Consider the following 57,671-nt stretch of genomic DNA (forward strand, 5'->3'; position numbering starts at 1 on the left):
GGCGTGCGAGCAGTTGAACCAGATCATCGCGATCGGCGACTGACGGAGAGGGAAGAGGGGGCGCCATGCTCGCAGCCACCCCCGATGCGCCGAAATGGACGGATTACCTGACGGGGACGGCCCGGGGCCCCAAACCCCGAACGGCCCCCTTACCCCGAGCGCCAAGCGAGCCCCCTAAACCAAACTCAATGCGCACCCGCCGCCGCTCCGCCGCCTCCACCTTTCGCGCGCTTCGTAATCCAGATAAGCGGAATAATCAGAATGAAAATAATGGCGGAAGCAAAAAAGATGTCATTCAGCCCCATCATTGCGGCTTGCGTATTCACGGTGAAATCGAACAACCCGCGCGCCTGAGCTTCATTGACATTCAGCGTCCCCTGCGACGCCTGCAGCGACTGCAAAAACACCGGGTTATTGGCGTTAGCCTGCTCGGTCAGCCGCTCATGATGCAAGGCAATCCGGTTTGTCCACTCATTGCCGGCCAGTGACGTCCCCACGGCCCCGCAAAACACCCGCGCGAAATTCGATAACCCCGCGGCAGCCGGAATCTTCGACGGCGCCAACCCCGACAAGATGATCGACGTCAGCGGCACAAAAAACAGCGCCATCGGAATGCCCTGCAAAAGCGTCGGCAGCACCAGATGCCAGGTATCGACCTCGATCACATACTTCGAGCGCATGTAAAACACAATGGCGAAGCCGATAAACGCCATGGTCGCGACAACACGCGCGTCGGTCCTGGGTAAAACCCGCCCCATGACCGGCGCGAGAATCACCGCAAAGATCCCCAACGGCGCAGTGACCAGCCCCGCATCGACGGAACGGTAGTTCAGATACTCCTGCAGCCATTGCGGCAACAAAACAAGGTTGCCGAAGAACACCCCGTAAGCCACCGAAATGGCGACCGTGCCACCAAAGAAATTCCGCCCGGCAAACAGCCGGAGATCGACGACGGGATTGGCATCGGTCAATTCCCAGACCACAAAAAGCGCAAAGGCAATCAACGCAATGATCCCGAGCCATACGATCACCGGCGACGAAAACCAGTCGAGATCGCGGCCCTTGTCGAGCATGATCTGCAGCGACGCCACCCAGGCAATCAGCAACATCAGTCCGACCGTATCGATAGGCGCTTTACGCGTGGCCGATTCCCGTTTGCGATAGATAAACCACGTGACGCTGCCGGCGAATAACCCGACAGGAATGTTGATATAGAAGATCCACGACCAGCTATAGCTGTCGGTAATCCAGCCGCCTAATGCGGGCCCGGCAATTGGTCCGACAACAGCGGTCATCGCCCATAGGGACAGCGCCATGGACGCTTTCTCCTTTGGATACGAACCCAGCAAGATAGCCTGTGACAACGGAATCAGCGGTCCGGCAACGGCGCCTTGCAACACCCGCGCGGCGAGCAATACCGGCAAGGTCGGCGCAAGCCCGCAAAGCCACGAGGAGATCACGAACAACAGGATCGCGCCGACAAACAGCTTGATCTGTCCAATCCGCTGGGTCAGCCAGCCGGTCAGCGGAATCGATACGGCATTGGCCGCGGCGAATACGGTCACGACCCAGGTGCCTTCATCGACAGACACACCGAGATTGCCGGAAATGGTCGGGATGGCGACGTTCGCGATCGATGAATCGAGCACGTTCATGAACGTGGCAAGCGCCACGGCAATGGTCGCGAGAACCAGTTGCCCGCCTTTCAATGGCGGCGGCGGGGAGGGCGCAGGCGGCGCGGCGGGCGCAGTACTCATGGGATATCCGGGTAAAGCGGCCACCCGATGCAACGTGGCGGCCGATTGTGCCAACTATGAAGGCCGCAGTGTGCCAGCGTTCAAAAAACCGCGCAGATCACACCGCGGCTTTCATCCAGCTATCAACCCTCAGCCGGCTCTTCCATCAAGCCGGATATCCCGTTTCAAACCATGCTTATTTAGCTGACACGTCGATGTCACCCAGATACTTCTTCGCGAACTTCGCAATCGTTCCGTCGGCCTTGAGCTTCGCGATTGCTGCGTTCAGGCGCTGTTTCAACGCGTCGTCGCCCTTGCGAATGCCGAACGCAATGCCGCTGCCCAGGATCTTGTCGTCGCTGACGGGGCCGCCGGCAAAGCTGTATCCCGCGCCGTCCGGTTTCGACAAGAAGCCCGTTTGTCCGGCTGCCGAGAGTACGAGCGTACCGTCGAGACGGCCGGCCTTCAGATCCGTATAAGCCTGGTTCTGATCCTGGTACGGCACGACATTCACGCCCGCGTTCGCCCAATGCGCCTTGGCGAAACTTTCCTGGATCGAACCCTGCAGCACGCCGATGTTCTTGCCCTTCAGCGACGCCGGTGTCGACTCGAGACCGCTGCCCGTTTTCGCAATCAGTTGCGTGGGCACACGGTACACGACCGTCGTGAAGTCGATAGCCTGGCGGCGCTGATCGGTTGCATTCATCGCGGAATTGATTGCGTCGAATTTGCGGCCTTGCAGGGCGGGGATCAATCCGTCGAACGAGGTCTCGACCCACACGCATTTCATCTTCGCCGTGGCACAGACCGCGTTGCCGACATCGATATCCAGCCCTTGCAGTTCACCGGACGCCGCCTTCGATTCGAATGGCGGATATTGCGCTTCCACGCCGTAGCGCAGGGTGTCGGACTCGGCTGCGTGCGCCGCGGTCGTGCATAGCGAGGCCGCCAGCAGCAGTGAAGCCGTCAATGCGTGAGCAGTTTTCTTCATGAGCGTCTCTCTATTGGTAGAAATTGAATGGACTTGAAACCGGCATCAAACTGCACACAGGCGGCGCGCGCCTTCCCGCAGTGTGTCGTCGTCCTTGGCGAAGCTGAGGCGGATGATGCGGTTATCCGTGCCGTCGGTATAGAACGCCGACAACGGAATTGTCGCGACGCGGGTTTCGCGAATCAGGCGCAGCACGAAGTCGCTGTCCGATTCATCGGAGAACGCGCCGAAGCGCGCGAGCATGAAGAAGCTGCCTGCACTCGGCAAGAGTTCGAAGCGTGAACCGGCCAGCGCTTCGGCGAGCAGATCGCGTTTCTTCTGATAGAACTCGCCGAGCCCGAGATAGCTCGATGCGTCGCCGAGCGCTTGCGCGAATGCGATCTGCATGGGGGTATCGGCGGCGAAGGTCATGAACTGGTGGACCTTGCGGATCTCGTTGGTCAGCTCGGCGGGCGCGAGCGTGAAACCCACACGCCATCCCGTCACGTGATACGACTTGCCGAACGACGACACGATCACGCTGCGCTCGGCCAGCGCCGGATAACGCGCCATGCTGTGGTGAATGGCGCCGTCGAACACAACGTGTTCATACACTTCGTCCGACAACACGATGATCTTCGAATCGCGCGTCAGTGCCGTGAGGCGATTGATGTCTTCAAGGGTGAACGCACTGCCGGACGGATTGTGCGGAGAGTTGATGATGATCATGCGCGTGCGCGGCGTGATGGCCGCAGCCACCTCATCCCAGTCGATATGAAAGTCCACCGGCGAGAGCTTGATCGCAACCGGCGTTGCACCCTGCAATTGCACGATGGGCCCGTAGCTGTCGAATGACGGTTCGAAGTAGATCACTTCGTCGCCGGGATGCACGAGCGCGCTGATCGACGCGTACAAGCCTTCGCTGGCGCTTGCCACCACGGTGATTTCGCTGCCCGGGTCGTAGGCGGCGCCATAGAGCTGATGCGTTTTGAGCGCGAGGGCTTCGCGCAGCGCCGGCACGCCGGACATGGGGGCGTACTGGTTATGCCCGGCGCGCATGGCTTGCGCCGCGTTGTCCACCAGCTTCGGATCGCAGGCGAAATTCGGGGCGCCTTGCGAGAGATTCAGCGCCTGATGTTCCTCGGCGAGCTGGCCGATCACGGTAAAAATGGTCGTGCCAACATTGGGCAGCTTCGACGCGGGGGTCCAGGCACTTTTCACGACGGTCGTCTCCGGAGGAGTGAAATCAAGTATCGATTGTCATTCGACTGCAGCAATAAAGCGCGGACAATCGAAAGTTTGTCATACTAGCCATGAATCCAGATCATGGCTTACGAGACCCGACAATGAAACCGCTGCCGTCTTTGGATGTACTCAAAACCTTTGCGGTCGTGGCGCAGCGGCTGAACTTCACCCGTGCCGCGGACATTCTCAACATCACGCAAGGCGCCGTCAGCCGGCAGATTTCCGGGCTGGAGGCGCATCTGGGGTACGCGCTGTTCGTGCGCCAGGCGCGCGGTCTTGCGCTCACGCCCAATGGCGCGATGCTGCTCGCGCCTGTCCAGCAGGCGCTGGCGCAGATTGCGGAGGCGCTGGAGCGTAGCGGGGCGCAGTCAGGCACGTTGCGGGTGAAATGCCCCACTTGCGCAATGCGCTGGATTTTGCCGCGTGTGATCCGTTTGCAGAATGAGCGGCCGGAGCTGGTCATCGAGGTGACGGCGGCGGTGTCGCATGGGGTGGAGTTCAACGCCGAGCAGTTCGATGCCGCCATCGTGTTCGGCCAGCCGACGTTAAAGGGCGTGAGTTCGCACCATCTGTTCGACGAGGTGCTGACGCCGGTGTGTGCGCCCGGTCTATGGAAGGCGCGGCGGGTTGGCGCGGCGACGCCGGACGATCTTGCCGATCAGACCCTGTTGCATCCGACACGCGACAGGCGGGACTGGCTGAGGTGGCTGGACGCTTATGGATATAAAGGGTTGCCGTCGGCGAAAGCGCAGCACTTCGATACGCTCGATCTCGCCATTTCGTCCGCCATGCAGGGATTGGGCGTGACGATCGGAGATGTGTCGCTGATCGAGGAGGACTTGCGGGCGCAGCGGATCATTACGCCGTTTTCGCTTTGTGTGCCCAGCGGGGCGTCGTATTACCTGATCTATCCGGAGCGGCCGGCCCCGTCGACGGTCCTGCGGGAGTTTGCCGAATGGCTTGAGGGAGAGGCTGCGGTGACGAGGGCGAATCTTCTGGCGTACATGAGCCGGTGAGTTTTGTGTCGCACGGGGGGGAGCAGGTCCAGGACCAGGACCGGACACCCCGCCCCCCCACGTCCGTTAAATCCTACGTCCCGTTCTTCGTCACGATGGGCACCCAGGCTCCGCCCTTGACCTGATACATCGTCGATGATGCATTTTTCAACGCGCCGTTGTTGTCGAAGGCAATCGTACCGGTAATGCCCGGGAACGAAATAGTCTTCAGCACCGGACGGTACACGTTCGGATCGATGGAATTCGCCTTTTGCATGGCATTGATCGCGGCCCACGCAGCGTCATAACCGAACGGCGAATACGAGAGAATCGCCACACCGAAATGCTTCTGGAATTTCTCGGCGAACGCCTTGCCCTGCGGCAACTTCTCCAGCGGACTGCCGTATTCCCATGCCATCGCGCCATCGGCCGCATCGCCGGCAAGCTTCAGGAAATCCGCGTCCATCACGCCGCCGCCGCCCACGAACTGCGCAGTAAGACCAAGCTGTCTCATCCGTTTTGCCACCGCCGCGGCTTGCCGGTCGAGGCCGCCAAAGAAGATCAGGTCGGTGCCCACGCCCTTCAGCGCCGTAAGCTGGGCACTGAAATCGACGGTCTGGTTATCACTGTACTGACGCGCGACGATGGTGCCGCCCGCCGCCTTCACCGCTTTCTCGAACTCATCGGCTTCACCCTGGCCGAAGGCCGTCCGGTCGTCGATGATCGAGATCTTCTTCGCCTTCGTCACCGTTACGGCGTAGGTACCGGCAGTACCTGCGTTCTGGGCATCGCTTGAAATGACGGTGAAGACGTTGTCGAAGCCTCGCTGCGTGATGGTCGGATTGGTCGCGGCAGGATCGATCACCGGAATGCCGGCGGTCTGGTAGACCTGCGACGCCGGAATCGTCGTGCCCGAATTGAAGTGGCCCACCACTACGGCCACGCCACCATCGACCAGTTTCTGCGCCGCCTGCACCCCGATCCGCGGGTCGGCCTGATCGTCTTCCGCCTGGATGACAAAGTTGGCCGTCTTGCCGCCAATCTGGATCTTCTTCGCGTTCGCTTCATCCAGCGCCAATTGCACGCCGTTCTGCAGGTCCTTCCCGTAACCGGCGTTCGCGCCCGTCAGCGGGGCGGCAAAGCCGACCTTGACGTCGAACGTGTCGGCAGCGGCGGACAGCGGCAAACCGCCCAGAGTGGCGGCAGCACACGCAAGGATCCAGGCAAGCGGTTTGATGCTTGTTCGAAGATGCATTGTTGATTCTCCTTCGGGGTTGGACAGGTCCGGCGAGCAGGGCAATCAGCTTCCGCTTTCGCTTCTTGGTTTTATCTACAGGTTTTCAACTCCGTTTTCCCGATACACGACTGCACTGAGGGCACGCTTGCAAGCAAGACGGGGTTTGCTCGTGCGCGCCGTCATTATCGTGTGGACGAAAAAGACGGTTGAGCTTGTTCAACGAACTCGCTGGCGACCAGCAGGCAGATGCAATTTAGGAAGCCAAATTAGTGGCGTCTTGGCAGTTCGTCGCATTGGCAATGCGGATTTCGGCATAGCGGGTTTAAGCCGATTGCCGAAGCTCGTTTAAGCCGCACTGCCACCGGTCTTGATGCGCTCAGTCAATACCCTGATGCGGGCGATTACCTACCCGGTTTGACCCTGAAGATTGCGGCACAGGCTGAACCGGGGTACACGGCCAATGCCCGGGATCATCCAGCCATCTGAAAATATCAAAAACATTACTTAATAATTTCAAATAAGGAGGTTAACAAGACGTAAGAAACGGCTTCTGTAAGGGGATTTTCACCTCGATGTAATTATAATGAGAATCGTTCTCATTTATATTGACGTTCACACATGGCGTGGGTAGGATTCGCTTCGCCGGTGCCTTCTGGATGGTGGCCCGGAGGACGTTTCAACGCTGATTTGCGGGGTTTTTGCGTGCGTTGTCGCAACGTCCTTAGAACAATCAACACGACGCGTTAGAGCCGTCGCAACAAGACAGAGGATTTCGATGCAACCCGTCCAGCTCGCTCCGCGCGAATCGCGCGCTGAATCGCGACACGATTCACGCCCCGACGCGACCCTGCGCGCTGCCATCAAGCGCCGTGGTGCGCCTTTCCGCCGGGCGGTGCTCGGTACCAGCCTGGCGTTGTTCGCGCTGGTGTCATCGGCGACATTCTCGGCGGCATATGCCGCGGGCGAGCCGGCCAACCCGGACGCCGCTCCCTCCGACGCACCCGAAGCCGACCTGAACATCCAGGCTCAACCGGCGGGTCAATGGACCGGCGTATGGGGCCGTTCGACCCTGTTCGGCGACATGGGCGGCATCCGCTCATTCCTTGGCCAGTACGGCGTGACGCTGCAGGCAACGGAAGTATCGGAATATCTCGACAACACGCGCGGCGGCCTGAAAACCGGCGGCACCTACGACGGCCTGACCACCGTCACCCTCGGCCTCGACACGCAAAAGGCCTTCGGCCTGCCAGGCGGCACGTTCAACGTGAGCGCGCTGCAGATTCACGGTCGTAACCTGAGCGAGTACAACCTCGGAACGCTGAACACCGCGAGCGGGATCGAAGCGCAGGACACCACGCGCCTGTGGGAGCTCTGGTATCAGCAGTCGTTCCTGAACAAACGCGTGGACGTGAAGGTCGGCCAGCAAAGTATTGACCAGGAATTCATGGTCAGCAGCTACGCGGCCACGTTCGTGAACACCATGTTCGGCTGGCCCGGCCTGCCGTCCTACGACATGCCCTCGGGCGGCCCGGCTTATCCGCTGTCCGCACTCGGCGTGCGCGTGCGCGGCCAGATCACGGGTTCATTGACGGGGCTCGTGGGTGTGTTCGACGGCAATCCGCTCGGCAACAACCTGAACAATCTCAGCGGCACGAATTTCAACCTGCATAACGGCGCGCTGTATATAGGCGAGTTGCAGTACTCGATCAACCAGCCGGCGGACGGCGATATGGTCGGCGTGCCGCAAACCGGCTTGCCCGGTACGTACAAGATCGGCTTCTGGTACAACAACGAACGTTTCGCCGACCTGAGCACCGACAACACCGGCCTGTCGCTCGCGAATCCGCTGAGCACCGGTACGCCGCAAACCCATAACGGCAACTACAGCTTCTACGCCGTTGCAGACCAGATGATCTGGCGTCCGAACCCCGACGAACCGCGCAGCATTGGCGTATTTGCACGCGTGATGGGTGCGCCGGGGGACCGTAACCTGGTGAGCTTCAGCGCCAATGCGGGCATTGTGATGAAAGCCCCGTTCGCCGGCCGCGACAACGACAGCGTTGGCCTCGGTGTCGCCTATATCAAGATCGGCAATGCCACGCACGATCTCGATCTCGCGACTGCTGCGCAACTCGGCAGCCCGTACGGCATCCGCACGCAGGAAACCGCGCTCGAGGCGACCTATCAGTACCAGGTCAACCCGTGGTGGGTCATGCAGGGCGACCTGCAGTACACCTTCAACGCGGGCGCCGGCCAGAATCCGAGCGATCCCACGCAGCCGCTGCGCAACACGTTCGTCGTCGGCGTGCGCACTACCATCACTTTCTGATCGGCGTGATCTTGAACGCACGCACCCGAGGTTTTTGTATGAAACAACTTATCAAATCCAGAGCGCTGTCGGGCATTGCATCAGCCGCGTTGCTGGTTAGCGGTCTGGTCAGCAGCGTGGCGCACGCTGCGCCCATCGGCTTTCTCGAAACGCTGCACAAGCACACCACGCTGATCAACACCGTGCCGTCCAACGGCGACCAGAACCCGTATGCGATCGTGGTCGCACCGGTATCGTCAGGCACGGTCAAGCAGGGCGACGTGCTGGTCGGCAACTTCAATAACTCCGCGAACCTGCAGGGTACCGGCAGCACGATCATCAACTATCATCCCGATACCAAGGAGATGACGGTGTTCGCCACCGTGCCGCGCGACCTGAAGGACTGTCCGGGCGGTATCGGCCTCTCCACCGCGATGACCATGCTGAAGTCGGGCTGGGTGATCGTCGGCAGCACGCCAAGCAACGACGGCACGACCGGCACCAAGGGCGCGGGTTGCCTGATCGTGCTCGACAACCAGGGCAAGGTGGCGTCCACCATCGTGAGTCCTAACATCAACGACCCGTGGGGCAACATGGCGGTCGTCGATAACGGCGATCACGCCACGCTATTCGTCAGCAATGCGGGCTTCGGCGTGGGCGGCGCGGCCGGCAATCCGCCGGTCTTCAAGCAGTCCACCATCCTGCGTCTTGACCTCGATATCCCCCAAGGCAAGGCACCGGTGGTCAAGCAGGAAACGGTGATTGCCAGCGGTTTTGGCGCGCAAGCCGACAAGGGTGTGTTCCTGATCGGACCCACGGGCCTGGCGTTGTCGACGGACCAGAAGCTGCTGTACGCATCCGATGCCATCGGCAACCGCGTGACCGAGATCGATGAACCCATGACGCGCGATACCAGCGCGGGTGTCGGCCGCGAGTTGACCGCCGATGGTTTCCTGCATCGCCCGCTCGCCATGGTGACGGCGCCCAACGGTCACTTGCTGGTCACGAATGCATTGAACGGCCAGGTCGTGGAAATCGATCCGGCGACAGGCAAGCAACTGTATGCACGCTGGATCGATACCGACAAAGCGCAATCGCCGCCGGGTAATGGTGATCTGTTCGGCATCGCGATGACGCCTGAAGGCGATGGTTTTTACTACGTACAGGACGATGTCAATACGCTGGTCCTGGCGAAGTAAAGCGAAGCAGGTAGTCCTTGGCAAAGTGAAGTAACTGGCATAGCAGACGACATCATGGAAAACGATCAGGATCCACCGCGCCGCCGCTTTCTTAAAGCGGGTGTTGCCGCGGGTGCGGCATTAGGCGCGAGTTCAGTCGCGCACGCCGCGACGGTGACAAGCCTCAAGCAGTCGAAGCAACCCGTCGACCCCATGCTCGTGGTCGAGCCGTTCTTCGGCGAGCACCAGGGGGGTATCGTCACGCCGCAGCAGAGCCACACGTATGTGGCGTCGCTCGATCTCACCACCGATAAACGTGAAGACGTGATCGGTCTCCTCAAAACATGGACGGACGCGGCGGCGCGCATGTCCCGTGGCGACACGGCCAAGCCCTTGCCCACCGACGACAAAGCCGCACCGGATTCCGGCGATGTCCTCGGCCTGGGTGCAGCGGGCCTGACGATCACGTTCGGTTTCGGTCCGGGGCTCTTCACGCATGAAGGCAAGGACCGCTACGGTCTGGAGAAGCGCCGGCCCGCCGCGCTGGTCGACTTGCCGCGTTTCAACGGCGACCAGTTGCTGCCGCAAAAAACCGGTGGCGACATCCTGATCCAGGCCTGTGCCAACGACGCCCAGGTCGCGTTCCATGCCGTGCGCCAACTTGCGCGCATGGGCTATGGCATCGTGGCCATGCGTTGGGGTCAGGCAGGGTTCCTCTCCGGTCCGCGTGGACAGACACCGCGCAACCTGATGGGCTTCAAGGACGGCACGAACAATCCGTCGACCGCGCAACCCGCGCTGATGAACCAGTTCGTGTGGGCCAAATCGTCCGATGCACCCTGGATGGACGGCGGCACATACACGGTCGTGCGCCGTATCCGCATCACGCTGGAACACTGGGACACCATGGAACGAGGGTTCCAGGAACAGGTGATGGGCCGCGAGAAATACAGCGGCGCGCCGATCGGCAAGAAGAATGAATTCGATGCGCTGGATCTCGATGCCGCTGACAAGGACGGCAACCAGGTGATCCCGGAAAACTCGCACGTGCGTTTGTCGAACCAGGCAACGAACAACGGTGCGCAGATCTTGCGCCGTTCGTATTCCTACAACGACGGTACCGATTTTTATATCGAGCGCTGGCCGCCATGGCGCCAGGAAACCGAGTATGACGCGGGGTTGATCTTCGTCGCGCATCAAAGCGATCCGCGCACCGGTTTCATTCCGATCAATGACCGGCTGGCGAAGTTCGACATGATGAACCAGTTCACCACGCATGTAGGCAGCGCGGTGTTCGCATGCCCGCCGGGCGTGCGGCCGGGTTCGTTTATCGGCGCGGGGCTGTTCGACGCGTGATGTGAAGAAAAGCCCAAGCTAAAGCACACGCCGGCGACAAGCCGGCGCACCAAACAAAAGGAATGACAGCAATGAACACCACACGCTCCCTGCCCGTGCTGCGCACGCTTTGCGGCATCGCGGTGCTGGCTGCCGCAGCGGCGTTGCCACTGAACTCGGAAGCGGCGACGCTGACCTTGTATAACGCGCAACACGAGCAGGTCGTGGCTGCGTTGGCGAAGGACTTCGAGAAGCAGACCGGCATTTCGGTGAAGGTCCGTAACGGTGAAGGCCCGGCCATGGCGGCGCAACTGGTGGCCGAAGGATCGGCTTCTCCCGCCGATGTCTACTTCACCGAGAACTCGCCGGAACTGATGTTGCTGGACGAGAAGGGCCTGCTCGCTAAAACCGATGCGTCCACGCTCTCGACCATCCCTTCGCGTTACAACTCGCCGCAGGGTGACTGGGTTGGCGTGCTCGCGCGTGAGAACGTGCTGGTCTACAACACGAAGAAGATCGATGCGGCCCAACTGCCGGCGTCGCTGATGGATCTCGCCAAGCCGGAGTGGAAAGGCAAGGTCGGCATTGCACCCAGCGACGGCGATTTCCTGCCGGTGGTGAGCGCGGTAATCGCGATGAAGGGCGAAGCGGACGCGCTGGCATGGCTCAAGGGCCTGAAGAAAAACTCGCAGATCTTCGATGACGACGAAGGTGTGGTGGCCGCAGTGAATCGCGGCGGCGTGGCGACGGGCGTGGTGAACAATTACTATTGGGCGCGCCTGCACGTGCAACTGGGCGACAGTGCGACCCGCAGTGCGATCTATCACTTCGGTAACGGCGACGTGGGCGCACTCGTGAACGTATCGGGCGCGGCAGTATTGAAGTCGAGCAAGAACCAGCAGGCGGCGCAGCAATTCCTCGCGTATCTGGTCAGCGAACGTGCGCAGGACCTGATGGCCAAAGGCCGAATCGCGTTTGAATATCCGCTGCATGCAGGCGTTTCTCCCGATCCGCTGCTCAAGCCTTTCGACCAGTTGAGCCCGCCGTCGTTGACGGTCGAACAACTCGGCGATGACAGCAAGGCCGCCAAGCTGATGCGTCAGGCCGGACTACTGTAAGCGCAGGAGCGTATGAGTGATGTCGTGAAGGCGGTTGGCGTATCCGCGCTGCCTGAACCCCGCAGCCGCAAACGCGCGCCGCGGGGTTTGCTCGTGGCGGCGGGATTGTGCGCGCTGCTGGTGCTGATGCCGCTCGCCTTTACGGTGTATCGCGCGGTGACCTTCGGCTGGGATGACGCCATCGAGCTGATTTTCAGGCCGCTGGTGGGCGAACTGCTCATCAATACGCTGTCCATCACCGTGAGCGCTACGCTCGTGGCAGGCGTGGTGGGGACGGCGGCAGCATGGTTTATCGAACGAACGCATTTACCCGGGCGGCGAATGTGGGCGGCTCTCACGGTCGCGCCGCTTGCCATGCCCGCGTTCATCACGAGTTATGCATGGGTATCGCTGAGCCTGGATTTGCAGGACTTCGCGGGCGCGTTGCTGGTGATTTCCACCGCGTATTTTCCCCTTGTCTATCTGCCGGTTGCCGCCGCCTTGCGCGGCATGGACCCGGCGCTCGAAGAAAGCGCCCGCTCGCTCGGTTGCGGGCGTATTGGCGTGTTCGTACGCGTGGTGTTGCCGCAATTGCGGCCCGCGCTGTTCGGTGGAATGCTGCTGGTGGCGCTGGGCGTGCTGTCGGAATTCGGTGCGTTCACGCTACTGCGCTTTCGGACCTTCACCACCCAGATCTACGCCGAATACAGGACGAGCTTCGACAGCAGCGGCGCGTCGGTGTTTGCGTGCATTCTCATCGCGATGTGCCTCTTCTGCCTTGCACTGGAAATGCGCGTGCGCGGCGGGGCGCGTTATGAACGCGTCGATCGCGGCGTGAGGCGTGCGGCATTGCGTTATGAACTCGGTGCGTGGCGATGGGCGGTGGTCGCCGCGTTTGTCGTGCTGGCGATCGTGACGCTGGGCGTGCCTGTCGGCATGATCGGTTTCTGGCTGACGCAAAGCGGGGCCGCCGCCATCACGCCAGCGGAAGTGTCACCGGAACTGCTGGTCGAATCGACGTTGTCATCGATAGGTTATGGCTGCGCCGCCGCGGTCGTCACCACGCTCGCGTGCGTGCCGCTCGCGTTCCTGCTGGTCCGTTTTCCCAGCAGGATTGCGACTACATTCGAACGTATCGTGTTCCTCGCCCAAGGGTTGCCGAGCCTCGTGGTCGCGCTGGCGATCGTGTCGCTGGCCGTGCACGCGTTGAGGCCGCTGTATCAAAGCGCCGAGCTGCTGGTCGTGGCCTACGCCATCCTGTTCTTGCCGCTTGCGCTGGTCAGCGTGCGCGCGGCGTTCACGCAGGCGCAGCCGCGTCTGGAAGAGACCGCCCGGTCGCTCGGCCTGAGCTGGCGGGAAACCGTGCGGCGCGTGCTCTTGCCGCTCGCGGGCCCGGGCCTGGGCGCCGGCGCCACGATGGTCTTCATCTCGGTCGTTACCGAACTCAATTCCACGTTATTGCTGTCTCCCAGCGGCACACGTACGCTCGCTACTCAAGTGTGGATCGATACGTCCACGCTCGCGTTTGCCGCCGCTGCGCCGTACGCGGCATTGCTCGTGGGCATTTCGCTGGCTGCATCGATCGCGCTGTTCACGTTGCTCGGGCGATCGGCGATGGCGGGGCGTGCGGCTGATTTAAAAGCAGGACTACAAGCAGGACTACAGGCCGGTTCGCCGCCTGACAAGTAAATCGATATGAGCGAACTTCGCGTTACCAGCCTGACCAAGTCCTTCGATGGTCAACCCGTGCTTCATGGTGTCGATCTATCGGTGGAGCGCGGCACCCTGCTTGCTCTGCTCGGACCGTCCGGCAGCGGCAAGACCACGCTGTTGCGCGTGCTGTGCGGCTTCGAGCGGGCGGACGGCGGCACGGTCGAGATCGACGGCGTGCGGGTGGCCGGGCCGGGCATTCATGTGCCGTCCGAAGCGCGCCGGATAGGGTACGTGCCGCAGGAAGGCGCGCTGTTCCCGCATCTTTCGGTGGCCGACAACATTGTCTTCGGCTTGCCGCGGCAGCAGCGGCGGGCGCGGTATCGGGTGGACGAATTGCTGGCGCTCGTCGGTCTGCCGGCGGCCTATGGCGACCGGCCGCCGCAGGCATTGTCCGGGGGACAGCAGCAGCGCGTTGCGTTGGCCCGGGCGCTCGCGCCGTCGCCCTCGCTCGTGATGCTCGACGAACCGTTTTCTTCCCTCGATGCCGCATTGCGGATCGAAACCCGTGAAGCGGTGGCAAACGCGCTCGCGGCCACGGGCGCTACCGCGGTGCTGGTCACGCACGATCAGGCGGAGGCCCTGTCGCTCGGGCACGAGGTCGCGGTGTTATGGCGCGGCCGTCTCGTGCAGACGGATTCGCCGGAGGCGGTGTATCGGCGGCCGGTGTCGCGTGAGCTGGCGAGTTTTGTCGGCGACGCGGTGATCGTGCCGGGATCAATCGATTCCCGGAATTCGAAGCAGGTGATATGCGAGTTCGGCACCTTGCCGATCGCACGTGCGGTAGCCGGCAGCGATGTCGACGTGATGATCCGGCCGGAGCAGATCCGGATTGTTTCGGAACAGGGTTTGAACGGTGACGGCGTTCAGGCGGTGGTCGAGAAAGTCGTGTTCTATGGTCACGATGCCAGCGTCATGCTGCGCTCCCTCACGGGCGAGCGCGGCGTGCAGATTCGCGTGGCGGGGCATTCGCATCCGCGTGTCGGCGAGCGTATCGCGTTGTCGGTCGAAGGCGACGTCGTCGCCTTTCCCAAAGGGTAGCCGGGCTGACTGAGGGCCGGTTCGATGGCCGGCCATTCCCTTGATTTGACAAAGTGCATATGCACAAATATAATCGCGCTTATGACTATCGAAGATTTGTCCTATCTCGACTGCAACTGCTTCGCCATCCGTCAGGCGGGGCGGTTTGTCTCGCAGCTTTATGAGCGCCACGTCAGCCAGGCCGGCGTGACGGCGGCGCAGTTCACGTTGCTTGCAGCAATCCACCGGCGCCCGGGCGTGACCATGGCCGAACTCGCGGACGCCATGGTGATGGAGCGCACCACGCTGGTCCGGGCGCTGAAACCGTTGCAGCGCGACGGCCTTGTGAATGCCATTCAGCAGGACGCGAGCACCCGCGCTGTTGCGTTGTCGCTGTCCGACACGGGCAGAAAGACGCTCGGCGAAGCATCGTTGCGCTGGCGCGAGGCACAGCAGGAATTCGAGGACAAGTTCGGCCGGGAACGCGCCGCGGAACTGAGAAAGTCGCTGCTCGAACTGACATCGATGGAATGAAACAGTCGCCAGGCGTTTTTTTACCTCATAAAGTGCATATGCACAAAATAAATCGACATGGAAATCAAAGGGAACATCGCCGGAAGAAGTCGTGCGTCAGGTGCTCGAAGGAATCGAGCAGGGCAAGGTAGAGATTCTCTTCGATGAAGTCGGACGCAACGTGAAAGCGTCGTTGTCGTCGGCATCGCCCGCTTATCTCACGCCTGCCCACTAAGTTTTTCAGATTAATCTGGAGTGCAGAACCATGAGCCAACAACGTGAAATCGTACTGTGCCAGCCGGTCAGGACCGCGATCGGTGCGTTCAACGGCGCGCTGAAAGGCACGCCCGCGACGGACCTTGGCGCGGCCGTTGTCCGCGAAACGCTGCGGCGTGGCGGGGTCGCCGGGCAAGACGTGGATTCGGTCACCCTGGGTAACGTCATCCAGGCGGGCAACCGCATGAATCCGGCGCGCCAGGCGGCTGTGGACGGCGGCTTGCCGGTCTCGGTACCCGCGCTGACCGTGAACCGCGTGTGCGGCTCCGGAGCGCAGGCAATCGTATCGGCGGCGAACGAGATCGCCGCCGGTTTTACGCAGCTGGCGGTGGCGGGCGGCATGGAGAACATGGACCGTGCGCCGTATCTGCTCGACAACGGGCGTTTCGGGTATCGGATGGGCAACGCGGAAATCCACGACAGCATGTTGCGCGATGGTCTGGACGATGCCTTCTCCGGCAAGCACTCCGGCTGGCACACAGAAGATCTCGTGACCCAGATGGACATCACGCGCGAGGCGCAGGACCGCTTCGCCGAGCGCTCGCAGCAACGTTTTGCCGCAGCTCAGGCGAAGGGCTGGTTCACGGCGGAGATTGTCGGCGTGGAGGTGAAGGCGGGCAAGCAAAGCGTGGTCTTCAATACCGACGAACAGCCGCGCCCCGACACCACGTTCGCGACCTTGTCCAAACTGCGGCCCGCATTTCGCCCCGACGGGACAATTACCGCTGGCAACGCGCCGGGACTGAACAGCGGCGCAGCAGCCATGCTCGTGACGGACCGCGCGTTCGCCGAGCGCAAGGGGATCGAGCCATCGGTGCGGCTGGTCGCGTATGGCATTGCCGCGGTCGAACCGGGCATGTTCGGTCTTGGGCCGGTGCCTGCCGTGCAGCAGGCGCTGGATCGCGCGGGCTGGAAGCTGAGCGATCTTGAACGCATCGAGATCAACGAAGCGTTCGCCGCCGTTCCTATCGCGGTTGCACGCAAGCTGGGCCTGGCCGATGACGTCGTAAACCCCGAAGGCGGCGCGATCGCCCATGGTCACGCTATCGGCGCAACCGGTGCGGTGCTGGTCACGCGTCTTGCCCACGCGATGAAACGCGACGGACTTAAAAAGGCGATGGTGACGCTGTGTATCGGCGGCGGGCAAGGCATTGCGCTGGCGCTGGCGCTGGAAAGCGTTTGATCCGGGCGGGTTGAGCTCGCGGCTTCACGTAGCTTCACGTGCCTTCACGTGGGCCAGACACGAGTATCGGCAAGCGCGTTTGGGTTCGTGATTCAGGAGGGGTGCGTTAGCTGCGCAGGTCGCGAACCGGACGCCTTGTGGTGCGTTGCACAAGGCTGGTCCGTTGAAGCACGCGTCATGGCTTCCACGGCCCCCGGATCGCTCAGGATCGTCGAGCGAACGCGGTCCAGCGCGCTAAACCGACGAATAACGCGAAAAGTTGGCGGATTACAGCGATAGTCTTTCGCATGGGTGCGGGGTGCGGACAGTAAGGTGAAAGCTCGTTTGGCGGCGCGTCGGAATCGACTTGATCCGGGTGTCGCCATTCCTGTTTCCCGGAGTGCACGAGCTATGAGAATCCCCCTGTCCGCCGGCATTGCCGTGCTGTTCCTGAGCACCAGCGCGCTTGCGCAACAACCGCTTGCTTTTCCCATGCGCAGCCAGAGCCCCGCGCAAACCAGTATCGATACCGCGATGTGCTTCAGCTACGCCAATCAACATACCGGCGTGGTGATGGCGCGCGTGTCGCAGGCACCTGAAAAGCCGGTGACCACGAAGCCCGGTGCCGTGCATCCGGTTGCGGTGGCGGCGCCGTTGCCGTCGGCGATTGCGCCCGGGTCCGCGCCGGTTGCGGCATCGGCGGTGGAAGCGTCGGCGACGCCCACGCCAGGCGTGGCTGCGGACGCTCGGGCCGCCGCGCATGCAAGTTCGACTTCCGCAGATGCTCCGATGCCCGCGTTGCCCCCGCCTGAGCCGCCGATGGTCCAGTATTGGCGCTCGTATGGCGAGTGCATGACCGATCGCGGGTATATGGTCCGGTAAGGTTTTCGCTCGCGCCGGTGGACGGGTTTGCGGTTTTGGCAGGGCGGAGTTAGCGGTCTGAGTCAGTGCCGGGTTGCCAGGTTCTAGCGTTGGCGGTCTGAGTCAGTGCCGGGTTGCTGCTTTCGGCGTTAGTGGCCTGCCCGAGTAACCGTTCTCTTTGCCACTATTAGCCACTGCGCGTGGCGGCGCGTCGTTTCTTTGTCCAAAGCGACAAAGAAACGAAGCAAAGAAAACGCTTTAACCGCACTACCCTAAGTGTCCACAGCGTGCGGTTCCAATTCATGGGTGCCCCAAAAGCACGGTGCTCGCCAGAGCGGAGGATGTTTGAACCCCTCCTTCTCGCGAATCCTGACATGAACACGCTTCGCCACCAGTGCTCTCGGGCAAGCACGATCCGACCATGAAACCCGCCGCCCAATCAAACCCGCCTCCCGGATCAAACCCGCCTCCCGGATCAAACCCGCCTCCCGGATCAAACCCGCCTCCCGGATCAAACCCGCCTCCCGGATCAAACCCGCCTCTCAAGCATGTCAATTCCATGCCGGCCGCGTTACGCTATATTTCAGGAAATATAGCGTAACGAAAAAATACGACGTGCCTGCAGGGTATCCATAAACCGGTCAAACGAATTTGATTGACTACGTGTAACCAGTCGTTGCCCTTGGACGAACTAGCTAACAGACGCACAGTGAATGTTGGGGTCGATAAAACCCCGCCACATTCAAGACCCGGTTGAAACAGGCCGCATGCCTTCAAAAATTCATCACGTTTTTTCCGTTTCGATGGATTAAAGCCGTCATTGAAGTGTTCGCCTATCAGATGCCTAACCGCGGTTCCCTGTAGCGACCCGGAAGCCGATTCACACAAAGAACGGCCTTCCTCAGAGAGTTGGTTTTGTCCAGGAGTACATCATGCACACCCGGCGCCGGTTTATCTTTGCAGGCAGCGTCTTTGCCGCCGCGGCGTTTGCCGCGTTCAATCAACGTCGCGTATTGGGCGCGACGGGAACTAGCAGCAACGCCGACGAATCGTTCGAGGTCGTTCATCCCGACGACCAATGGCGCCGCCTGCTGTCTCCCGCTCAATACAACGTTCTTCGGCACGAAGGCACCGAACGTCCTTACAGCAGCCCTTTGAACGACGAACATCGCAGCGGCACGTTCGCGTGCGCCGGATGCCAGCTTGAGGTCTTTTCATCACGCACGAAGTTCGACAGCCACACGGGCTGGCCCAGCTTCTGGGCACCGCTAGAACACGCGGTCGGTACACGTGAAGACTTGTCTTTCGGCGTATCGCGCACGGAGGTGCATTGCCGGCGTTGCGGCAGCCATCTAGGTCATGTCTTCGATGACGGCCCCAAACCAACCGGCTTGCGTTATTGCATGAACGGCGTGGCAATGACATTCAAATCCGCCGCAGCCTGAGCCGGTGGCCTGGCCCGCGACACACGCTCCCGCACTGTTTTGCGTTGAACCTCGACCACCCAAATACCTATTAACCTTCACGCTCATGTTACTCATTGTCCTGGCTTATCTTGGCGGTGCGCTCACTATCCTGAGCCCCTGCATTTTGCCCGTGCTGCCGTTCGTGTTCTCGCGGGCAGATCAACCGTTCGTACGCAGCGGCCTGCCTTTGCTTGCCGGCATGGCGATCACCTTCGCAGCAGTCGCCACGCTCGCCGCGGTAGGCGGCGGTTGGGTGACACAGGCGAACCAGTATGGCCGTTGGCTCGCTGTTGCGTTGCTGGGCATCTTCGGCTTGACGTTGTTGTTGCCAAGCTTCGCCGAACGCCTGATGCGTCCGTTTGTCAGCGCCGGCAACCGGCTGTCCGAATTCGCCCAGGCCGACGGACAACAAGTCCGCGCGAGCTCGTCATTCCTGCTGGGTATTGCCACTGGTTTGCTATGGGCGCCGTGCGCCGGCCCGATTTTGGGCCTTGTGTTGACCGGCGCGGCACTGCGCGGCGCGAGTGTCGGCACGACGCTGCTGCTGGTCGCTTATGCGGCGGGGGCGGCGACGTCGCTGGCAGTGGCGTTGCTGATCGGCGGCCGCGTGTTCGCCGCCATGAAACGCTCGCTTGGGGCGGGCGAATGGATTCGTCGCGGTATTGGCGCTGCGATGCTGCTTGGTGTTGTTGCGATCTCGTTAGGACTCGATACCGGCGTGCTCGCGCGCGTGTCTACTGTGGCAACAGGCGGTATCGAACAGAAATTGGTGGACAAATTGTCGGGTAGTTCTACGCGGGCGACGCCTGCCCAGACCACCACGGCATCCAATGCCTCTGCGCCCGCGATGATGCGCGCAGCCGCGAGCACCGAGGCGCCGCTGTCGCTGCCGGTGGAGGGCGAACTGCCGTCGCTGTCCGGCGCCGTTCAATGGCTCAATTCGCCTCCGCTGACGGCGCAGGATTTGCGCGGCAAGGTTGTGCTCGTCGACTTCTGGACTTACTCGTGCATCAACTGTTTGCGCTCGCTGCCTTACGTTAAGGCGTGGGCGCAGAAGTATCGTGACCAGGGGCTGGTGGTGGTCGGCGTGCATGCGCCCGAGTTCGCATTCGAGCGCAACGTGGAAAACGTCAAGCGCGCGACGCACGATCTTGGTGTGGACTATCCGGTTGCCATCGATAACAACTACGCAATCTGGCGCGCATTTGGCAACCAGTACTGGCCGGCGCACTATTTCATCGATGCCAAGGGGCAGATCCGCTTCCATCACTTTGGCGAAGGTGACTATGCGCATTCGGAGCAGGTAATCCAGCAGTTGCTGGCGGAAGCCGGTCACGCGAATGCGGCTCCGAATGCGGCTCCGAATGTGGCTCCGGTCGTCAGCGACACAGCAGCGAACGGCGTGCAAATGGCCGCCGATAATACCGACATGTTGTCACCGGAAACCTATGTAGGCTATGAGCGTGCGGAGAATTTCGTGGATCGGGGCGGCGAGTCGCGCGACCGTGTTCACACGTATACCGCGCCTGCTCAACTCGCGCTGAATGAATGGGGTCTCGCGGGCGCATGGAAAGTGGGAGCGGAGGAAGCGTCGCTGGCGGCTCCGACGGGAACCATTGTGTATCGATTCCATGCGCGTGATTTGCATCTGGTATTGGGACCGGGAAAGGACAACAAGCCGGTGAGGTTTCGCGTCAGCATAGACGGCGCGGCGCCTGGCGACGCACACGGTACCGATGTCATGGCTGACGGCACCGGCACGGTCACGGAGCAGCGCTTATATCAACTCGTGCGTCAGTCAGGCGATGTAACAGATCACACCTTCACCATTGAATTCCTGGACCCGGGTGTCGAGGCATACGCGTTCACGTTTGGTTGATCAGAGAGCGGCGGGCAGCGGGCAGAGAGCCGTGAGCAGCGGACGCATGGCGCACGGTGTCACGCGTCGTTGAAGCGATAGATCAGCAGGCGGCCCTTATAGGCGGCGATGTCGTCGAAAGCGACTTGATCCAGCCGTTCCTCACGCATCTGGAAGCCGCGGTCGCCCATTTGGCGGTTGAACGCGGCGCGGTTGCCGCGGTCGGGGTCCACGATCCAGACCTCGGCTGCGGGCGACGCATGCAAGCCGATGAACGCTGCAAGGGTCGCGTTCGCATCGCGTTCATAGAGCAGGTCACTGCCCATGATCAGGTCGAAGCGGCCATCGACAATGCGGCGTCCCGACTCGTCTTCCAGGGTGTCTTCCAGTTCGGGGATGGACCAGTTGCCATGCCGGTATTTCATGGGCGGCAGATGGTTCAAGCGCAGGTTTTCTGTCAGGAAGTCCGCCGTCAGCGGATGGCAATCGCTGGCGGTGACGTCTGCACCCCGCCGGTGTCCGACGAGACTGGCCAGCGCCAGTCCGCAGCCGATTTCGAGAATGCGTTCACCGGTGAGGACCGGCCGCAGCGCGAGACGCGCGGCAAGATGCGCACCGGATGGCCACAGCATGCCGAACAGCGGCCACATGGCGGAGGAGATACCGATTCGCTCGGCGTCGCCGGCAGGGTCGGAGAATTGCTGAAGGTCCAGCAGCGAACGGATAATCAGGTCGTCAACGCCAGCAACGGCGATGTTTTGTTGCTTGGTCAGGTAACCGGGCATCAGGGGGGCGCGAAGTGAAGCCGCGCGGGGAACGGGGACGTAGTATGCGCTAGTTCGGGAATCTGCCGCCTAGATTGGTCTGACGAATCCCCCGGTGCACGGCCTTTCGGAGCCCGTTGGAGACGGCCCTCTTGCGTGCATTCCAGTCTGAGTATGACCTCAGCCTGACGCGTGCAATGTTGCGAAGCGCGACGTCTAGCCTCTGGCAGTTCCTGCCTGAACGATCACCTGCACGAGCACTTCCAGTTGACCGTCGACTTCTTCCTGCGAAACCTCGAAGAGGTCAAGCACTCCCATACCTCGCAAGCTGGCAAAGACAAATCCCGCGAACTGCTGCGGCTTCGGATGCCGGGCTGCAACCTCTGGAAAGTAGGTAATGAAGCGGTCGAAAAAGACCGGGTCCGAGCGGGCGCGGTTCGCGTCAATCCTGACGAATAACTCAGGCGATGCCTTGCATCCAAAGAACAGGCTCCACGCGGCGACGTAGCCGGGGGCGCCGTATATCGTCTCCCACGCTACCCGAACGAACGCACGCGCTCGTTCCTCGAGTGACAGTTCACTCGAGGGCCAAACCACGCCGTCGTCTGATAGCGGCGCCATGACTTCGTCTATTAACCGCTCCATCAGAACCTGTCGATTCGAGAAGTGATGTTGCACGGCGCCAAGTGTGACGCGGGCGCCTCGCGCGATCTCCTGAAGATTGGTCGCGCGGAAACCCTTTTTATGCAGCAATCGCATCGCCGATTGCACGATGCGTCGACGCGTAGCGTCACTGCGCTCTTCCTGTGTCCGGCGGGCGGCCGGCTTTCGGGAAGAACTTTCCTTGCTTGCGGTGTTTGCGGTGTTCATGAGTTCGCGGCCTGCGGAAACGAGTAGACGAAGTCTATTACAGCGGATGGCCAGACTGATGCCATTTTCCAACAAGGAAGGGTACGATAAAAACAAGTAACATTTATTTTTTATTGTTTTTTTCGAGCGCTTTTCCTATACTCGGCTTCACGGTAGCACGAGGCAGGTCTCCGAATAAATGAGCAGCGTTGGCCGTCCACATGTCGACCTCATGCCGTTCGCCATGACGTTGCAAGTCTCGCTGCGCCACAAAACATTAAATATTTATTGTTTTTACGATGTGGCTTGCCCGTTGATCTGGCCGCGCCGCTCGTGAGATGCCATCTCTTTTCTCATCAAGGAAATGCGTTTATGACCGCAGCCCCGACCGCCCCCGTCAGTTATCTCTTCACCTTTCGGTGCCCGGACCGGCTGGGCATCCTCGCGAAAGTTTCGAATCTCCTGTTCGAGCAGGGCGCGTTCGTCACTGAATCGTTCCACTATGGGGATCCCCAGACGCAGACCTTCTTCGCGCGCATGGTGTTTGACGACCACATCCTGAAGACGTCGGTTGATGGCTTGCGCACCATGATGGACGCACTGGCCACTGAACTCGACATGACGTTCTCGCTGCGTCAGGCAGATTACCGGCCGAAGGTCTTGATAGCCGTGTCGAAGTACGACCACTGCCTCAATCTGCTGCTGACAAAATGGCGTGCCGGCGCACTGGCCATCGATATTGTCGGTGTCGTATCGAATCACGGCGATTGCAGGAGTCTCGTGGAGTGGTACGGGATCCCGTTTCATCATTTCCCGATTACACGGGAAACCAAGCCACAGCAGGAAGCGCAGATCCTGGCGTTGTTCACGGGCACGGGAGCCGAGTTGCTGGTCCTGGCGCGCTACATGCAAATTCTCTCCGATGAAATGAGCCGTGCGCTCGATGGCCGCGCGATCAACATCCACCACTCCTTCTTACCGGGCTTCAAAGGCGCGCGCCCATACCACCAGGCGCATGACCGCGGCGTCAAGGTCATTGGTGCCACTGCGCATTTCGTGACTAGCGACCTGGACGAGGGTCCGATCATCGCGCAGGAAGTCAAGCCGATCGATCACTCCTACACGGCTGATGACATGGTGCTGGTCGGACACGACTCAGAAGCCATCGCCTTGGCCAATGCTGTCCGCCTCTTCAGTGAGGGCCGCATTTTCCTCAACGGCCATCGCACGGTTATTTTCTAAATACAGCGCAAAGAGGTCTCGCTTGGAAAACTATTCACTCTGGTCGCTCGCGAAACATGCGTTGAGCGGGCACCGTCGGTGGACCCCGGCGTGGCACTCCCGTGAACCGAAATCGCGTTACGACGTAGTCATCGTAGGCGGTGGCGGCCAGGGGTTGGCTACCGCGTACTATCTCGCGAAGAACCACGGCATCACCAATGTCGCGGTGCTCGAAAAAGGTTGGTTGGGCGGCGGCAACACGGGGCGCAATACAACTGCCATCCGGTCCAACTACTTTTACCCGGAGAGCACCAATTTTTTCGAGCGCTCGCTAAAGCTGTACGAAGGTTTGAGCAAGGAATTGAATTACAACGTGATGCTTAGCCAGCATGGCGTGCTGACGCTGGCTCACAGCCCTCATCAACTGGATGGCCTTGAACGCTGGTCCAACTCAATCCAGCTTCAGGGGATTGACGCGGAGATGCTTGACCTCGCGCAGGTTCGCGAATTCATGCCCTTGCTCGACACAAGCCCTGATGCCCGATATCCCGTTTTGGGCGGTTTCATTCAGCGTCGCGGAGGAGTCGCGCGCCATGACGCCGTTGCATGGGGGTACGCTCGCGGCGCCGACAATCTTGGTGTCGACATCATTCAGAATTGCGAGGTCACCGGCTTCAGACTGGGCGGCAATCGCATCAAGGGTGTCGATACGAAAAACGGCTTCATTGAAGCAGACAAAGTGGTCATTGCGGTGGCGGGTCATTCATCGGTCCTGGCTCGGATGGCCGGAGTGAATTTGCCCATTACGAGCGTGCCTCTTCAGGCCATGGTCAGTGAGCCAATCAAGCCGGTGCTCAGCGGGATTGTCATCTCGCCCCTCGTTCACGCCTACGTCAGCCAGTCCGACCGCGGGGAGATCCTGATGGGGGGGCGCGCTGATGCTTATCCATCGTATGGACAGCGGGGCACGCTGTCGGCGCTGGAAGAAACCGTCAGTGCGACCTTGAACCTCTTCCCAACGTTTAGCCGGTTGAAACTCATGCGGCAGTGGGCCGGGATAGTGGACATCTCGCCGGACTCGAGCCCTATCCTTGGCAAGACTCCGGTGACGGCCCTCTATATCAGCGCGGGATGGGGCACCGGCGGTTTCAAAGCCATTCCGGTCGGCGGCGAAACGCTGGCGTACACAGTTGCGAATGACCGGGCGCACCCACTCATCGAGCCGTTCGGCATGGACCGTTTCATTACGGGCCGCTTCGTCAATGAAGCGGCGGCCGCGGGCGTCGAGCACTAAGCGAGAGAAATCATGTTACGCATTCCGTGTCCCTATTGCGGCAGCACCCGGGACGAAGAAGAGTTTACGTTTGGGGGGCCGCTTGAACGGGTTCGCCCGGAAGACCCGCAGCAGCTTAACGACGCACAGTGGGCCGATTACCTTTTCATCCGGAAGAATGCGCGTGGCGCATCAATGGAGCGTTGGCGGCATACCTATGGCTGCCGCCAATGGTTTGGTATTGAGCGCGATACCGTCAGCCATGCGCTTCTGCGCGTTTTTGAACTTGGCGCTGTTACGCGCATGACCGCTTGCGGCGAACCCGCTGTGGGAGGTGTCCATGAAGCCGCTTGACAGGGTCGCCGTCTACGGCGCGAGTTCGAACGACTCGCGCAAGAAAATCAAATTTGAATTTGATGGAAAGACCTGTCAGGGGCTGGAAGGTGACTCGCTCGCCGCTGCCCTGATAGCGAATGGCATTGACATTGTTGGTCGCAGTTTCAAGCTGCACAGACCGCGCGGCATCATGGGTGGCGGTGTAGAGGAGACCAACGGCCTCGTGCAACTTGAGTCAGGCGAATTTGATGAGCCGAACGTCCGGGCAACGCAGATACCTCTCTATGCCGGGTTGCGCGCAGCAAGCCAGAATGCCTGGCCGAATGCTGAACATGACGTGTTCGGCGTGCTTGATGCCTTTCAGCGTTTGCTCCCGGCATCCTTCTACTACAAGTCGATGATGTGGCCGAACTGGCATTTTTACGAACGCTTTGTCCGGCCAATTGCGGGTCTCGGGAAGGCGCCGAAACTTCCCGATTCACAAAAATATCAGAAGCGAAATGTGCACTGCGAGCTGCTTGTTGTCGGAGGCGGGCCCGCGGGACTCGTGGCGGCTCTCGTGGCGGGGCGTGCGGGGCTTCGGGTTATTGTTGCAGACGACCGCGAAGAATTTGGAGGTGCGTTACTGGCGGAGCGTTTCGACGTCGATGGCGCACCGGCCAGACAATGGGTAGAAAACACGGTCGAGCTTCTGCGCCAATTGCCAAACGTCCGGCTACTTCCTCGCACTAACGTGAGCGGGTATTACGAGAACAACTTCCTTGTTGCGGCTGAACGCGTCTCAAATCATCTAGGGCCGCAAGGGCAGCACCGTCGATTGCGCGAGCGGCTTTGGCGTATCCGTTCGAACTCGGTGATTCTCGCGACGGGCGCCATCGAGCGCCCGCTGGTGTTCGCCAACAATGACCGTCCAGGAGTCATGCTGGCGTCTGCCGTTCGAACGTATATCAATCGGTACGGCGTGGTACCCGGGCGGCAAGCGGTCATTGTCGCGAATCATGACGACGCGTATCGCACGGCAAGCGATCTGCACGCCGCAGGTCTCAAGTCAATTACCGTGGTCGATACTCGCGCGAGCGTGTCAGATACCCTGTGCCGGAATTTGACCGATGCCGGGATATCTCACTACGTCGGGTATGCCGTTCGCGATGTCGTCGGAAAACGCAAGGTGCGCGGTGTGAAGATTTCCCGGCATCCTGGCGATGGCGAATTGGCACGGGAGACGGTCTCGCTCACTTGCGATCTGGTATGCATGTCGAGTGGCTGGACCCCCACGATTCACCTTTATAGCCAAGCCGGCGGATCACTTAAATACAACGACTCGCTTGCGTGTCTCGTGCCTGACAGGTGTCGTCAAAACGTGCGCGTTATTGGCGCCGCGAATGGTCGATTTTCGTTGCCCGAGTGCTTCGAGGAAGGTATCAACGCGGCACGGGAGGAAGTCACGCGTCTTGGCGTTCAGCTTGCCGTTGCTGACATCAGTAGTCCAAAGACCCACGCGGCGGACGTTGAGGCGCTCAACATCGAGCCGTTTTGGTACACAAAGAATGTGAGGACGGACAAGCAATGGCTCGATTTTCAGTACGACGTAAAAGTATCTGACATCGAACTCGCCACGCGGGAAAATTTCGTTTCGGTCGAGCATGTAAAACGCTATACGACGGGTGGGATGAGCATCGACCAGGGCAAGTCGAGCAACTTCAATATCCTGGGTGTGATGGCTGAATTGAGTGACCAGCCGATTGTCAAAGTAGGGACGACACGCTTCCGTCCTCCCTATCAGCCTGTCACGCTCGGCACGTTCGCGGGGAGCTCCGTGGGCGAGCGGTACGCTCCGTGGCTATCACTACCAGCCTACGCGTCACATGCGTCGATGAACGCACGCTTCAGCGACTATGGCTGGTTCCGCCCGGACTATTATCCCCGTGAGAGCGAAGATATTGTGATGGCCACCCGCCGTGAGGTTCTGGCCGTTCGCAATGGCGTTGGTATGTTTGACGGGTCCCCCTTGGGCAAGCTGGAAGTCACGGGTCCCGACGCGGCGACCTTCCTCAATAAAGTCTATGTCAATAACCTCGTAAGCCTGAGGCCTGGATTCGCGCGATACGCGATGTTGACCAACGACAATGGTGTGCTCATTGACGACGGTGTTGTCGTACGGCTTGCCGAGGATCATTACCTTGTCCACGCGACGAGCGGAGCAGTGGGTCGAGCGTTCCTTCTGCTCGAAGAATATCTCCAGTGCGAGTGGCCCGAGCTGCGAGTACACGTCAATAACGTGACAACGCAATGGGCGAACGTAACCGTGTCCGGTCCGAAGGCGCGTGAATTGCTCCAGCAGTTCGAGTCGGACATTGACTTCTCTGCGCAGAATTTCCCTCACATGCATTTCAGGGCTGGCACGTTTGCGGGCGTCGAAGCACGGATTCTTCGCGCGAGCTTCACTGGAGAAGTGACGTTCGAAGTGTCGGTGCCAGGCCGCTATGGCTCCGCACTTTGGGAGCGGATGAGCGAGGTTGGGGCGCAGTTTCAAATCACGCCATACGGCATCGAAGCACTGGAGGTAATGCGCACCGAGAAAGGGTATTTGCACGTGGGCGCGGATACCGACGGTTGCTCCAACCCGCTTGACATAGGGTGGTCAAAGATCATCGAGAAGAAGGCCGGCGATTTTATTGGTCGACGGTCACTGCAGCGTCAGGCGGACAAGGCTGAAGGACGGCTTGAGTTTGTCGGACTGGAGTCGGTTGATTCGCAAGAACCTCTGCCTGTCGGCGGACATTTCATTGAGGGTGCCATGCCAAGCCTTCCCATGAAATCGAACGGGTATGTCACTTCCGCATGCATAAGCCCCACGCTTCACAAAGCGATAGGCCTAGGCATCTTGCGTGACGGTTCATCACGCCTGGGGGAGGTGGTCAGTGTGTATGCCAAGGGGCGCGTGACCGCTGTGCGCGTCGTCCCGACAACGCACTTTGACCCGAAAGGAGAACGCCTCAATGGATAAGCTAACTGCACGCTCGACCGTGACAGAGCAATTCGCCCATGGAAAGCCGTTTCCCGTAACTGAGCCGGGATTTCAACTGTCTGAGCTTCCGCTACACGGAATTATTCGTGTGCAAGGCGATGCGAAGAACCCCGCATTTCAGGCAGCGTTGCGCACTGCACATGGTATGGAGTTACCCGCTGCGGAGCGCGTTTCGGAAGTGGGTGAGGCCCGGTTAGCATGGGCAGGACCAAACGAATGGCTCTACTTCTGTTCACTGGAGACCGAAGACGAATCCTTCGCTGCGTTGAAGCGCGCCCTTGCAGACCATTTCGCAACGGTGACTTGCATCTCTGACAGCCGGGTATCGTTTATTGTCACCGGACCCGACGCGCCTGACTTCCTGTCGAAAGGGTGCGGAATTGATTTATGTTCCACATTGTTTAGGCCTGGCAGAGTGGTGACGGCCCGGTTTGCAGGTCTACCCGCCATGTTGATGCGCCGAAGCGAGGTCGTGTATGTCATCTACTTCGACGTGGGTTCGGCTGCTTATGTTCTCGAGTGGATGCTCGACGCTGTCGACGAGTTCCGCGCGTAGGTCTGGCAGTACGTGCGCAAGAATACCGCGGGGGTACCTCTTCCGCTGAGGCAGGCAGCCCGCGTTGCCACATGATGGATATCCTGACAATGGATAGCACTCGCAGTTGAGCGTGCTATCCAGGGCTGAAATCTACTTGAGCGATACGGTAGTGTCCGGTACGTATTTTCCGTTCTTCACCTCGTAGAGCGTGACGTTGGCTGAACGGAGATCGCCCTTGGAATCAAAGGCGATTCTTCCGGTTACGCCATCGAAACCAATCCTCTTCATGGCTGGAAGATACTCTGCAGGAACGGTCGAATCCGCCAGCTTCATTGCGTTGATCAGCGCCCACGTTGCATCGTAGGAGTACGGGGCGTAAAGCGCGACGGAGCCGTATTTCTTGAACTTTTGCTCAAACGTTTTCCCCTTGGGCATAGTGTCCAGCGGTTGGCCCGACTCGGCAGACACGGTGCCTTCAGCGGCCCCAACGCCTGCAAGCTCCACGAATTTTTCGGTTTCAATGGCGGACCCTATAAGCGGAATCTTCATGCCCAAGCCGGTCATTTGCTTGCGCAATGGACCGGCTTGGGCGTGAACACCACCATAGAAGATTGCTTGTGCGCCTTTCGATTTTATCGTTGTGAGAACGCTGCGAAAGTCTATCGACTTGTCAGTGACGAACTCACGGTCTACTACATCAACGCCCGACGCCTTCAGTTCGTTCACCACCACATCTGCAAGCCCCTGGCCATATGACGTCCTGTCGTCAACGACCGCAATACGCGTGAAGCCCTTGGTCCGCGTCAAGTACTGGGCGACGACTCGCCCGACATAGCTGTCGTCGCCAATGACACGGAATGCAGTGGCAAAACCCTGGCGGGTCAGCATGGGATTCGTCGCGGACGGAGAAACCTCAGGTATGCCTGCGTCGGAGTAATTCTTCGACGCTGGAATGGTTGCACCCGAAGTCAAGTGGCCCACGACGCCGTTGACCTTCGCGTCTGCAAACTTCTGTGCCACCGCCACTGCTGTTTTAGGGTCAGCAGCGTCATCTTCGGACAGAAGAACAAAGTGAACCGGGTTGCCCTTTATTTTTATGGCAGCGGCATTTGCGTCGTCAATCGCGAATTTCACGCCGTTCTCAGCATCCTTTCCAATGTGCGCAACCTGCCCAGTCAAGGGCCCGGAGTAGCCAATGGTCACTGTCTGGTCGGCAAACGCTGCCGCAGCGGAGGCGGCAGAGCAGCCTGCCAGAACAAGGTTTCGAATTGCAAATTTCATAGGTATCGCCTTTCTCGATGACATCGTGGACACGCTGTGCGCCGACCACCCGCGACTGAGGATAGGAAGTTTCAATCAAGCTCATAATGGACATATATGTACATAAAATAATGGCTCAGAATTGATTGGACAAGCTATTTATTGAGCCTTGCGTCTAGTGGTTTACCGTGAGTTACTTCAACGATGGGGCGTGGTGCATTCTTCGCGATTCACACCCGGATCAAGCCGTTATTTTGCCCATTTATCGCTAAAATAGAGCCTATTTTGGCCTTGCTCCGCCTTGGGAGCGCCGCGCGAGCAGGGTTTGGCACTGCGAGCGCTGGAGACATGTAACCCAGCTCGCTATCCTCAGGTACCTCCCGTAAAAAGAAGCTTATTGTAAATAGACATATATGTACATAAAGAGACGAACTGCTTAGAAATCGCATCTTTTTACACTTGTCTGAAGTCGTGCCGAGTCGGCGAATGCAAGCGTTGCCAACGCTGACAAAACAGCAAGAGGGACGTGCTTCAAAACTCGGGTAAACATTCCTGGCGAGGTTCGCGCTGGCGATGGGAATGCTATGCTTGCCTGCAAGAAAACTGCGACAGCGTGTCAAACTCCTCAGATATGGCAAGCGAAGAACCAACGAAAAGAATGACCAAGGCTTCTCGGCCGGTTGTCGACCGTACCGTATGGCTGGATGCTGCACGCGCGATACTTGTTGACCAGGGTATCGATGCCGTCAAGGTCGAGCCGCTGGCGGCGATGCTGGAAATCAGCCGAAGCAGCTTCTACTGGCATTTCAAAAATCGCCAGGAGCTGCTTGATGCATTGATTGAATATTGGACCGATGTCAATGACCGTGCGCTTCGCGCTCTTGTAGAGCCGCACCCGGACGATCCGAAAGAGCGTGAGCAACTTGCCAGGACGAGGCTGCGTCAGCTCGTGAATCTGTTCATAGACGAGCGTCAGTTTTCGTCGGAATTTGACATGGCCATACGAGAATGGGCACGTAAGGACCATGCGATTGAGAAACGCGTGGCTCGCATCGACAAGCAGCGAATTGCGCACCTCCAAAAAATCTTCGTGGACATGGGGCATCCAAAGGCAGACAGCCTTATCCGCGCGAAGATCTTGTACTTCCATCAGTTGGGCTATTACCTGACGGGCATCAAGGAGAGCAAGGAAGTGCGCATTCGCAATGCGCCGAGATATCTTGAGGTGCTCAGCGGGATAAAAATCTGACGAGACTGGCGCCAGTCGCATAGCGAGGCGCCAGGCACCATTTCACTTCACCACGCTTGCAATAGCTTGGGCAACGTAGTCCACATTGCCGTTGTTCAATCCAGCGATGCATATGCGGCCGGTTGATACCACGTAGACGCTAAATTCCGATTGCAGCGCTGCGACCTCGGTCTGCGTCAATCCTGTATAGGCGAACATGCCTCGTTGCTCCGCAACATGGGCGAAGCTTCGGCTCGGAACTGCCAAGGACAGTGCGGTGCAGAGCTTCCCGCGCATCGTCACAATACGCGTGCGCATCGACTCAAGCTCTTCGGCCCACATTGCTCGCAGTGAAGGATCCGACAATACTGTCACTATCAGTCGCATGCCATGGGTAGGAGGGCTGGAGTAGTTGCGTCGCACCGTGAACTTCAACTGCCCAAGTACGTTTGCCGTTTGTATTGGTTCTGCGCAATGCACCGTCAATGCCCCACATCGCTCGCCATAGAGCGAGAATGTCTTTGAAAACGTGCTGCTGACCAGGAAATTCATCTTCCGACGTGCAAGCTCGCGGATGACAAACGCGTCCTCAGTGATGCTCGCGGCAAAACCCTGATATGCAATATCAACAAAGGGAATGAGTTCTCGCTGCTGCACCACATCCAGGATTTGCGACCACTGACGATGGTCCGGGTCGACACCTGTTGGGTTGTGGCAGCAGGGGTGAAGGAGCACTATGTCATGGCGCTTCAATTTGTTCAGGTCTTCCAGCATTCCCTGGAGATCCAGCCCCTTGGTCGGCGCATCGTAGTACCGGTATTGACCCACGTTAAAGCCGGCGCCTTCAAAGATCCCGATGTGGTTATCCCAGGTGGGCTCAGAGACATAAACAGAGCTCGAAGAGAAGTTTCGGTTCAGGAAGTCGGCACCCACCTTCAGTGCGCCGCTACCCCCCACTGTCTGCACGACTGCGAGAGAGTCGGTCAGCGATTCCACATCGCCACCGAACAGCAGGGCTGCTACCTGGGACCGATAGATGCGGTCCCCTTCAATCGGCAGATATGACGTTGCTGTATGCGCCGCAAATACGCGCTCCTGAGCTATGCGGACGGAAGAGAGGACCGGAATCTTACCGGCTTCGTCGTAGTAGATCCCGACGCCGAGGTTCACCTTGTCTGTCCTCGCGTCTTGCGTAAATTTTTCCATCAAGCCGAGAATAGGGTCACCGGCATAGGGTGCTATGTGTTCAAACATCTGAGTTCCTGAAGGAGCTGAATGGTGTTGCGCCCTATGGTGGAGACGCTCTTGGGTCCGACGTCCAAACGGTTAATGTACATATGTGTATGGAATATACGTGAAAAAAAGCACGGTGAAACATTGGTTTGCATCAAAAATTATGCTTTGACACTATGTACAGATATGTACATTATTTCGTTTGGACGGAAGCCGTGGCTTTCCGAAGAAGCTCAATTAAAGCGATGTGGACCAGGACATGACTGAAGCAATAATCATCGATGGTGTACTGTTATCAAAGCATCTGCGCGAAGACGTGTCGAAGCGCGCTGCGGCGTTGACGGCAATGGGTAGAACACCGGGACTAGCCGTTGTACTTGTAGGCGACAATCCCGCAAGCGCGGTGTATGTACGGAACAAGGTGAAGGCGTGCGAGCAACACGGGCTTTCTTCCACGCTTGACCGCTTGCCTGCCACGGTGACTGAAGCAGAACTGCTCAGCCGGATTCGGCAAATGAACGAGGATCCTGCGGTCCACGGCATTCTTGTTCAATTGCCACTACCCGGTCATATCGACAGCCACAAAGTCATTGAAACAATTGCGTCGGAAAAGGACGTGGATGGATTTCATGTGGCAAACGCCGGCGCCCTGATGACGGGGCGTCCGCAGTTTCGGCCATGCACGCCATATGGTGTGATGAAAATGTTGAAGGCGTACGACATCCCGGTGGCCGGCAAGCACGCAGTTGTTATCGGACGGTCAAATATCGTTGGCAAACCCATGGCGCTGTTGCTGCTTGAGGCCGGAGCGACAGTGACAATTTGCCATAGCAAAACCGCGGACTTGAGTTTTCACACGAAGTCGGCCGATATCGTGGTCGCCGCGGTGGGTAAGCGAAATGTAGTGACAGGCGACATGTTGAAGCGTGGCGCAACCGTTATTGATGTCGGCATGAACAAAAATGACGAGGAAAAATTGTGTGGAGACATCGATTTCCCTTCAGTAAATCGCGTGGCGGGCCACGTGACACCGGTTCCCGGGGGCGTCGGGCCAATGACAATTACGATGCTGCTGGTTAATACCTTGGAGTCGGCGGAGAGGGCCGCGCAGATGTGAATCCGCGAGTCCACGCCGACTGTTGGCGCCTGGCGCTTTGCTGGAGCGGTTAGTGAAGCCCCCTGTTAAATGCTTATCGATGTTGATGCAGCCTATGTATGAAGCGCCGCGACCCGCTTCCCAATTCGGGCAAGCGGGTTGATAAAACGCATCTGCGTGTCGCCGCGGTCATGACCGTCTTTGAAGAGCGACAAGATCCCGCGCGCGTGAGGTATACCGGGCGTTTTCACGGACATTCATCCTCAACTCGACCCCTCCTCCGCGTGGATGTTTTTTGGCATGCATTGCATGTATATGTTTGGTTTGCGCGCGAAATTTCGGTTTTTTAGGCTCCCACTTGCGTCACAAAAATAGACCCCTCGGTTCACCACTAGCCGATAGGAAACAACCAAAGTTCAGCTTGAGCAAGTTGGAGAGCGTCAAATGAAAAAGCATCTGACCATGTTGGCATTGGCCGGTTCGTTAACCTCGCCAGCCTTCGCGCAGTCGAGCGTGACTCTGTACGGCATTCTTGATGAAGGCATCAACTTCACGAATAACACCGGCGGCAACAAGAACTACGAGATGGCCTCCGGCTACGCATATGGCAACCGCTGGGGTCTCAAGGGTTCGGAGGACCTTGGTGGCGGAATGAAGACAATCTTTGATTTGGAGAACGGCTTCGACTTGAGTAGCGGGCGGGCGAACCAGGGTGGGCGAATGTTTGGCCGCCAGGCGTACGTCGGGATTGCTACGGACCAGTATGGCTCCGTGACCCTTGGGCGACAGTATGATTCGGTCGTCGACTTCCTGGGGCCAACCACCGCCAATGGGAACTGGGCAGGGTATCTGTTTGCCCATCCGTATGACAACGACAACACGGATAACTCATTTCGAGTCAGCAATTCCGTCAAATATACGAGCGCAAACTATGCCGGCTTGAAGTTTGGCGGTGTGTATGGGTTCAGCAATACAGCGGGGCAGCTCGCGAACAACCGGCTGATGAGCGCGGGCGCCAGTTACGTGTCGGGACCATTGACATTGGGCGCCGCCTACATGGACATCAATAATGTCGGGGTGGGGTCGGCGGGCGCTGTTGCTGAAAATGACGCCAGTTTTTTTGCCGCCCATCAGCGCGAGTTCGGTGCCGGTATCAACTACGTTGTCGGCAAGGCGACGCTCGGATTCGCCTATACGCACACCACGTTAGACAATCCGACGGGCAATGGCTATCTCACTCCCGCATCTTTCCCGACGGGAGTCTCCGTCAGCTCGCTCAAGTTCGACAATTTCGAAGTCAACGCGCAATACGCTTTTACGCCTTCGTTTTTTATCGGAGGTATGTACACGTATACGAGCGGCAAGTACGACGGCAGCAACGGGAGCGCAAAACCGAAATGGAATCAGGTCGGGCTCATGGCGGACTACAACTTGTCGAAGCGCACGGACGTCTACGTCCAGGCTGTCTATCAAAAGGTGTCCGGCTCAACAGGTACGTTCCTGGATGATGCCTATATCACCGGAACAGACAACTCCTCCTCAACCAATAAACAGGTTGTCGGTCGCGTAGCGCTGAGGCATTTCTTCTAGAACGTAGTGACGTAATGAGGTAATGACATCAAGAAAGATGTTGGCCCTTCCAGGTGCAAGGCTGAGCGTGCGATGCGGGTGTCGACGGTGCGGGCCTGGAAGGTCAACAATGCCTTGGACTCGAAAACGCATGCAGAGCATCAGCTTTTGTAGGTTGCGCCGAAATTTCGACGCGATTTAAATCACTTCAGGGGAGCGCTGCTCCAACTCAGAAGACACTCAAATCCTCAGGTCCCGATAATCATGCTGTCGAACGCAAACCTTAAGTCGCTTATCGATTCTCGTGTCCCGGGCAGGGCTTTGCCTCAGCCGTTTTACAACGACCACGCGCTGTATGAGCGAGAGCTTGAGCTGATTTGGGAGCGCGAGTGGTTGCTCGCCGGCATGACTGCACAGATTGCGAAAGCAGGGCAGTGGTTCACGGTTCAGATAGGTCGAAGCTCCGTCGTCGTTGTTCGCGACCGGTCGAAAACAGTACGGGCTTTCTATAACACATGCCGTCATAGAGGTTCGAGAATCTGTGCGGGCGAGAAGGGCTCGTCGGGCACACTCGTTTGCCCCTACCACCAGTGGACGTACGGCCTTGATGGAAAGTTGCTGTTTGCAAAAGAGATGGGCGAAGAATTCGACCCGACCGCATTCTCGTTGAAGCCGGTACATTGCGAAACCGTCGAGGGATACATCTTTATCTCGCTCGCTCAAACTCCACCTTGTTTCGACGAGTTCCGAAACAAGGTGTCGGCGTACATCCGGCCGCATGGATTGCAGAACGCCAAGGTTGCCCATGAGACGACCATAGTCGAGAAGGGCAACTGGAAGCTTGTCATCGAAAACAATCGCGAGTGTTATCACTGCACCGGCAGTCACCCTGAGCTCCTGAGAACCATTTCAGAATTCGATGGACCTACCGACCCGCGCTTTGGCGGCGAATACGCTGAAAAGTGTGTGAAGGACGAGGCTCGATGGGCAGCCGCGGGCTTACCCTATGCGCCCATCGAAACGGATGAGGGGTACCGGCTGGTACGGGTGGCGATGGAACGCGGCGTGTCTTTCACGATGACGGGTGAGCTCGCTTGTAAGAAGCTCATGGGCACGCTGGACAATGCGGACGTTGGTTCGCTCCGTCTTTTGCGGTTTCCGAACACGTGGAACCACGCGCTGTCGGACCATGCCGTTGCGTTTCGAGTTCTTCCGCTAAGTCCGACAGAGACTCAGGTGACGACTTGGTGGCTGGTGCATGCAGATGCCATAGAGGGTGAGGATTATTCGGTGGGAGACCTGACAGCGGTGTGGGCGGCGACCAACGCTCAAGACCAAAAGCTCGTTGAGGCAAACCAGCAAGGTATCAATTCAAAAGGTTTTGAGCCGGGGCCCTATTCTCCGTTGGTCGAGACTGGCGTGACGGAATTTATCGACTGGTACCTGACGACGCTTTCGAACGGCCTTGCGCAGTCTCCGGTTAGCGTGGCGCTCGAAAGAGCCGAGTCATGAGTAGCAGTACTTTTTCCCAGGCAACGTGTACGTCGATTACCGACGAGTCGTGGAATGTGAAGACCGTTGAATTCACGATCGACGATGCCGAAAATTCCTTTGAGTTCAAGGCAGGGCAGTACGTTACTGTCGAATTCACGATACAGGGTGCGACTCATTGCCGCTGCTATACGGTGTCTTCGGAGCCGCAAGGGTGCGGTGGTGTCTTCACCATTACCGTCAAGCATTCAGTGGGCGGTGTCGTTTCCACGTGGCTGCATCGAGAGCTTGCAGTGGGCGCGAAGCTGGGGGTTTCACGCGCTACCGGCGACTTCCATCTAAGCAACGACGTTGTGGAGCCGTTGTTGTTCATCGCGGGAGGCGTCGGCATCACACCTTTGATTTCCATGGCCCGCGCGATGAGGGCAGCGGGTCTTGGGAGAGACACACAATTTCTTCAGTTTGCGCGAACACCGGCGGACCTTCTGTTTCGTGATGAGCTATTGGCAATGAGTAAAGCTCACCCGGAAATTACGCCGCATTTCCTGGTGTCCCGAGACGCAGATACCAATAGCATCAATGGCCGTTTGAACGCGTCGACCCTGGATTCGATGGTGCCAGGCTGGCATCTGCGGAGCACGTACTGCTGTGGCCCGGACTCGTTCATGTCTGACATGCGCGAACTATTTCTTGGGCGCGGTGGCCAGCCTGGGCGGTACCACCAGGAGAGTTTCGTGCTTCCGGCTGAAGTAAAAGCCGTTCCGCTGATCACCGCCGAGAGGTTTACCGTCAGCTTGGCACTGTCGAAGCTTGACTCGGTATGCCTGAAAGGTGAGACGCTCATTGACGCTGTTCATGCAGCGCCCGGAGGCATCAAGATCCCGAACGCGTGTCGTTCGGGTGTCTGCGGAACCTGCAAGCTTCGCAAGCTAAGCGGGGAAGTGGACATGCAGCATAACGGGGGAATCACTGAGGAGGAAGTCGACGAGGGTTTCGTCCTTGCCTGCTGCTCCACGCCATTGAGTGATGTGGTCCTCGAGTATTAATGACTGTCATGTCCAGATGCTGCGGCCGCCAAAATCGATAAGCCAGTCAAGGAAGATTCTCGCCGGAGCACTGAGTTCTTCGTTTTCGGTATGAATGATGTACTCCGACAATCCCGTCTTGACGGAATTGCCGAGCGGCTTGACCAATAGCGTCTCGCGCGATTCGTGCGGGATTCCATAGGACCACGCGAGCGCGACACCCTTGCCGCTGCACGCGGCTCGATAGACCAGGTCATAGTTGGACAGTGTCAATGACTTGTGAAGCTGGCCGGGCTGCATCCCGGCCATCTCAAACCATGTATCCCATGAATTGAAGGCGGAGATGTCTGCCTCGAGCTCAATGAGCTCCGCTTTCGGCAAGTCACTGATCGAATCAATGCGGTGGCTCTCAAGATACTTTGGGCTACAAACTGGAAATATCTCTTCGTCAAATAGCTTGAACTTGGTGACGTTTGGCCATTGGCCATCGCCGTATCTTATCGCCAGGTCGACCGGGTCTTTCCACGGGTCGACCGGAACGTTGCTGGCCAACACACGAATATCGATGTCGGGATGTTGCGTGCGGAAGTCAATGATGGCCGGCATCAACCAGAAGCTGGCCATGGCATTGCTAGCCGCGATGGTGACGGTACTCGTGTCCAGGGCCTCGATTACCGTCACGGCCCGACGAATGGAATTCAGGCTTTGCGCAATCGCTTGTTGAAAAATCAAACCAGCACGGGTTAATTGAATCTCCTTATGCCGCCGGTTGAAGAGCGCAATACCCATTCGTTCTTCCAGCACCTGGATCTGACGGCTTACCGCTCCCTGCGACAGATGCAATTCCTCGGCTGCGCGCGTAAAGCTCATCAGTCGGGCCGATGCTTCAAATGCAGCAATGGTATTGAGCGGCGGTAAGCGTTTTCGTTGCGTTGCCAATGTTGATGCTCCGGGAGATCAAGCCATCGGTCCGGTACTGACTCGAACTGAAAGAGACTTTAGTGCATCCAAAAAAGTTGGACTAGCGATCACAAGGCACAGCTCGTCAGGATTTACCCGTAGCCGATAAGTCTTTGATTAAGCTAACTGTTTAGCTTCCCAGTTAAATCAAGTGCTTGCAGCGTTTTTATCGGTTGCATCAATAAACGCATGCATCGCATCAACTTTTTTGAGTTTCGTCCTGTTTTCTGGCTGCCTAACTTTAGGTCTTCGTAGTTCGCTGTGCGCGACTTGGGGCCAAGCGGTCGAGAGGCGCGTGGGCGAGCAGGGCAAACCGTTTCAACATGGCGGAAAAATGAAATCGCATTATCAAGCTGTTGTGATTGGCGGAGGCGTTGTCGGTTGTTCGGTCCTCTACCATCTGACCAAGTTTGGCTGGACCGACGTGGCGTTGCTCGAGCGCAAAGTCTTGACCGCCGGCTCAACCTGGCACGCGGCAGCGGGATTTCACTCGATCAACAGCGACCCGAACATTGTTCGTCTGCAGGCGTACACCATTGCGCTCTACAAGGAAATTCAAGAGGCTGGAGACCAAAACGTCGGATTACATGTTCCGGGCGGCATAGCAATGGCTGCAACACAGGAACGTTGGGAATTCCTGCGCACCGAGTGGTCGCGTCATCGCTTCATGGGCATCGAGAGCGAGCTGATCACTCCGTCGGAAATCAAGGCGGCGTGTCCGCTGGCAGACGTCGGCGAAATACTTGGAGGCCTCTGGAGTCCCGACGAGGGCCACCTTGACCCGTACGGCGCCACCCAGGCCTACGCACGGGCTGCCAGGAAGGCGGGCGCGCAGATCCATCAGCAAACGAAGGTGGAGAGCCTTGAGCAACGGCCGGACGGAACGTGGAACGTTTATACGGACAAGGGCGTCATTCACGCGGAGCATGTCGTGAACGCTGCGGGGCTGTGGGCACGCGAGGTGGGAATGATGGCTGGCGTGAAGCTTCCGTTGATTCCGATGGAACATCACTACCTCATCACGGAAGCGATTCCGGAGCTGGAAGCATTTGGAAAAGAGATTCCGGTCATGGTGGATCTGGACGGTGAGATCTACATGCGCCAGGAACACCAAGGGGTTCTTTTTGGCGTCTACGAAAAGAATTCAACGCCATGGTCGCTGGCGGGCACGCCTTGGGACTATGGCGAGACAGACCTCCTTCAGCCGAATCTGGAGAAGATCGAGAACGAACTCATCAAAGGGTTTGAACGCTTCCCAAGCGTCGGCAATGCGGGCATCAAACGCATTGTCAATGGCCCGTTTACGTTCACACCCGACGGCAATCCGCTCGTAGGACCCGTGCGGGGAAAGAAAAACTACTGGGCTGCATGTGGTTGCATGGCCGGGTTCAGTCAGGGTGGCGGAATAGGATTGGCGCTCGCGCAGTGGATGATTCAAGGTGAACCGCAAGATAACGTCTTCGGTTTTGATGTCGCCAGGTTTCCGAATTTGACCCAGAATTTTGTGACCGCGAAGGCGCAGGAATTTTATGAGCACCGGTTTTACCTCGCCCGGCCCAACGAGCAATGGCCGGCCGGGCGGCCCCTCAAGACGACCCCGCTGTACGATATGCAATCCGAAAAGAATGCTGTCTTCGGGGTTAGCTATGGTCTGGAAACCCCTATGTGGTTTGCGCCCAAGGGCGATGAGCCATTGGAGACGCCAACCTTCAAGCGCTCAAACGCTTTCGATGTAGTGGGCAAGGAATGCTGCAACGTACGCAATAATGTCGGTCTCTTCGATGCCAGCGGTTATGCCAAATACGAGGTGAGCGGACCAGGTGCCTTCGCGTGGCTCGATCACCTTTTTGCATCGAAAATTCCCGCAGTCGGCAGGGCGAGACTTGCCCCCATGCTCAGTGAAACGGGCCGGCTGATGGGAGACCTGACCATCCTTGGACTGGCGGACGAATCCTTTCTTATAACCGGTTCGGGATACCTTCAAGAATGGCATATGCGCTGGTTCGAATCGCATTTGCCCACTGATGGATCCGTGCGAATAGCTAACCGTAGCGACGCGGTGTCAATGCTTGCGATTGCGGGTCCCAAAGCGACAAGCCTGATGGAGCGCCTGATTGGCGAGAAAGCCGTTGAAGCAGCAAAGCCTTTGCTCTCGGTCACCTTCGCCGAGGCCGGCGTTGTACCCGTTACGGTGGCGCGTTTGTCATTGACCGGCGAGTTCGGCTATGAACTCTATTGCGAATCGACGTACGTTCGCTCTCTCTATAGTCAACTGTTCGAGGCCGGCAAGGACTTGGGACTCCGTGAGTACGGAGTCTGGGCACTTCTCTCCATGCGCCTCGAAAAAGGCTTTGGGATCTGGTCAAGAGAATTCGGACCGGAGTACACGCCGGCAATGAATGACCTCAGGCACTTCGTGGCTTTCGACAAGCCGGCTTTTATCGGCCGTGAGGCAGCGCTTGCGGCGAAGGACAAGGAGCCGACACATCGGCTCGTGATGCTCGAGGTCGCCGCGACCGACGCGGACCCTAGTGGATTCGAGCCCATCTGGATTGGCGAGAAGGTGGTTGGTTTTACCACGTCCGGCGGCTATGGCCACACCGTTGGCAAGAGTTTGGCCATGGGCTACATCGAGACGCCTCACATTTCGGCCGGTGCCAGTTACGACTTACATGTTCTTGGAGAGCGGCGCGCTGCGTCGCTGCTGGAAGCAGTTCCGTACGACCCGAAAGGCGAACGCATGCGAGCCGCGAAGTAACTCGCCCAAGCGAATAGCGAAAGGAAAGACAATGAAAGTTCTGGTCGCGGTAAAGAGAGTTGCTGACCCAAATGTCAAAGTGCGCGTTCGGACTGACCATACTGACGTGGACCTCTCCTCGGTGAAGATGACGATCAATCCGTTTGACGAGATTGCACTCGAAGCCGCCGTGCGGTTGAAAGAACAAGGACTTGCTACGGAGGTGATTGTCGTTGCCTGTGGTTTGCCAGCTTCGCAGGAGACGCTGCGCACGGCGTTGGCCATGGGTGCGGACCGGGCGATCCTGATGCAAACCGATGCGCAGCTTCAGCCACTCGCGGTGGCGAAGCTTTTGAAGGTGGTCGTCGACGGGGAAAGCCCGCAGTTGATCTTGCTTGGCAAACAAGCTATTGACGACGACTCCAATCAGACGGGGCAAATGCTGGCCGCACTTCTGGACCTTCCGCAAGCGACCTGCGCATCGTCAATCGAACTCAGTGGGCTCAATGGAGAACGCCTGGTCGTTACGCGGGAAACGGATGAAGGTCAGGAGAGCGTAGACATGACGTTGCCTGCAGTGGTAACCGCCGACCTTCGCCTCAACGAGCCGCGCTACGTTACGCTCCCCAACCTGATGAAAGCGAAGAAAAAACCGCTGAGATTGATCGCTGCGGACAGTATTGGTGTCGACATCAGCCCGCGATGCAGGACATTGAGTGTCGCGGAACCTGCCGAACGAAAGGCAGGCGAACTGGTCCCGGACGTCGCGACCTTGATTGCCCGGCTGCGTACCGAATCAACACTCATCTAGCGGGTGCCCCATGTCTATTCTCGTCATTGCAGATGTCCTCGACGATGCCGTCCTGTCATCGACCCACAACACCATCGCCGCGGCGCGACAGCTTTCCAGATTCACCAACACAGATGTTCACTTGCTGGTGGCGGGGCATCAGTTGGAAACAGCCGTAGAGTCTGCCGCGTCGAGCGGTGTAGACAAGGTTCTTCTGGCCGACGCAGCGCATCTGGCCGACAGGGGAGCGGAGAACCTCGCAGCGGTCGTGTTGGGTCTCTCCCAAAGCGGCTATTCACATCTCCTCTTTGGTGCGAATAACTTCGGCAAGAATGTGGCTCCACGGGTTGCCGCAAAGCTGGACGTCGCGCAGTTCTCCGACGTTGTCGCCGTTAAAGGCGAAGCCGTTTTCGACCGTCCGATCTATGCGGGCAACATTATGGCGACCGTCGAGGCCTTCGATTCCATAAAGGTGCTCACCGTCCGCTCCACCGCCTTCCCGGCTGGAACAGAAGCATGCAATGCCTCTCCTGTGGAGCCTTGCGTGGTTCCCGAAGATCGATTCATGAGTCGCGTCACGAGCCGGCAGGCGGCGGTGTCGGACAGACCGGATCTGAGCTCCGCGCCCATTGTTGTTTCCGGTGGCCGGGGCCTTGGCAGCAAGGATAACTACACCACCTTGCTTGAGCCGCTCGCGGACAAGCTGGGTGCCGCACTTGGCGCGTCGCGGGCTGCCGTCGATGCCGGCTACGCTTCGAACGAGCGGCAGGTCGGTCAAACCGGGAAGATCGTGGCGCCCGATATCTATGTGGCGGTTGGCTTGTCGGGCGCGATTCAACACCTGGCGGGCATGCGCGATTCTCGAATCATCGTCGCTATCAATTCGGATAAGGACGCGCCAATCTTTGGCGTGGCGAACTATGGGCTGGTCGCCGACTTGTTTGACGTGGTACCTCAATGGTTGACGAGCACATGACTATCCGCTTGCAGCACAGCAGGTCATGCAGTGCCGGCAGGGCATCGAATGATCATCTTTCAAGCACGACACTCTTACTTCTGATTGAGGCCACATGAACCATTACAAGCTTTTGCGATACGCCGCCGCTACTGTCGGTTTGATGGGCATATCGTTTTGCGCATCAGCAGCGACAACCTCGGCATGGTGCAACTCAGGGAAACCGGTCAAGTTTGCGGAGATTGGCTGGGAGAGTGGAAAATTCTTTACGGAGATCGCTCGCTACGTGCTCGAAAAAGGCTACGACTGCAAGACCGAAACGGTGAACGGTTCAAATGCAATCACGCTTGGCGCTGTTTCAAGCAATGAGCTGCAGGTCTTCGTCGAATATTGGAACGGGAGAACCGCCGCTGTCGAGACGGCTGCCAAGGAGGGCAAGGTAAAAATTATTGGTGACCTCATTCAAGGCGGCAGCGTTGAAGGATTCTACGTACCGGAGTATGTGGTGAAGGGTGACGCGAAGCGGGGTATCAAGCCAATCGCCCCGGACCTGAAGAGCGTGACGCAGTTGGCGAAGTACAGCGCTACCTTCGCCGATCCGGAAGATCCGTCAAAGGGAAGTGTCCTGAACTGCCCGATCGGATGGCAGTGCGAATCAGACAACACGCAGAAGCTGAAGGCATACAAGCTTGACAAGGACTATACGAACACGCACCCGGGAACCGGTGCGGCGATGGACGCCACCATCGCGTCCGCGTATGAGCGCGGCAAGCCGATTGTCTACTACTACTATCAGCCGTCGACGCTGCTCGCGCGATACCCGTCCATTCGCCTGGACGAGCCGGCGTTCAACGCGCAATGCTGGAAGACGATCAGCAACAGCAAGGACGCGAATCCGTGCCCGTCTTCCTCGCCCGTCACGGACTTGAAAATCGTTGTCTCGACGCCTTTCTATACGACGGACCCGGTTGCAAACAGTTTCCTGAACAAGATGAGTCTCTCCATGGCATCGGTGAACGAGGCCATGGAAAAGATGGGTTCGAGCAAGGCTGACCCGCGGACGTTGGCCATTCAATACCTCAAAACCAATCCGAAGGCGTTGGCCGACTGGGTACCCGCAGACGTCGCAAGCAAGGTCGAAGCCTCGATTCCGAAGTGAGCATGGTTTCGGCCGGCTGCGGTCAATGAGGCGCTAGCCGGCCGATACGTGGAGATAAAGCGGTGAACGACATTTTCTTTTCAGTAAATCTGGCAGACGTCATCAATCGTGGATTTGCCCAGATTGTACAAAGGTATGCGGACGGCTTTCATCGCGTGAGTAACTTCCTGCTCGTGTGGGTGCTCAACCCGGTCGAGCATATGTTGCAGGCGACGCCGCCCGTCGTGCTCCTGGCGATCCTGGCGCTTGTCGCCTGGTTTGGATGTCGACGAGTCGTACCCACCCTCGCCCTGGTCGCGTTGACCTATGTGATCGGGTGTCTGGGACTTTGGGACAAGTTGATATCAACCGTATCAATCATGTTCGTCTCTATCGTGGTGACCGCGCTCATCGGCCTGCCAATGGGTATTGCAATGGGGAAATCGGTCTTCCTGCGCCGGACACTCAACCCCGTGCTGGACATGATGCAGACGTTACCTTCGTTCGTGTACCTGATTCCCGTGCTGATGCTGTTTGGACTTGGCCGGGTCCCGGCAATCTTTGCCACCACCGTGTATGCACTTCCGCCGCTGATGCGCTTGACGGAACTGGGCCTTCGTCAATTGCCGGCGGACGTACTTGAAGCGTCTCAGGCATTTGGCGCCACACCGCTACAGCAATTGCTGAGTGTCGAGTTGCCGCTTGCGTTGCCGTCGATCATGGCCGGCCTCAATCAGGCCGTGATGATGTCGCTCGCGATGGTCGTCATTGCCTCAATGATTGGCGCGCGGGGGCTTGGCGAAGACGTCCTGTCCAGCATCAACAACCTGGATATGGGACAGGGAGTCCAGGCGGGTTTGGCGATTGTCATCCTGGCGGTTGTATTTGACCGGATTACCCAGTCGTATGGGCGCTCGCGCCGGGAACGCTCCCGAGCCTCGGCTTACGGTGTGCAGCGAAGGTCGAAATCGATGTCGCACACGGAAGGGCCTACGGAGGAGCTCACGGAAGAGCGCAGGGAGGTAAAAGCATGAGCTCCACTCTCATTGAATTGCGCAATGTCTACAAGATTTTCGGGAACAGCAAAGGGAGCGTGCGTTCAGCTCAGGAGGCGGCCCGAAAAAATGCATCGCGGGAAGATATTCTTGAAAGCACTGGCTGCACGGTTGCGGTTCGCGACGTCTCGCTTCAAATCAAGGAAGGCGAGATCTTCGTCATCATGGGCTTATCGGGTTCCGGGAAGTCCACGCTCGTTCGCCACTTCAACCGGCTTATTGAACCGACGACCGGGCAGCTCCTTTTCCGCGGACAGGACATCTTGAAGCTGTCAAAGCGGGAACTGCGGTCCATCCGCCGGCATAACATCGGCATGGTGTTTCAAAGCTTCGCACTACTCCCGCACAAGACCGTCATGGAAAACATCGTGTTCGGGAGAATGCTGCGTGGTGACTCAAGGCGAGAGTCCCTGGCTGACGCGACCAGATGGCTCGACGGTCGAATCGGCTTGCGAGGGTATGGCGACAAGTTTCCAGACGAGCTGTCGGGCGGAATGCGGCAGCGAGTGGGTCTCGCACGAGCGCTGGTTTCTGACCCGGATATCCTGCTGATGGATGAAGCTTTTTCGGCTTTGGACCCGTTGATCCGATGTGACCTTCAGGATCTGCTCCTGGAGATGCAGGCCGAACTCAAGAAGACCGTGATCTTCATTACCCATGATATCGACGAGGCAATGAAGCTGGGCTCGCGCATAGCCATCATGAAAGACGGCGAGGTCGTCCAGGTGGGCACGCCGGACGAGATACGCACCCATCCGGCGAGCGACTACGTGAAACGCTTCTTCGCGAGAACTCAATGCGATGCTTGAGCTGAATCGAGCCACGAACAAGTTTGCGCTGCGATCGGCCTTTTCTGCGGTTTGCGCACAAGCATGGGATGGGCATGCTGCGAGGTGAGCAATTGGTGTTGGATTATCTTCAAAGCGTATCCGATGCATACGAAGGCGAACTGACAGGGCAGGTGTTCTTTTCACAGATGGCGGCACACCATGCTCGTGATACGTATGCAACGCGGGTATTCCTGTGCCTGAACCGGTTGGAACAGCAGACGGGCGAAATCCTCGCGACTGTGCTGATGCGTCACGGTGCGCCGATTCCACCACGGGACAAAGCGGTTGCCATCGGTCGCTCGGTGGCGGCGACGATGTCAACTCTGCCATGGGACGATCTTCTTGCCGCCATGATGAAGCGGATAGGCCCGGCGGTGGTTCGCTACGACTTGCTCGCTTTCGAGGCGCCGCAGTCCGATGCCGTGGAAACCGGATTGCTAGCGGACCACGAGCGCGCGCTCGAGGCGTTCGTGACTTTCCAGCCGGCTCGTTCATACCACGCACTGGCGCCGGTCATCCAATGCATGAGAGCCACATCAAAGTACTTGGACGCGCTGCGCAATGAGTCATTGGATCGCCATTTCCCCGTCGACAACCCGGATATTCAGGGACTTTCTGGTTCCAATTCTGAATGACCCGTGTTTGTCCCTATCGCGCACGGCCCCCCTCTACTCCAATAATGTAATCCATTACATCCGCGGGCCGCGAGTTGAAATAAATGAGCGAAACATTGCGCCCCGCCGATGAAATCTCGATCGCCGATGTTGCACAAAAGGCGGGTGTCTCGGTCGCGACCGTATCGCGCGTCCTCAACGGCCACACCAACGTCCGCGAGCCCACTCGCGATAAAGTGCTCGCCGCGGTTGCGGCCAGCGGGTACCGAGTCAACGAACTCGCCCGCAATTTGCGCACTGCGGAAAGCCGCATGCTGCTCACCATGGTCCCCGACTTCGGCAACCCGTTCTACGCGGCCATTGTTCGCGGCATAGACAGCGTCGCCCGTCAAAACGGCTATTTCATGCTGCTTTGCGACACGGGCGCCGACCCCGGCCGCGAACGCAGTTACTTCGACCTGCTGCGAGGCCGCCGCGCGGACGGCGCCATCTGCCTCGATCCCGCAGCCATTCAGCAGGCGCTAGCCGAAGAAGCCGCCACGCTGCCCTGGGTAGCCTGCTGCGAGTTTGATCCCGCCGCAGGCGTACCGTATGTAGGCATCGACAACTATCAAGCCGCCGGCGATGCAATACGGCATTTGCTCAGTACAGGCCATCGGAAAATCGCGCTGATCAATTCAGGCCACGGATATTTATATAGCCGCCAGCGCGCGGCAGGCTATCGCGATGCATTAAGCGCTGCAGGGATCGACGCCGATCCCGCTTGGCAAGTCGACCTCGATACCCTCGATTACGCAGCCGGCGAAAGCGCCGCGCGCACGCTGACACGCCTGCGGCGCAACCGGCCGACCGCAGTGTTTGCCGTCTCCGACACCCTCGCCATCGGTGTGATCAACGGTTTGCGCGGCGTTGGCTTGCGCGTGCCGGACGACATGGCGGTGATCGGTTTCGACGACATCGCCGTCGCCGCGCAGATCGATCCGCCGCTCACGACGGTCGCCCAACCCATGCGCGAACTTGGAGAAACCGCCGCCCGCCTGCTTCTCAAACGCCTGCGCGAACCAGACGCGGATGTGCCCGGCGTACTGCTGCCGCACAAGCTGATGATACGAAGGAGTGCGTGACATGAGCCTGGCCGTCGCCTTCGATAACATCGAAAAACAGTTCGGACCCGTTCGCGTGCTGCATGGCGTGAGCTTCGATCTTGCCCCCGGCCGTATCTACGGCCTGATTGGCGAGAACGGCGCGGGCAAGTCGACGCTGATGAAGATCCTCGCGGGCTACGAACGCCCGAGCGGTGGTACGGTGTCCATCGACGGCGTGGTCAAGGCCTTCACTACTTCCCGCGATGCCGAAGCCGCCGGCATCGTGCTGATCCATCAGGAACTGAACCTCGCGGATCATTTGAGCATCGTGCAGAACATGTTTCTTGGCCACGAGAGACGCCGCGGTCTCTTCCTCGATGAACCCGCCATGCGCGAGGCCGCACGCACGCGTCTCGCCGACGTCGGCCTGCACAAGCACCCGGATACCCGCGTGCGCGACCTGATCGTCGCAGAGAAGCAACTCGTGGAAATTGCCAAGGCCATGCTGCGCGATGCCCGCCTGCTGATCATGGACGAACCCACCGCGACGCTTACGCCCGCAGAAACGCAACGGCTCTTCGCACTGATGGCACGGTTGAAAGAAGACGGCGTGACTATCGTTTATATCTCGCACAAGCTCGACGAAGTGGAACGCGTCACCGACGAAGTCATCGTGATGCGCGACGGCCGCTTCGTCACACGTGGCTTGACAGCTGAGACCACGCGCCAGCAGATGGCGAACCTGATGGTCGGGCGCGAAGTATCCGACATGTTCCCCGATAAACCGGTCCTCGCCGACGAAACCCGCGTGGCCTTCAAGGTCGATAACGCATACGTGCCGGGCTGGGCGCAGAACGTCAGTTTCTCGGTGCGGGCAGGCGAAGTGTTCGGCTTTGCGGGACTCGTGGGCGCGGGACGCACGGAGCTCTTCGAAGCACTCATCGGGCTGCGCCCGCGCACGGCGGGACGCATCGAACTTGACGGCGAGAACATCAATCCGCGCAATCCCCGTGCTGCGATGGAACACGGCATCACGTATCTGAGCGAGGACCGCAAGGGGCGCGGCCTGCACGTCGACATGGCGTTGAAAGACAACCTCACGATGATGACGCTCGAGCGGTACGCGCATCCGCTGCTCGACGCACAAGCGGAACGCGATGCGCTTAAAAAGGCGGTCGGCGACTTCGGTATCCGCACCGGCAATCTGGCGAGCCGCGCCCGCATGTTGTCGGGCGGCAATCAGCAAAAGCTCGCGCTCGCGAAGTTCCTGCATCCCGATCCCCGCGTGATTGTCCTCGACGAGCCCACTCGGGGTGTCGATGTCGGCGCGAAACGCGACATCTATTTCCTGATCCACGCACTCGCCGCGGAAGGCCGCGCGGTGATCGTCATCTCATCCGAACTGATCGAGCTGATTGGCTTATGCCATCGCGTGGCGGTGATGCGCGGCGGCCAGCTTGTCGCCACGCTTGGGCCCGGACATCTGACTGAAGAGAGGTTGATCGCGCATGCGACCGGCACACACTGAAGGCGTTGAAGGATCGAGCCGCCTGGGCGGCTTCGCGCGGCGGCTGCACGGCGTCGGGCCGCTGCTCGGGCTGGTTGCGCTATGCATAGGCGGCACGCTGCTGAACCCGGATTTCGCCACCTTCGACAACGCGATGAACGTCCTCACGCGAACTTCGTTCATCGGCATCATTTCTGTGGGGATGACCTTTGTGATCATCTCGGGCGGTATCGACTTGTCGGTCGGATCGATGGCCGCATTGATCGCGGGCAGCATGATCTGGGTCATGAACGCGCTCACGCACGGTGTGGGCGGACTCACGCTCCCACCGCTCGCCATTATTGCTGTCGGGATTGTTTTAGCCCTTGTTTTAGGGGGTGTTTTTGGTTTGGCGCACGGCTTGCTCGTGACCAAGGGACGCATAGAGCCGTTCATTGTGACATTGGGTACGCTCGGGATCTTTCGTGCGGTGCTGACGTGGATTGCGGACGGCGGCGCGCTCACGCTCGACAACAACCTGTCCGATCTCTACGGCCCCGTGTATTACGCCAGTCTCTTCGGCATTCCCGTGCCTATCTGGGTGTTCCTGATCGTCGCGGCGGGCGGTGTGATCGTGCTGAACCGAACCGTGTTCGGGCGGCATGTGCAGGCCATTGGGTCGAACGAGCAGGTCGCGCGCTATGCGGCCATTCGCGTGGACACCGTGAAGATCGTCACGTACGCGCTGCTTGGGTTGTGCGTCGGCGTGGCGACGGTGCTGTACGTGCCGCGTCTCGGGTCCGCCACGCCGACCACGGGGCTGCTCTGGGAGCTTGAAGCGATCGCTGCGGTGGTCGTTGGCGGCACCGCGTTAAGAGGTGGAGAAGGGCGTGTGATCGGGACGGTGATCGGAGCGATCCTGTTGTCGGTGATCGCGAACATCCTGAATCTCACCAGCATCATCAGTGTGTATCTCAACGCGGCGGTGCAGGGCGCCGTGATTATTTTCGTAGCGTTTTTACAGCGTGGACGTCGTTGAAGTGTGTTCGAACCGTGCCCTGAAATCCTCTCAGGCGCCAGTCACAACAATGGAGACACAGCATGAAAAACATTCTTCGCGCACTCGGCGCCTCGGTCGTCGGCTCATTGGTCGGATTAACGCTGGCGGCGAGCGCCGTCTCGGCCATCGCCGCCGATAAAGTCACGCTCGGCGTTGCTATCCCGACTGCGACGCACGGCTTCACCGGCGGCATTGTGTGGTGGGCCAACGAGGCCAAGAAGGAACTGGAACACGCGCATCCGGACCTCAAGATCATCATCAAGACCGCAGCCGGCGCGCCGGAACAGGCGAACCAGTTGCAGGACCTGGTGACGGTGAACAAGATCAATGCGCTGGTGGTTTTCCCGTTCGAATCGGCGTCGCTGACGCAGCCGGTGGCGCAGGTCAAGAAGAAGGGCGTGTACGTGACCGTGGTGGATCGCGGGCTGACCGATACCAGCGCGCAGGACGCGTACGTAGCAGGTGACAACACCGCGTTCGGCAAGCTGCCGGCGGAATATCTGGCGAAGACCATGGACGGCAAGGGCGATATTGTCGCGTTGCGCGGCATCCCGACCACGCTCGACAACGAACGCTGGGCTGCGTTTGAATCGGTGATCAAGCAGCATCCCGACATGAAGATCCTGGATGCCAAATACGCCAACTGGAATCGCGATGACGCGTTCAAGGTCATGCAGGATTACCTCACGCGCTTCAAGCATATCGACGCGGTCTGGGCCGCCGATGACGACATGATGATCGGCGTGCTGAAGGCTATCGATCAGGCGAAGCGTACGGACATCAAGCAGGTCTTTGGCGGCGCGGGATCGAAGGAGGCGGTCAAGCGGATCATGGACGGCGACAAGCTGGTCCAGGCGGATGTGTCGTATTCGCCCAAGTTTATCTACGACGCGATCAAGCTCACCGCCGAAGCGCGTTTGAAGGGTGAAAGCTTGCCGGCGACGACCATCATTCCTTCGGTGTTGATCACGAAGGACAACGCCAAGCAGTTCTATTATCCGAACTCGCCATTCTAAGTTCCAGGCGGGTTGAAGACAGTTACGTTCGCGGATCGACGCTCATGAAAACCATCAAAGGCCCGGCCATTTTCCTGGCTCAGTTTCTAGGCGACACGTTGCCCTTCGACAACCTCGCGCATCTTGCAGGATGGGCAGAGGGCCTGGGTTACGAAGGTATCCAGGTGCCATGCGATCCGCGGCTGATCGATCTCGAGCAGGCCGCAAAAAGCGACGCCTATTGTGACGATCTGCTGCGCGTAGTGGATGACGCCGGCGTGAGCATCACGGAGTTATCGACGCATTTGCAGGGGCAGCTCGTCGCGGTGCATCCGGCCTACGACACGCTCTTCGACGGTTTTGCAGCAGCGCATGTTCGCGGCGATCCGAAGGCTCGCACGGCTTGGGCGATCGAGCAGGTCGGGTTTGCTGCGGCGGCGTCGAAGCGCCTGGGTTTAGACGCGCACGTGACGTTTTCGGGGGCGCTGGCGTGGCCGTATCTGTATCCGTGGCCTCAGCGCCCGCAAGGTCTGGTGGAGGCAGCGTTCGAGGAATTGGCGCGGCGCTGGCGGCCGTTGCTGGATGCCTTCGACCAAGCCGGAGTGGATGTTTGCTATGAGTTGCATCCGGGGGAGGATTTGCACGACGGCGTGACGTTCGATCGCTTTCTTGCCGCCGTGGATGCTCATCCACGAGCGAACATCCTGTTCGACCCCAGTCATTTCCTGCTGCAGCAACTGGACTACCTTCAGTTCATCGATATTTATCACGAACGCATCAAGGCTTTCCATGTGAAGGACGCGGAGTTTCGTCCTGACGGCCGGCAGGGCGTGTACGGCGGTTATTCGGGGTGGGTGGACCGGGCCGGGCGATTCCGGTCGCTGGGCGACGGGCAGATCGACTTTGGAGCGATCTTTTCGAAGATGGCACAGTACGATTTTCCCGGCTGGGCCGTGCTTGAATGGGAATGCGCGCTGAAGCATCCGGAGGATGGCGCGCGCGAGGGGGCGGAATATATCCGCAAGCATATTGTTCGCGTAGCGGACCGGGCGTTTGATGACTTCGCCGGAAGCGGGGCGAACGGTGAGCAAATACGGGAGGTGCTGGGGTTCGGGCCTTGAAGCACCGAACACCACGTCCACCTGCCAAGCCGAACTGATTTTTAGCCCAGCTCCGGGCCGATCAGCATAAAGCTTGTCACCTCGGTCAACGTACGTGGTTGGCGACCGGGCCGCAGGCGTCCCGCGATTCGGACCAGGGCGCGATCGTCAAGGTGCGCGGCGACTGCCTTCGCATACTGTTCCTGATTGAGCACGACGCGGGCCTTGATGATCTCGCCCTCACGCAGGAGCAGTGCCACGACCACCTCGCCGGCCCGATTTCCTGCAATATCGAATTCACCGTTCAGATGCTCGACCGTGCCGATGAATACGTCATCGCGGTCACGCTCGACTGCGCGCAATTCCTGGCGAACTTCATCAATACGTCCGAAATAGTCACTTGGAATCCTGATGTTCTCACCGGCCGTGGCGTCGTGCGGTAACGCCACGGTTGTAGCCCACCGAAACGACATATCGATGTTGTTGCGCATGTCGTCATTATGAAGACGGGTCAGCGCTTCACAAAGATTGGACGAAACCACGGGCGCTGCCGCCGCCCTTTGCGAATCTACAAAGCGGTTCAGCGTGTCCTCTTCAATCGCATTGACGAGTTGGCGCACGGCATTTCTGGCCGTCAGCATGGTCATGCGAACAAACGAGTCGTTCGTATGCGCGAGGTCGGGTACGGCAGGCGTTTCCATGGCGTCGACAGGACACGACACCCGAACCACGAAGCTGCCGCGCTCGGTGTGTCCGAACCGCGCATGACCGGCGAGTTGCGTAGCTTCCGCCCTGTGCAGACGCGGATGATGGGTCTGCGGGCGCAATACGGTACAGGCCGACGCGAGCAGGATCTGCTCCGCGCCTTGCAGCAACGAGGCGGCAAACGACAATGGCAGGCCTTCATCAATCGAACGGCTGCTAGTCACGCGATAGTAAACGGAGTCGTCACGCGAAATGGCAGCGAGCTGAATCAGATCCGCCAGCTTCATACCCTGCAAATCTGCGAGCTTGGACAGCGCGAGCTCACAAGCCTCGGCGTAGTCCGGCGCATCCTGATCCATGGGAATGACGATCTGGCGACGCGGCACGTCGGCGTGATGCAGGACATAAAGACGATCCACGATGCCGTCGGGCAGCGACTGCCACCCCAGTGATTTCACGAAATCACGCAGGCCAGACGGTGACAGATCTTTAATCGCCATGGAGAGCTCGATGAGCGGGAGCACTGTAAGAAGGAATTTCGCGACGCGAGATGCTCGCCATGAGCTGCATGAGGCCGGTACCGTCGAACACCTGTTTCTTCGGAATTTTCACCGTCACGCCTGCATGGTTCTCTGTTGGTGGAGCACCACGCAGACTGACCCAGTACGCGCATTTTCGTAGCACGAGCTGCTCGTGGGAGTGCGTCAGCCAGTCTTCCGCTTTCGGCGGGAGAAATAGCACCGCAAGTATGCGAGGTGACGCGTGTGTTTCACGGCGCAGGTCGTCGTATTGCTGCGTACCGGACAGAAAATAAGAGAGCGAATCGCCGTCGTCGAACGGTGTCTTGATGCTTGCCTTCAACTGGACCTTGATGTCGACTTCGGTCAGGTTTCCGCCATTCGGAAATGGCTCCCAGCCGGTGAGCATGGCGTCGATGCCGGCATTGTCGTCGTGCCGGTTGCTCGTCTTGCAGTTGACGCCGGCGTGGGATGCAATCGCGTGGAGGTAAGCGTAGCTCAACTCCGATTCCCGATTTAATGTGGTGAGTGCTGTTGCCATGACTTTCCCGCTGTTCTGTTATCCATCGACAGGAAAGGGTAGCCTCAAACACGCTTATTCGACTTGTGGAAAAATTCGCTGCGACAAAATTTGACGACTTGCACAGCGCAAAAGAAAACGCCGACGCGAGTGCGTCGGCGTGGAGCTACTGGAACTACCTGCTGCTATCTCAGCGCCTCATGACCAGTCGGCGTGGAAGCTGCCCTTCTTGTCCACTCGTTCGAACGTATGCGCGCCGAAGAAATCGCGTTGTGCCTGTACCAGGTTCGCCGGCAACGTCTCTGACCGGTAACTGTCGTAATAAGCCACCGCCGATGAGAACGCCGGCACCGGCACGCCCGCCTTGACGGCTGCCACGACCACATCACGCAACGCACCCTGATACTTTGTCGCGATGTCGCTGAAATACGGATCAAGCAGCAAGTTGTGCAAGTCCGGGTTGGTCTTGTATGCGTCCGTGATTTTCTGCAGGAAGCCCGCGCGGATGATACAACCGGCCCGGAAGATCTTCGCGATCTGACCATACTGCAGGTCCCACTTGTACTCTTCCGATGCCGCGCGCAACTGCGCAAACCCTTGCGCATACGAGACAATCTTGCTCAGGAACAACGCGCGCCGCACGGCTTCCACGAACGCATCGCGGTCGCCATCGAACTTGGGCTTGGGTCCTGTCAGCTGCTTGCTCGCCTCAACGCGCTGATCCTTCAGCGAAGACAGCACGCGCGCAAACACGGCTTCGGTAATCAGCGGCAGCGGAGCGCCGAGGTCGAGCGCATTCTGGCTCGTCCACTTGCCCGTGCCCTTTTGCGCGGCACGGTCGAGAATGACATCGACCAGATCCTTGCCCGTCTCTTCATCCTTCTTCGAAAAGATCTTCGAGGTGATCTCGATCAGGTAACTATCCAGTTCACCCTTGTTCCACTCGACATACACCTTACCCAATTCTTCGTTCGACAAGCCCGCCACGCGCTTGAGCACGTCGTAGCTTTCGGCGATCAACTGCATGTCGCCGTATTCGATTCCGTTATGCACCATCTTCACGTAATGTCCCGCGCCGTCCGGGCCCATGTATGCCACGCACGGTTCGCCGTCCGGTGCCTTGGCGGCGATCTCGGTCAGGATCGGAGCCACCAGGTCATACGCTTCCTTCTGGCCGCCCGGCATGATCGAAGGGCCTTTCAACGCGCCTTCCTCACCGCCGGACACACCCGTGCCGATGAAGTGCAGGCCCGACTTGGCGAGGTCGGTGTTGCGGCGGATGGTATCGGTGAAATGGGTGTTGCCGCCGTCGATCAGGATGTCGCCCTTGTCGAGCAGGGGGCGTAGCGAGTCGATGGTGGCGTCCGTGCCCTGGCCGGCCTTGACCATCAGCAGGATGCGGCGCGGTTTTTCGAGCGATTCGACGAATTCTTCCAGCGTGTACGAAGGCACGAGTTTCTTGTCGGGATGCTCGGCTATCAGCTCGTCAGTTTTTTCGCGGCTGCGGTTGTACACGGACACCGCGTGTCCGCGGCTCTCGATGTTCAACGCCAGATTGCGTCCCATGACGGCGAGGCCGACAACGCCGATTGCTTGCTTGCTCATGTTTCTCTCCGAATGACCGAAGCGCGGGCGGCTCGTGGCGACACACGCGACGGATGCGATTTGTCAATTGGGGCGGTGCCCGCGACGGCGTTCCGGACAGGCTTTCGCGCCACTAAACGGTGAAACAGCGGCAAAAGCGGCACGGACACTACGCATGTCCGCGAGCAGGGCCGACGGAAACACGCAAACGCCGCGCGGAACGCGCAGACGGAGCGAGATTACCACTTTGACACGGCGCTGGCAGACATCGTACGCGCTCGCACGGACGGGCGGCAGCCGGTCAGCATGCCCGGGAGCGGCCGGGCAAGAGGTTTGGCGCCGGTCTAGAATGAGCATCCGCGGCGCGTTTAAGGCGCGGCGCGACTCGCTTGAATCGGGCGAAACAGGGCAACCGCATGGTGCTTCGAAAAAAGACTCAGCAAAAGGCTCAGGAAAAGGCTCAGGAAAAGGCTCAGGAAAAGGCGCACCCAAGGAGTCACCATTACCACGTCTACGTGATTGAACTGGCCGATACCGTCTGGAACGAAGCGCGTTTCCGGCGCGCGAATCCGGATTACGTGCTTGGCATGCCCTTTGTCTACGTAGGCATGACGGGCATCGATCCCGACGTTCGTTTCGACAAACACAAGGCCGGCATCCAGTCGAACCGGTATGCGCGGGAATTCGGGCTGCGATTGTTGCCGCAACTCTACGAGCTGTATAACCCGATGCCGTACGAAGGCGCGCGGGAGATGGAAGTGGAATTGGCAATTGGCTTGCGGGAGGCCGGATACGGCGTCTGGCAGGCGTAGAACAAGGCCGGCGTAAGCAAGGCAAGGTAAAGCGTAAGCCAAGGCAAAGGCGGCGCCGTCGCATCCGCGGCCGGTGTTCTGATCAGACTAAATGCAAGGAGCAGGACATGCGGATTCTGGTGGTGGGAGCGGGCGCGATTGGCGGCTATTTTGGCGGACGGCTGCTTGACGCAGGCCGCGACGTGACGTTCCTCGTGCGCGAGCGGCGGGCTGCGCAACTCGCCCGGACGGGCCTCAACGTGCGCAGCCCGAACGGCGATCTGTCGATACCCAATCCGCCGGTCGTGCTCGCGAAAGACGTTCGGGAACCGTTCGACCTGATCCTGCTCAGTTGCAAATCCTACGATCTCGACGGCGCCATCGAGTCGATAAAAACCTCGGTTGGACCCGACACCGCCATCCTGCCGATGCTCAACGGCATGCATCACCTGGATGTGCTCGAAGCGCAATTCGGGGCGGAGCGCGTGCTCGGCGGTCAATGCATTGTGGCGGTGACGCTCGATCCCGACGGCACTATTGTTCACTTGAACAAGCTGCATTCGATGGCGTTCGGCGAGCACGCAGGCGGTTTGTCGGCGCGTATCGAGGCAATCTCTGCGCAGTTGTCTGGCGCCCGGTTCGACGCCGCCGCCAGCCCCGAGATCATTCAGTCGATGTGGGAAAAGTGGGTGTTCCTCGCGACACTCGCGGCCGGCACATGCCTGATGCGCGCACCGGTCGGCGACATCATCGCGGCGCCGGGCGGCCAGAAACTGCTGCTCGATCTCTTCGATGAAGCCCGCGCCATTGCAACCGCGAACGGCTTTGCGCCCGGGGAAGCAGTCGTCGCGCGTGCCCAGGCGATGTTCA

General features: G+C 59.1%; 50 protein-coding genes (2 of these 50 cut by a window edge). 38 read left to right on the forward strand and 12 right to left on the reverse strand.

Going from position 1 to position 57,671, the window contains the following annotated elements; genetic code table 11:
• On the forward strand, positions 1 to 43 hold the final stretch of the coding sequence (locus ABH944_RS21350) for a type II toxin-antitoxin system PemK/MazF family toxin (protein ID WP_404608637.1). Its footprint begins 320 nt before the window's first position; the window shows 43 of its 363 coding nt (coding positions 321–363); its start codon lies beyond the left edge, outside the window; its stop codon occupies positions 41 to 43.
• A gap of 142 nt (positions 44 to 185) precedes the next feature.
• On the opposite strand, the gene ABH944_RS21355 is transcribed toward ABH944_RS21350, so the two are convergent.
• The 3 genes from ABH944_RS21355 to ABH944_RS21365 all read right to left on the reverse strand — a co-directional run bounded on the left by ABH944_RS21355 (position 186) and on the right by ABH944_RS21365 (position 3,927).
• Entirely contained in the window at positions 186 to 1,757 is a 1,572-nt protein-coding gene (locus tag ABH944_RS21355) for a DHA2 family efflux MFS transporter permease subunit (RefSeq protein ID WP_404608635.1), read from the reverse strand.
• 175 nt (positions 1,758 to 1,932) lie between these two features.
• Entirely contained in the window at positions 1,933 to 2,727 is a 795-nt protein-coding gene (locus ABH944_RS21360) for an ABC transporter substrate-binding protein (RefSeq protein ID WP_404608634.1), read from the reverse strand.
• Between the two features lie 45 nt (positions 2,728 to 2,772).
• On the reverse strand, positions 2,773 to 3,927 hold the full coding sequence (locus ABH944_RS21365; RefSeq protein ID WP_404608632.1) for a methionine aminotransferase: 1,155 nt from the start codon (positions 3,925 to 3,927) through the stop codon (positions 2,773 to 2,775).
• Positions 3,928 to 4,052: 125 nt separating this feature from the next.
• On the opposite strand from ABH944_RS21365, the gene ABH944_RS21370 reads away from it, so the two are divergent.
• Positions 4,053 to 4,967 carry a LysR substrate-binding domain-containing protein gene (locus ABH944_RS21370; RefSeq protein ID WP_404608631.1) on the forward strand — a complete coding sequence of 305 codons (915 nt, stop codon included), beginning with the start codon at positions 4,053 to 4,055 and terminating at the stop codon, positions 4,965 to 4,967.
• 73 nt (positions 4,968 to 5,040) lie between these two features.
• On the opposite strand, the gene ABH944_RS21375 is transcribed toward ABH944_RS21370, so the two are convergent.
• Positions 5,041 to 6,201 carry a branched-chain amino acid ABC transporter substrate-binding protein gene (locus ABH944_RS21375; protein ID WP_404608629.1) on the reverse strand — a complete coding sequence of 387 codons (1,161 nt, stop codon included), beginning with the start codon at positions 6,199 to 6,201 and terminating at the stop codon, positions 5,041 to 5,043.
• A 757-nt stretch (positions 6,202 to 6,958) separates the two neighbouring features.
• Here ABH944_RS21375 and ABH944_RS21380 point away from each other — a divergent pair.
• The 12 genes from ABH944_RS21380 to ABH944_RS21435 all read left to right on the forward strand — a co-directional run bounded on the left by ABH944_RS21380 (position 6,959) and on the right by ABH944_RS21435 (position 20,988).
• A complete protein-coding gene (locus tag ABH944_RS21380; RefSeq protein ID WP_404608628.1) occupies positions 6,959 to 8,512 on the forward strand; it encodes a carbohydrate porin in 1,554 nt (517 codons plus the stop codon).
• Between the two features lie 38 nt (positions 8,513 to 8,550).
• Positions 8,551 to 9,690: a hypothetical protein gene (locus tag ABH944_RS21385; protein ID WP_404608626.1), complete on the forward strand. Its 1,140-nt coding sequence runs from the start codon at positions 8,551 to 8,553 to the stop codon at positions 9,688 to 9,690.
• Positions 9,691 to 9,744: 54 nt separating this feature from the next.
• Complete coding sequence (efeB, locus tag ABH944_RS21390) at positions 9,745 to 11,025, forward strand: iron uptake transporter deferrochelatase/peroxidase subunit (RefSeq protein ID WP_404608625.1); 1,281 nt, start codon at positions 9,745 to 9,747, stop codon at positions 11,023 to 11,025.
• 71 nt (positions 11,026 to 11,096) lie between these two features.
• A complete protein-coding gene (locus tag ABH944_RS21395) occupies positions 11,097 to 12,122 on the forward strand; it encodes an iron ABC transporter substrate-binding protein (RefSeq protein WP_404608624.1) in 1,026 nt (341 codons plus the stop codon).
• Positions 12,123 to 12,134: 12 nt separating this feature from the next.
• Positions 12,135 to 13,790, forward strand: coding sequence for an ABC transporter permease (locus ABH944_RS21400; protein ID WP_404608622.1), 1,656 nt, complete (start codon positions 12,135 to 12,137; stop codon positions 13,788 to 13,790).
• Between the two features lie 6 nt (positions 13,791 to 13,796).
• Positions 13,797 to 14,852, forward strand: a complete 1,056-nt coding sequence (locus ABH944_RS21405; protein WP_404608621.1) for an ABC transporter ATP-binding protein — start codon at positions 13,797 to 13,799, stop codon at positions 14,850 to 14,852.
• 81 nt (positions 14,853 to 14,933) lie between these two features.
• Positions 14,934 to 15,365, forward strand: coding sequence for a MarR family winged helix-turn-helix transcriptional regulator (locus ABH944_RS21410; RefSeq protein ID WP_404608620.1), 432 nt, complete (start codon positions 14,934 to 14,936; stop codon positions 15,363 to 15,365).
• Positions 15,366 to 15,456: 91 nt separating this feature from the next.
• Positions 15,457 to 15,579, forward strand: coding sequence for a hypothetical protein (locus ABH944_RS21415; protein WP_404608619.1), 123 nt, complete (start codon positions 15,457 to 15,459; stop codon positions 15,577 to 15,579).
• A gap of 30 nt (positions 15,580 to 15,609) precedes the next feature.
• A complete protein-coding gene (locus ABH944_RS21420) occupies positions 15,610 to 16,803 on the forward strand; it encodes a thiolase family protein (RefSeq protein WP_404608618.1) in 1,194 nt (397 codons plus the stop codon).
• Between the two features lie 390 nt (positions 16,804 to 17,193).
• Positions 17,194 to 17,664 carry a hypothetical protein gene (locus tag ABH944_RS21425; RefSeq protein WP_404608617.1) on the forward strand — a complete coding sequence of 157 codons (471 nt, stop codon included), beginning with the start codon at positions 17,194 to 17,196 and terminating at the stop codon, positions 17,662 to 17,664.
• A 911-nt stretch (positions 17,665 to 18,575) separates the two neighbouring features.
• Entirely contained in the window at positions 18,576 to 19,088 is a 513-nt protein-coding gene (gene msrB, locus ABH944_RS21430; protein WP_404608615.1) for a peptide-methionine (R)-S-oxide reductase MsrB, read from the forward strand.
• An 85-nt stretch (positions 19,089 to 19,173) separates the two neighbouring features.
• Positions 19,174 to 20,988: a cytochrome c biogenesis protein DipZ gene (locus ABH944_RS21435; protein ID WP_404608613.1), complete on the forward strand. Its 1,815-nt coding sequence runs from the start codon at positions 19,174 to 19,176 to the stop codon at positions 20,986 to 20,988.
• Positions 20,989 to 21,047: 59 nt separating this feature from the next.
• On the opposite strand, the gene ABH944_RS21440 is transcribed toward ABH944_RS21435, so the two are convergent.
• Together ABH944_RS21440 and ABH944_RS21445 are read right to left on the reverse strand one after the other, a co-directional pair.
• Positions 21,048 to 21,752 (reverse strand): class I SAM-dependent methyltransferase, encoded by a 705-nt coding sequence (locus ABH944_RS21440; RefSeq protein ID WP_404608612.1) that lies wholly within the window; start codon positions 21,750 to 21,752, stop codon positions 21,048 to 21,050.
• A 195-nt stretch (positions 21,753 to 21,947) separates the two neighbouring features.
• Positions 21,948 to 22,601 carry a TetR/AcrR family transcriptional regulator gene (locus tag ABH944_RS21445; protein ID WP_404608610.1) on the reverse strand — a complete coding sequence of 218 codons (654 nt, stop codon included), beginning with the start codon at positions 22,599 to 22,601 and terminating at the stop codon, positions 21,948 to 21,950.
• A gap of 351 nt (positions 22,602 to 22,952) precedes the next feature.
• Between ABH944_RS21445 and purU the strand changes: the two genes are divergently transcribed.
• From purU to ABH944_RS21470, 5 genes are read left to right on the forward strand one after another with little or no spacing between them, the layout of a single operon-like run.
• Positions 22,953 to 23,822, forward strand: coding sequence for a formyltetrahydrofolate deformylase (gene purU, locus ABH944_RS21450; protein ID WP_404608608.1), 870 nt, complete (start codon positions 22,953 to 22,955; stop codon positions 23,820 to 23,822).
• Between the two features lie 22 nt (positions 23,823 to 23,844).
• Positions 23,845 to 25,095, forward strand: a complete 1,251-nt coding sequence (locus tag ABH944_RS21455; RefSeq protein ID WP_404608607.1) for a sarcosine oxidase subunit beta family protein — start codon at positions 23,845 to 23,847, stop codon at positions 25,093 to 25,095.
• Positions 25,096 to 25,107: 12 nt separating this feature from the next.
• Positions 25,108 to 25,428 carry a sarcosine oxidase subunit delta gene (locus ABH944_RS21460; protein WP_404608606.1) on the forward strand — a complete coding sequence of 107 codons (321 nt, stop codon included), beginning with the start codon at positions 25,108 to 25,110 and terminating at the stop codon, positions 25,426 to 25,428.
• Positions 25,415 to 28,417 carry a sarcosine oxidase subunit alpha family protein gene (locus tag ABH944_RS21465; protein ID WP_404608605.1) on the forward strand — a complete coding sequence of 1,001 codons (3,003 nt, stop codon included), beginning with the start codon at positions 25,415 to 25,417 and terminating at the stop codon, positions 28,415 to 28,417. The genes ABH944_RS21460 and ABH944_RS21465 overlap by 14 nt, the downstream gene beginning before the upstream one ends.
• Positions 28,410 to 28,994 carry a sarcosine oxidase subunit gamma gene (locus ABH944_RS21470; RefSeq protein ID WP_404608603.1) on the forward strand — a complete coding sequence of 195 codons (585 nt, stop codon included), beginning with the start codon at positions 28,410 to 28,412 and terminating at the stop codon, positions 28,992 to 28,994. Before ABH944_RS21465 ends, ABH944_RS21470 begins: the two co-directional genes overlap by 8 nt.
• A 132-nt stretch (positions 28,995 to 29,126) precedes the next feature.
• Here the strand turns inward: ABH944_RS21470 and ABH944_RS21475 are convergent, their stop codons facing one another.
• Positions 29,127 to 30,257 carry a branched-chain amino acid ABC transporter substrate-binding protein gene (locus ABH944_RS21475; protein WP_404608602.1) on the reverse strand — a complete coding sequence of 377 codons (1,131 nt, stop codon included), beginning with the start codon at positions 30,255 to 30,257 and terminating at the stop codon, positions 29,127 to 29,129.
• 610 nt (positions 30,258 to 30,867) lie between these two features.
• On the opposite strand from ABH944_RS21475, the gene ABH944_RS21480 reads away from it, so the two are divergent.
• Positions 30,868 to 31,485, forward strand: coding sequence for a TetR/AcrR family transcriptional regulator (locus ABH944_RS21480; RefSeq protein WP_404659488.1), 618 nt, complete (start codon positions 30,868 to 30,870; stop codon positions 31,483 to 31,485).
• 42 nt (positions 31,486 to 31,527) lie between these two features.
• On the opposite strand, the gene ABH944_RS21485 is transcribed toward ABH944_RS21480, so the two are convergent.
• The gene (locus tag ABH944_RS21485; RefSeq protein ID WP_404608598.1) at positions 31,528 to 32,718 is read right to left on the reverse strand and encodes an amino acid aminotransferase; all 1,191 of its coding nucleotides are present in this window, start codon (positions 32,716 to 32,718) and stop codon (positions 31,528 to 31,530) included.
• 238 nt (positions 32,719 to 32,956) lie between these two features.
• On the opposite strand from ABH944_RS21485, the gene folD reads away from it, so the two are divergent.
• The 4 genes from folD (at position 32,957) to ABH944_RS21505 (ending at position 37,899) form a co-directional block, all read left to right on the forward strand.
• Positions 32,957 to 33,814 carry a bifunctional methylenetetrahydrofolate dehydrogenase/methenyltetrahydrofolate cyclohydrolase FolD gene (gene folD / locus ABH944_RS21490; RefSeq protein ID WP_404608778.1) on the forward strand — a complete coding sequence of 286 codons (858 nt, stop codon included), beginning with the start codon at positions 32,957 to 32,959 and terminating at the stop codon, positions 33,812 to 33,814.
• Between the two features lie 423 nt (positions 33,815 to 34,237).
• Positions 34,238 to 35,383 carry a porin gene (locus tag ABH944_RS21495; protein ID WP_404608596.1) on the forward strand — a complete coding sequence of 382 codons (1,146 nt, stop codon included), beginning with the start codon at positions 34,238 to 34,240 and terminating at the stop codon, positions 35,381 to 35,383.
• Between the two features lie 243 nt (positions 35,384 to 35,626).
• Positions 35,627 to 36,874, forward strand: coding sequence for an aromatic ring-hydroxylating oxygenase subunit alpha (locus ABH944_RS21500; RefSeq protein ID WP_404608594.1), 1,248 nt, complete (start codon positions 35,627 to 35,629; stop codon positions 36,872 to 36,874).
• Positions 36,871 to 37,899, forward strand: a complete 1,029-nt coding sequence (locus tag ABH944_RS21505) for a flavin reductase family protein (RefSeq protein ID WP_404608592.1) — start codon at positions 36,871 to 36,873, stop codon at positions 37,897 to 37,899. The genes ABH944_RS21500 and ABH944_RS21505 overlap by 4 nt, the downstream gene beginning before the upstream one ends.
• A 6-nt stretch (positions 37,900 to 37,905) precedes the next feature.
• Here the strand turns inward: ABH944_RS21505 and ABH944_RS21510 are convergent, their stop codons facing one another.
• The gene (locus ABH944_RS21510; RefSeq protein ID WP_404608590.1) at positions 37,906 to 38,817 is read right to left on the reverse strand and encodes a LysR substrate-binding domain-containing protein; all 912 of its coding nucleotides are present in this window, start codon (positions 38,815 to 38,817) and stop codon (positions 37,906 to 37,908) included.
• A gap of 172 nt (positions 38,818 to 38,989) precedes the next feature.
• On the opposite strand from ABH944_RS21510, the gene ABH944_RS21515 reads away from it, so the two are divergent.
• From ABH944_RS21515 to ABH944_RS21570, 12 genes are all read left to right on the forward strand, one after another.
• Entirely contained in the window at positions 38,990 to 41,596 is a 2,607-nt protein-coding gene (locus ABH944_RS21515; protein WP_404608589.1) for a GcvT family protein, read from the forward strand.
• A gap of 31 nt (positions 41,597 to 41,627) precedes the next feature.
• Positions 41,628 to 42,386: an electron transfer flavoprotein subunit beta/FixA family protein gene (locus ABH944_RS21520; protein ID WP_404608587.1), complete on the forward strand. Its 759-nt coding sequence runs from the start codon at positions 41,628 to 41,630 to the stop codon at positions 42,384 to 42,386.
• Between the two features lie 10 nt (positions 42,387 to 42,396).
• Positions 42,397 to 43,341, forward strand: a complete 945-nt coding sequence (locus ABH944_RS21525; RefSeq protein WP_404608585.1) for an electron transfer flavoprotein subunit alpha/FixB family protein — start codon at positions 42,397 to 42,399, stop codon at positions 43,339 to 43,341.
• 94 nt (positions 43,342 to 43,435) lie between these two features.
• Positions 43,436 to 44,479, forward strand: coding sequence for a glycine betaine ABC transporter substrate-binding protein (locus tag ABH944_RS21530; RefSeq protein WP_404608583.1), 1,044 nt, complete (start codon positions 43,436 to 43,438; stop codon positions 44,477 to 44,479).
• Between the two features lie 62 nt (positions 44,480 to 44,541).
• Positions 44,542 to 45,492, forward strand: a complete 951-nt coding sequence (locus ABH944_RS21535; RefSeq protein ID WP_404608582.1) for an ABC transporter permease — start codon at positions 44,542 to 44,544, stop codon at positions 45,490 to 45,492.
• On the forward strand, positions 45,489 to 46,322 hold the full coding sequence (locus tag ABH944_RS21540) for a quaternary amine ABC transporter ATP-binding protein (protein ID WP_404608580.1): 834 nt from the start codon (positions 45,489 to 45,491) through the stop codon (positions 46,320 to 46,322). Before ABH944_RS21535 ends, ABH944_RS21540 begins: the two co-directional genes overlap by 4 nt.
• Positions 46,323 to 46,390: 68 nt before the next feature.
• Complete coding sequence (locus tag ABH944_RS21545) at positions 46,391 to 46,978, forward strand: hypothetical protein (RefSeq protein ID WP_404608579.1); 588 nt, start codon at positions 46,391 to 46,393, stop codon at positions 46,976 to 46,978.
• 83 nt (positions 46,979 to 47,061) lie between these two features.
• The gene (locus ABH944_RS21550) at positions 47,062 to 48,081 is read left to right on the forward strand and encodes a LacI family DNA-binding transcriptional regulator (RefSeq protein ID WP_404608578.1); all 1,020 of its coding nucleotides are present in this window, start codon (positions 47,062 to 47,064) and stop codon (positions 48,079 to 48,081) included.
• Position 48,082: 1 nt separating this feature from the next.
• Entirely contained in the window at positions 48,083 to 49,570 is a 1,488-nt protein-coding gene (locus ABH944_RS21555) for a sugar ABC transporter ATP-binding protein (protein ID WP_404608576.1), read from the forward strand.
• A complete protein-coding gene (locus tag ABH944_RS21560) occupies positions 49,551 to 50,567 on the forward strand; it encodes an ABC transporter permease (protein WP_404608574.1) in 1,017 nt (338 codons plus the stop codon). Before ABH944_RS21555 ends, ABH944_RS21560 begins: the two co-directional genes overlap by 20 nt.
• Before the next feature lie 62 nt (positions 50,568 to 50,629).
• The gene (locus ABH944_RS21565) at positions 50,630 to 51,604 is read left to right on the forward strand and encodes a substrate-binding domain-containing protein (RefSeq protein ID WP_404608572.1); all 975 of its coding nucleotides are present in this window, start codon (positions 50,630 to 50,632) and stop codon (positions 51,602 to 51,604) included.
• 44 nt (positions 51,605 to 51,648) lie between these two features.
• Positions 51,649 to 52,704: a sugar phosphate isomerase/epimerase family protein gene (locus tag ABH944_RS21570; protein ID WP_404608571.1), complete on the forward strand. Its 1,056-nt coding sequence runs from the start codon at positions 51,649 to 51,651 to the stop codon at positions 52,702 to 52,704.
• A 41-nt stretch (positions 52,705 to 52,745) separates the two neighbouring features.
• On the opposite strand, the gene ABH944_RS21575 is transcribed toward ABH944_RS21570, so the two are convergent.
• The 3 genes from ABH944_RS21575 to gndA all read right to left on the reverse strand — a co-directional run bounded on the left by ABH944_RS21575 (position 52,746) and on the right by gndA (position 56,031).
• Positions 52,746 to 53,888 (reverse strand): hypothetical protein, encoded by a 1,143-nt coding sequence (locus ABH944_RS21575; RefSeq protein ID WP_404608570.1) that lies wholly within the window; start codon positions 53,886 to 53,888, stop codon positions 52,746 to 52,748.
• Positions 53,878 to 54,447 carry a DUF4365 domain-containing protein gene (locus ABH944_RS21580; RefSeq protein ID WP_404608569.1) on the reverse strand — a complete coding sequence of 190 codons (570 nt, stop codon included), beginning with the start codon at positions 54,445 to 54,447 and terminating at the stop codon, positions 53,878 to 53,880. The genes ABH944_RS21575 and ABH944_RS21580 overlap by 11 nt, the downstream gene beginning before the upstream one ends.
• A 177-nt stretch (positions 54,448 to 54,624) precedes the next feature.
• The gene (gene gndA / locus ABH944_RS21585; protein ID WP_404608567.1) at positions 54,625 to 56,031 is read right to left on the reverse strand and encodes an NADP-dependent phosphogluconate dehydrogenase; all 1,407 of its coding nucleotides are present in this window, start codon (positions 56,029 to 56,031) and stop codon (positions 54,625 to 54,627) included.
• A gap of 395 nt (positions 56,032 to 56,426) precedes the next feature.
• On the opposite strand from gndA, the gene ABH944_RS21590 reads away from it, so the two are divergent.
• Positions 56,427 to 56,822 carry a hypothetical protein gene (locus tag ABH944_RS21590; protein ID WP_404608566.1) on the forward strand — a complete coding sequence of 132 codons (396 nt, stop codon included), beginning with the start codon at positions 56,427 to 56,429 and terminating at the stop codon, positions 56,820 to 56,822.
• A 107-nt stretch (positions 56,823 to 56,929) separates the two neighbouring features.
• Positions 56,930 to 57,671 carry the 5' portion of a 2-dehydropantoate 2-reductase gene (panE, locus tag ABH944_RS21595; RefSeq protein WP_404608565.1) on the forward strand. 206 nt of this gene lie beyond the right edge of the window, so the window shows 742 of its 948 coding nt (coding positions 1–742); it begins with the start codon at positions 56,930 to 56,932; its stop codon lies beyond the right edge, outside the window.

It is taken from the genome of Caballeronia udeis, from assembly GCF_044909315.1.
GTDB lineage: Bacteria > Pseudomonadota > Gammaproteobacteria > Burkholderiales > Burkholderiaceae > Caballeronia > Caballeronia udeis_A.

What these genes read in the sequence shown, in the direction of transcription:
- ABH944_RS21590 (WP_404608566.1), top strand. Translation starts at nt 56,427, where the DNA reads ATGGTGCTTCGAAAAAAGACTCAGCAAAAGGCTCAGGAAAAGGCTCAG.
- ABH944_RS21545 (WP_404608579.1), top strand. Translation starts at nt 46,391, where the DNA reads ATGGGCATGCTGCGAGGTGAGCAATTGGTGTTGGATTATCTTCAAAGC.
- ABH944_RS21395 (WP_404608624.1), top strand. Translation starts at nt 11,097, where the DNA reads ATGAACACCACACGCTCCCTGCCCGTGCTGCGCACGCTTTGCGGCATC.
- purU (WP_404608608.1), top strand. Translation starts at nt 22,953, where the DNA reads ATGACCGCAGCCCCGACCGCCCCCGTCAGTTATCTCTTCACCTTTCGG.
- ABH944_RS21520 (WP_404608587.1), top strand. Translation starts at nt 41,628, where the DNA reads ATGAAAGTTCTGGTCGCGGTAAAGAGAGTTGCTGACCCAAATGTCAAA.
- ABH944_RS21425 (WP_404608617.1), top strand. Translation starts at nt 17,194, where the DNA reads ATGAGAATCCCCCTGTCCGCCGGCATTGCCGTGCTGTTCCTGAGCACC.
- ABH944_RS21495 (WP_404608596.1), top strand. Translation starts at nt 34,238, where the DNA reads ATGAAAAAGCATCTGACCATGTTGGCATTGGCCGGTTCGTTAACCTCG.
- ABH944_RS21485 (WP_404608598.1), bottom strand. Translation starts at nt 32,718, where the DNA reads ATGTTTGAACACATAGCACCCTATGCCGGTGACCCTATTCTCGGCTTG.
- ABH944_RS21470 (WP_404608603.1), top strand. Translation starts at nt 28,410, where the DNA reads ATGGATAAGCTAACTGCACGCTCGACCGTGACAGAGCAATTCGCCCAT.
- ABH944_RS21360 (WP_404608634.1), bottom strand. Translation starts at nt 2,727, where the DNA reads ATGAAGAAAACTGCTCACGCATTGACGGCTTCACTGCTGCTGGCGGCC.
- ABH944_RS21420 (WP_404608618.1), top strand. Translation starts at nt 15,610, where the DNA reads ATGAGCCAACAACGTGAAATCGTACTGTGCCAGCCGGTCAGGACCGCG.
- ABH944_RS21500 (WP_404608594.1), top strand. Translation starts at nt 35,627, where the DNA reads ATGCTGTCGAACGCAAACCTTAAGTCGCTTATCGATTCTCGTGTCCCG.
- ABH944_RS21575 (WP_404608570.1), bottom strand. Translation starts at nt 53,888, where the DNA reads ATGGCGATTAAAGATCTGTCACCGTCTGGCCTGCGTGATTTCGTGAAA.
- ABH944_RS21475 (WP_404608602.1), bottom strand. Translation starts at nt 30,257, where the DNA reads ATGAAATTTGCAATTCGAAACCTTGTTCTGGCAGGCTGCTCTGCCGCC.
- ABH944_RS21370 (WP_404608631.1), top strand. Translation starts at nt 4,053, where the DNA reads ATGAAACCGCTGCCGTCTTTGGATGTACTCAAAACCTTTGCGGTCGTG.
- ABH944_RS21355 (WP_404608635.1), bottom strand. Translation starts at nt 1,757, where the DNA reads ATGAGTACTGCGCCCGCCGCGCCGCCTGCGCCCTCCCCGCCGCCGCCA.
- ABH944_RS21540 (WP_404608580.1), top strand. Translation starts at nt 45,489, where the DNA reads ATGAGCTCCACTCTCATTGAATTGCGCAATGTCTACAAGATTTTCGGG.
- ABH944_RS21440 (WP_404608612.1), bottom strand. Translation starts at nt 21,752, where the DNA reads ATGCCCGGTTACCTGACCAAGCAACAAAACATCGCCGTTGCTGGCGTT.
- ABH944_RS21565 (WP_404608572.1), top strand. Translation starts at nt 50,630, where the DNA reads ATGAAAAACATTCTTCGCGCACTCGGCGCCTCGGTCGTCGGCTCATTG.
- ABH944_RS21375 (WP_404608629.1), bottom strand. Translation starts at nt 6,201, where the DNA reads ATGCATCTTCGAACAAGCATCAAACCGCTTGCCTGGATCCTTGCGTGT.
- ABH944_RS21525 (WP_404608585.1), top strand. Translation starts at nt 42,397, where the DNA reads ATGTCTATTCTCGTCATTGCAGATGTCCTCGACGATGCCGTCCTGTCA.
- ABH944_RS21555 (WP_404608576.1), top strand. Translation starts at nt 48,083, where the DNA reads ATGAGCCTGGCCGTCGCCTTCGATAACATCGAAAAACAGTTCGGACCC.
- ABH944_RS21480 (WP_404659488.1), top strand. Translation starts at nt 30,868, where the DNA reads ATGGCAAGCGAAGAACCAACGAAAAGAATGACCAAGGCTTCTCGGCCG.
- ABH944_RS21400 (WP_404608622.1), top strand. Translation starts at nt 12,135, where the DNA reads ATGAGTGATGTCGTGAAGGCGGTTGGCGTATCCGCGCTGCCTGAACCC.
- ABH944_RS21465 (WP_404608605.1), top strand. Translation starts at nt 25,415, where the DNA reads ATGAAGCCGCTTGACAGGGTCGCCGTCTACGGCGCGAGTTCGAACGAC.
- ABH944_RS21385 (WP_404608626.1), top strand. Translation starts at nt 8,551, where the DNA reads ATGAAACAACTTATCAAATCCAGAGCGCTGTCGGGCATTGCATCAGCC.
- folD (WP_404608778.1), top strand. Translation starts at nt 32,957, where the DNA reads ATGACTGAAGCAATAATCATCGATGGTGTACTGTTATCAAAGCATCTG.
- ABH944_RS21530 (WP_404608583.1), top strand. Translation starts at nt 43,436, where the DNA reads ATGAACCATTACAAGCTTTTGCGATACGCCGCCGCTACTGTCGGTTTG.
- msrB (WP_404608615.1), top strand. Translation starts at nt 18,576, where the DNA reads ATGCACACCCGGCGCCGGTTTATCTTTGCAGGCAGCGTCTTTGCCGCC.
- efeB (WP_404608625.1), top strand. Translation starts at nt 9,745, where the DNA reads ATGGAAAACGATCAGGATCCACCGCGCCGCCGCTTTCTTAAAGCGGGT.
- ABH944_RS21410 (WP_404608620.1), top strand. Translation starts at nt 14,934, where the DNA reads ATGACTATCGAAGATTTGTCCTATCTCGACTGCAACTGCTTCGCCATC.
- ABH944_RS21435 (WP_404608613.1), top strand. Translation starts at nt 19,174, where the DNA reads ATGTTACTCATTGTCCTGGCTTATCTTGGCGGTGCGCTCACTATCCTG.
- ABH944_RS21380 (WP_404608628.1), top strand. Translation starts at nt 6,959, where the DNA reads ATGCAACCCGTCCAGCTCGCTCCGCGCGAATCGCGCGCTGAATCGCGA.
- ABH944_RS21580 (WP_404608569.1), bottom strand. Translation starts at nt 54,447, where the DNA reads ATGGCAACAGCACTCACCACATTAAATCGGGAATCGGAGTTGAGCTAC.
- gndA (WP_404608567.1), bottom strand. Translation starts at nt 56,031, where the DNA reads ATGAGCAAGCAAGCAATCGGCGTTGTCGGCCTCGCCGTCATGGGACGC.
- ABH944_RS21570 (WP_404608571.1), top strand. Translation starts at nt 51,649, where the DNA reads ATGAAAACCATCAAAGGCCCGGCCATTTTCCTGGCTCAGTTTCTAGGC.
- ABH944_RS21550 (WP_404608578.1), top strand. Translation starts at nt 47,062, where the DNA reads ATGAGCGAAACATTGCGCCCCGCCGATGAAATCTCGATCGCCGATGTT.
- ABH944_RS21460 (WP_404608606.1), top strand. Translation starts at nt 25,108, where the DNA reads ATGTTACGCATTCCGTGTCCCTATTGCGGCAGCACCCGGGACGAAGAA.
- ABH944_RS21405 (WP_404608621.1), top strand. Translation starts at nt 13,797, where the DNA reads ATGAGCGAACTTCGCGTTACCAGCCTGACCAAGTCCTTCGATGGTCAA.
- ABH944_RS21445 (WP_404608610.1), bottom strand. Translation starts at nt 22,601, where the DNA reads ATGAACACCGCAAACACCGCAAGCAAGGAAAGTTCTTCCCGAAAGCCG.
- ABH944_RS21505 (WP_404608592.1), top strand. Translation starts at nt 36,871, where the DNA reads ATGAGTAGCAGTACTTTTTCCCAGGCAACGTGTACGTCGATTACCGAC.
- ABH944_RS21560 (WP_404608574.1), top strand. Translation starts at nt 49,551, where the DNA reads ATGCGACCGGCACACACTGAAGGCGTTGAAGGATCGAGCCGCCTGGGC.